Annotated in this window: 39 protein-coding genes, 1 tRNA gene and 1 pseudogene; 21 read left to right on the top strand and 20 right to left on the bottom strand. The window is 71.2% G+C overall.

The window, feature by feature from the left end:
* Nucleotides 1-196 precede the first annotated feature (196 nt).
* Nucleotides 197-838 (bottom strand): nitroreductase family protein, encoded by a 642-nt coding sequence (locus tag MXD95_RS27190; protein WP_250643593.1) that lies wholly within the window; start codon nt 836-838, stop codon nt 197-199.
* 233 nt (nt 839-1071) lie between these two features.
* Between MXD95_RS27190 and MXD95_RS27195 the strand changes: the two genes are divergently transcribed.
* Nucleotides 1072-1752, top strand: a complete 681-nt coding sequence (locus tag MXD95_RS27195) for a TetR family transcriptional regulator (RefSeq protein WP_250643594.1) — start codon at nt 1072-1074, stop codon at nt 1750-1752.
* A 10-nt stretch (nt 1753-1762) separates the two neighbouring features.
* On the opposite strand, the gene MXD95_RS27200 is transcribed toward MXD95_RS27195, so the two are convergent.
* Nucleotides 1763-2332, bottom strand: a complete 570-nt coding sequence (locus MXD95_RS27200) for a TetR/AcrR family transcriptional regulator (RefSeq protein ID WP_250643595.1) — start codon at nt 2330-2332, stop codon at nt 1763-1765.
* Between the two features lie 128 nt (nt 2333-2460).
* Between MXD95_RS27200 and MXD95_RS27205 the strand changes: the two genes are divergently transcribed.
* Nucleotides 2461-3372, top strand: a complete 912-nt coding sequence (locus tag MXD95_RS27205) for an SDR family oxidoreductase (protein ID WP_250643596.1) — start codon at nt 2461-2463, stop codon at nt 3370-3372.
* 94 nt (nt 3373-3466) lie between these two features.
* Here MXD95_RS27205 and MXD95_RS27210 read toward each other — a convergent pair whose 3' ends face one another.
* Complete coding sequence (locus MXD95_RS27210) at nt 3467-4261, bottom strand: TetR/AcrR family transcriptional regulator (RefSeq protein WP_250643597.1); 795 nt, start codon at nt 4259-4261, stop codon at nt 3467-3469.
* An 84-nt stretch (nt 4262-4345) separates the two neighbouring features.
* Between MXD95_RS27210 and MXD95_RS27215 the strand changes: the two genes are divergently transcribed.
* A complete protein-coding gene (locus tag MXD95_RS27215) occupies nt 4346-4783 on the top strand; it encodes a nuclear transport factor 2 family protein (protein WP_250643598.1) in 438 nt (145 codons plus the stop codon).
* A gap of 53 nt (nt 4784-4836) precedes the next feature.
* Here MXD95_RS27215 and MXD95_RS27220 read toward each other — a convergent pair whose 3' ends face one another.
* Nucleotides 4837-5799 (bottom strand): NADP-dependent oxidoreductase, encoded by a 963-nt coding sequence (locus MXD95_RS27220; RefSeq protein ID WP_250643599.1) that lies wholly within the window; start codon nt 5797-5799, stop codon nt 4837-4839.
* Nucleotides 5800-5946: 147 nt separating this feature from the next.
* Between MXD95_RS27220 and MXD95_RS27225 the strand changes: the two genes are divergently transcribed.
* On the top strand, nt 5947-6588 hold the full coding sequence (locus MXD95_RS27225; RefSeq protein WP_250643600.1) for a TetR/AcrR family transcriptional regulator: 642 nt from the start codon (nt 5947-5949) through the stop codon (nt 6586-6588).
* Here the strand turns inward: MXD95_RS27225 and MXD95_RS27230 are convergent.
* The gene (locus MXD95_RS27230; RefSeq protein ID WP_250643629.1) at nt 6570-7292 is read right to left on the bottom strand and encodes a TetR/AcrR family transcriptional regulator; all 723 of its coding nucleotides are present in this window, start codon (nt 7290-7292) and stop codon (nt 6570-6572) included. The genes MXD95_RS27225 and MXD95_RS27230 overlap by 19 nt on opposite strands.
* A gap of 108 nt (nt 7293-7400) precedes the next feature.
* Between MXD95_RS27230 and MXD95_RS27235 the strand changes: the two genes are divergently transcribed.
* The 3 genes from MXD95_RS27235 (at nt 7401) to MXD95_RS27245 (ending at nt 11539) form a co-directional block, all read left to right on the top strand.
* A complete protein-coding gene (locus tag MXD95_RS27235) occupies nt 7401-8375 on the top strand; it encodes a quinone oxidoreductase family protein (RefSeq protein WP_250643601.1) in 975 nt (324 codons plus the stop codon).
* A 357-nt stretch (nt 8376-8732) separates the two neighbouring features.
* A complete protein-coding gene (gene pip / locus MXD95_RS27240; protein WP_250643602.1) occupies nt 8733-9809 on the top strand; it encodes a prolyl aminopeptidase in 1077 nt (358 codons plus the stop codon).
* A gap of 506 nt (nt 9810-10315) precedes the next feature.
* Nucleotides 10316-11539 (top strand): FAD-dependent monooxygenase, encoded by a 1224-nt coding sequence (locus MXD95_RS27245; RefSeq protein ID WP_250643603.1) that lies wholly within the window; start codon nt 10316-10318, stop codon nt 11537-11539.
* Nucleotides 11540-11641: 102 nt separating this feature from the next.
* Here MXD95_RS27245 and MXD95_RS27250 read toward each other — a convergent pair whose 3' ends face one another.
* A complete protein-coding gene (locus MXD95_RS27250; RefSeq protein WP_308301595.1) occupies nt 11642-12481 on the bottom strand; it encodes a putative protein N(5)-glutamine methyltransferase in 840 nt (279 codons plus the stop codon).
* Nucleotides 12482-12982: 501 nt separating this feature from the next.
* Nucleotides 12983-13288, bottom strand: a complete 306-nt coding sequence (locus MXD95_RS27255) for a hypothetical protein (RefSeq protein ID WP_374122163.1) — start codon at nt 13286-13288, stop codon at nt 12983-12985.
* 385 nt (nt 13289-13673) lie between these two features.
* On the opposite strand from MXD95_RS27255, the gene MXD95_RS27260 reads away from it, so the two are divergent.
* From MXD95_RS27260 to MXD95_RS27270, 3 genes are all read left to right on the top strand, one after another.
* Complete coding sequence (locus MXD95_RS27260) at nt 13674-14534, top strand: helix-turn-helix domain-containing protein (RefSeq protein WP_250643605.1); 861 nt, start codon at nt 13674-13676, stop codon at nt 14532-14534.
* On the top strand, nt 14531-14773 hold the full coding sequence (locus MXD95_RS27265) for a DUF397 domain-containing protein (protein WP_250643606.1): 243 nt from the start codon (nt 14531-14533) through the stop codon (nt 14771-14773). The genes MXD95_RS27260 and MXD95_RS27265 overlap by 4 nt, the downstream gene beginning before the upstream one ends.
* Nucleotides 14774-16014: 1241 nt before the next feature.
* A complete protein-coding gene (locus tag MXD95_RS27270; RefSeq protein ID WP_250643607.1) occupies nt 16015-16173 on the top strand; it encodes a hypothetical protein in 159 nt (52 codons plus the stop codon).
* Between the two features lie 128 nt (nt 16174-16301).
* Here the strand turns inward: MXD95_RS27270 and MXD95_RS27275 are convergent, their stop codons facing one another.
* Both MXD95_RS27275 and MXD95_RS27280 read right to left on the bottom strand, forming a co-directional pair.
* A complete protein-coding gene (locus tag MXD95_RS27275; protein WP_250643608.1) occupies nt 16302-17258 on the bottom strand; it encodes a hypothetical protein in 957 nt (318 codons plus the stop codon).
* Nucleotides 17255-18370 (bottom strand): SPFH domain-containing protein, encoded by a 1116-nt coding sequence (locus tag MXD95_RS27280; RefSeq protein WP_250643609.1) that lies wholly within the window; start codon nt 18368-18370, stop codon nt 17255-17257. Before MXD95_RS27280 ends, MXD95_RS27275 begins: the two co-directional genes overlap by 4 nt.
* A gap of 109 nt (nt 18371-18479) precedes the next feature.
* Here MXD95_RS27280 and MXD95_RS27285 point away from each other — a divergent pair, with 109 nt between their 5' ends.
* Nucleotides 18480-19307 carry an NUDIX hydrolase gene (locus tag MXD95_RS27285; protein ID WP_250643610.1) on the top strand — a complete coding sequence of 276 codons (828 nt, stop codon included), beginning with the start codon at nt 18480-18482 and terminating at the stop codon, nt 19305-19307.
* Nucleotides 19308-19498: 191 nt separating this feature from the next.
* Here MXD95_RS27285 and MXD95_RS27290 read toward each other — a convergent pair whose 3' ends face one another.
* From MXD95_RS27290 to MXD95_RS27310, 5 genes are all read right to left on the bottom strand, one after another.
* Nucleotides 19499-20617, bottom strand: coding sequence for a DMT family transporter (locus tag MXD95_RS27290; RefSeq protein WP_250643611.1), 1119 nt, complete (start codon nt 20615-20617; stop codon nt 19499-19501).
* A 180-nt stretch (nt 20618-20797) separates the two neighbouring features.
* Nucleotides 20798-21970 carry an MGDG synthase family glycosyltransferase gene (locus tag MXD95_RS27295; protein WP_250643612.1) on the bottom strand — a complete coding sequence of 391 codons (1173 nt, stop codon included), beginning with the start codon at nt 21968-21970 and terminating at the stop codon, nt 20798-20800.
* 80 nt (nt 21971-22050) lie between these two features.
* A complete protein-coding gene (locus MXD95_RS27300; RefSeq protein WP_250643613.1) occupies nt 22051-23028 on the bottom strand; it encodes an NAD-dependent epimerase/dehydratase family protein in 978 nt (325 codons plus the stop codon).
* Complete coding sequence (locus tag MXD95_RS27305; RefSeq protein WP_250643614.1) at nt 23025-24161, bottom strand: DegT/DnrJ/EryC1/StrS family aminotransferase; 1137 nt, start codon at nt 24159-24161, stop codon at nt 23025-23027. The genes MXD95_RS27300 and MXD95_RS27305 overlap by 4 nt, the downstream gene beginning before the upstream one ends.
* A gap of 1012 nt (nt 24162-25173) precedes the next feature.
* The gene (locus MXD95_RS27310) at nt 25174-26127 is read right to left on the bottom strand and encodes a metallophosphoesterase family protein (RefSeq protein WP_250643615.1); all 954 of its coding nucleotides are present in this window, start codon (nt 26125-26127) and stop codon (nt 25174-25176) included.
* A gap of 282 nt (nt 26128-26409) precedes the next feature.
* On the opposite strand from MXD95_RS27310, the gene MXD95_RS27315 reads away from it, so the two are divergent.
* The 5 genes from MXD95_RS27315 to MXD95_RS27335 all read left to right on the top strand — a co-directional run bounded on the left by MXD95_RS27315 (nt 26410) and on the right by MXD95_RS27335 (nt 30835).
* Entirely contained in the window at nt 26410-27069 is a 660-nt protein-coding gene (locus MXD95_RS27315) for an MSMEG_0572/Sll0783 family nitrogen starvation response protein (RefSeq protein WP_250643616.1), read from the top strand.
* 213 nt (nt 27070-27282) lie between these two features.
* Nucleotides 27283-28167, top strand: a complete 885-nt coding sequence (locus MXD95_RS27320) for an alpha/beta fold hydrolase (protein ID WP_250643617.1) — start codon at nt 27283-27285, stop codon at nt 28165-28167.
* Nucleotides 28168-28288: 121 nt separating this feature from the next.
* The gene (locus tag MXD95_RS27325) at nt 28289-29458 is read left to right on the top strand and encodes a YihY/virulence factor BrkB family protein (RefSeq protein ID WP_250643618.1); all 1170 of its coding nucleotides are present in this window, start codon (nt 28289-28291) and stop codon (nt 29456-29458) included.
* Nucleotides 29459-29597: 139 nt separating this feature from the next.
* Nucleotides 29598-30173, top strand: a complete 576-nt coding sequence (locus MXD95_RS27330) for a phage holin family protein (RefSeq protein WP_250643619.1) — start codon at nt 29598-29600, stop codon at nt 30171-30173.
* A gap of 86 nt (nt 30174-30259) precedes the next feature.
* Complete coding sequence (locus MXD95_RS27335) at nt 30260-30835, top strand: DUF3618 domain-containing protein (RefSeq protein ID WP_250643630.1); 576 nt, start codon at nt 30260-30262, stop codon at nt 30833-30835.
* Between the two features lie 136 nt (nt 30836-30971).
* On the opposite strand, the gene MXD95_RS27340 is transcribed toward MXD95_RS27335, so the two are convergent.
* Complete coding sequence (locus MXD95_RS27340; protein ID WP_250643620.1) at nt 30972-32237, bottom strand: DUF4407 domain-containing protein; 1266 nt, start codon at nt 32235-32237, stop codon at nt 30972-30974.
* Nucleotides 32238-32494: 257 nt separating this feature from the next.
* On the opposite strand from MXD95_RS27340, the gene MXD95_RS27345 reads away from it, so the two are divergent.
* Nucleotides 32495-32938 (top strand): SRPBCC family protein, encoded by a 444-nt coding sequence (locus tag MXD95_RS27345; RefSeq protein WP_250643621.1) that lies wholly within the window; start codon nt 32495-32497, stop codon nt 32936-32938.
* Nucleotides 32939-33043: 105 nt separating this feature from the next.
* Here MXD95_RS27345 and MXD95_RS27350 read toward each other — a convergent pair whose 3' ends face one another.
* Together MXD95_RS27350 and MXD95_RS27355 are read right to left on the bottom strand one after the other, a co-directional pair.
* Nucleotides 33044-33769: a transglycosylase SLT domain-containing protein gene (locus MXD95_RS27350; RefSeq protein WP_250643622.1), complete on the bottom strand. Its 726-nt coding sequence runs from the start codon at nt 33767-33769 to the stop codon at nt 33044-33046.
* A gap of 200 nt (nt 33770-33969) precedes the next feature.
* Entirely contained in the window at nt 33970-35016 is a 1047-nt protein-coding gene (locus MXD95_RS27355) for an anti-sigma factor RsbA family regulatory protein (protein WP_250643623.1), read from the bottom strand.
* A gap of 398 nt (nt 35017-35414) precedes the next feature.
* On the opposite strand from MXD95_RS27355, the gene MXD95_RS27360 reads away from it, so the two are divergent.
* On the top strand, nt 35415-38093 hold the full coding sequence (locus MXD95_RS27360) for a Tex family protein (protein ID WP_250643624.1): 2679 nt from the start codon (nt 35415-35417) through the stop codon (nt 38091-38093).
* A gap of 178 nt (nt 38094-38271) precedes the next feature.
* On the opposite strand, the gene MXD95_RS28345 is transcribed toward MXD95_RS27360, so the two are convergent.
* From MXD95_RS28345 to MXD95_RS27375, 3 genes and pseudogenes are all read right to left on the bottom strand, one after another.
* Complete coding sequence (locus MXD95_RS28345) at nt 38272-38616, bottom strand: DUF4394 domain-containing protein (protein ID WP_308301596.1); 345 nt, start codon at nt 38614-38616, stop codon at nt 38272-38274.
* A pseudogene (locus MXD95_RS27370) lies at nt 38615-38779 on the bottom strand (DUF4394 domain-containing protein); the annotation flags it as partial. The pseudogene MXD95_RS27370 and the gene MXD95_RS28345, both read right to left, overlap by 2 nt.
* A complete protein-coding gene (locus MXD95_RS27375; protein ID WP_250643626.1) occupies nt 38770-38919 on the bottom strand; it encodes a DUF4394 domain-containing protein in 150 nt (49 codons plus the stop codon). The pseudogene MXD95_RS27370 and the gene MXD95_RS27375, both read right to left, overlap by 10 nt.
* 978 nt (nt 38920-39897) lie before the next feature.
* Here MXD95_RS27375 and MXD95_RS27380 point away from each other — a divergent pair.
* The 3 genes from MXD95_RS27380 to MXD95_RS27390 all read left to right on the top strand — a co-directional run bounded on the left by MXD95_RS27380 (nt 39898) and on the right by MXD95_RS27390 (nt 40798).
* Nucleotides 39898-39970: transfer RNA gene (locus MXD95_RS27380), tRNA-Lys, on the top strand.
* 172 nt (nt 39971-40142) lie between these two features.
* Nucleotides 40143-40391, top strand: a complete 249-nt coding sequence (locus MXD95_RS27385; RefSeq protein ID WP_250643627.1) for an antitoxin — start codon at nt 40143-40145, stop codon at nt 40389-40391.
* Entirely contained in the window at nt 40388-40798 is a 411-nt protein-coding gene (locus tag MXD95_RS27390; protein ID WP_250643628.1) for a type II toxin-antitoxin system VapC family toxin, read from the top strand. Before MXD95_RS27385 ends, MXD95_RS27390 begins: the two co-directional genes overlap by 4 nt.
* The last annotated feature ends 354 nt before the right edge of the window (nt 40799-41152 follow it).

The raw sequence follows: 41152 nt of genomic DNA on the forward strand, positions 1-41152 counted from the left end.
CGTATGTGTTCCAGCGTGAGGCGCCGTTTCCTCCCCGGCCTGAAGACCGGGGCATCCACGGCGCAAATCTGGTGACCCACGTGACCTTCACCCGGCCCTGACACGCGGGCGGGTCCGCGGCCCATCTGGCGGCGACCGGCCGGTCCGCGGCCGATCCGGCCACCGCCATGCTGGCCGCCGCGGATGTGGCGACCGCTCAGCCGACCGACAGGTGCTCCGTCTCGGCGGCGGTGCGTCCCCACCGCTCGTAGTACGTCACGCTCTGCACCTCGGGCCGCGCGGCCGGGCGGAACTCGTTCGTGGTCAGGTGGGCGACCGGCAGCAGGGTCACCTGCGTGACGTCGTCCGGGATGCCGAGCAGCGCTGCGACCTCACCCTCACGGCCGGCGATGTGGTAGCAGGTGATCGCGGTGCCGAGACCCCGGCTGCGCAGGGCGAGCTGGAAGCTCCAGATCGCCGGATACACCGAGCCGTAGAAGGCGTTCGCGAACGACGGCGACCCATCGGGGCGTCCGAGCATGGCCACCAGGACGAGAACCGGCACCCGGTCGAGCACATCGAGCAGGTGCCGGCTGGACGCGAGGGTGGCTGGGCTGACCAGATGCCCGTACTGGGCGTGCGAGGCGCGAGCGGGCTCGCGGACATGCGGGGCGAGGGCCGCCCGGGTCCCGGGGTCCTCGATGACCAGGAAGCGGATACCAGGCGCCAGCGCGCCGGCGCCCGGTGCCTGCAGCGCTATCCGCAGGCAGTCCCGGACGACCGCGATGTCCACGGGATGGTCCAGGTCGAACTTGCGGCGCACGGATCGCGTGGTGGTCAGCAACGTGTCGACGTCCATCTGATTCCTCGTCTCAGGTGTTACTTACGGCGTAAGCTTACGACGTAAGTAACACCGGTGGATCGCTGTGGGGTCGCCCCTGACATCCGGAGTCACCTGCGGTCGGCCGGAGTTGCCTAGAGTTGTCCGCAGACCCGGGCCGAGAATCCCCGCGTCGCGCGTGACGGGACGCCCTCGGGAGAGCCGCTCCCGGGCCTACACCCCGCGCGGGGCCGGGTCGAGAGGAGGCCTTCGTGGGACCGCGGCGGGCACAGGCGCTCTCGCGCGACCGGGTGCTGGACGCCGCGCTCGAGCTCGCCGATTCCGAGGGTCTCGCGGGGTTGTCGATGCGCCGGTTGGCGACCCGGCTCGGGGTCGAGGCGATGTCGCTGTACAACCACGTCGCCAGCAAGGGCGATCTGCTCGACGGCCTGGCCAGCCGGGTCTTCGAGTCCATCCCGCTGCCCGATCCGGCGCTGCCGTGGGACGACCGCCTGCGCCTGCTCACCGCCGGAGCCCACGCGGCGCTGGGTGCGCATCCCGTCGTCGTCCGCGCGCTCGTGGCGGAACAGGCCAATCCCCGCTCGTTCGGCTCGTTGCGGGTGCTCGACGCCATGCTCGGCGCGCTGCTGGATGCGGGACTGTCGCCCGAGGACGCCGTGCGCCGCTACCGGGGGTTGCTGGGGCTCGTCTTCGGCTCCGTTCTCGTCGACTCGACCGACCCTGCCCTGGCTACGGACGAGCGCGACGAGCCGGTCACCGCCTGGTTCACCCGCACCGTCACCGCCGAGGCCCTGCCCAGCCTGCACCGGGCCCTGCCGGCGCTGGTCAGCGCCGGGTGCCGTACCGAGTTCTCCCACGAGCTCGACCTGCTGATCGACGGTCTGCGCGCCACAACCAGCACCACACCGGGTCGGCGCCGTCACGATCCGTAAAGCAGCGCGGTCAGGGCAGCGCGGTCAGCCTTGCCAGCTCGTCGGCCGTCTCCCGGACGAACGCGGCCAGACTTCGGCCGTCCGCGTCGTCAATCCAGCGGCCGAAGGCGACCCGGAAGATGGCGATACCCGCCTCGGCGGCCAGGCTCGCCGCCGGCTCCCGGGCACCGCGGTCCCGCAGTGCCCGCGCGACGGACGTCGCCAGCGTCGCCATCTTGGCCAGCTCACGCTGCCGCAGTTCGGGGTTGGCGACGATGATGCCCTGCCGTTGGCAGGCGAAGTCGCGGCGCTGCTCGAAGACCTCGACAGCGACCAGGTTCAGCGCGTGCACGACCGCGCCGATCGGTCCCAGCTCCCCGGGTGCGGCGCGGACGCTGGCGACGAGGGTCTCCTCCAGCAGATGCGTGCCGGCGAACAGCACTTCGGCCTTGTCGGTGAAGTGCCGGAAGAACGTCCGCTCGGTAAGCCCGGCCCGCCGGGCGATCTCCGCGACCGACGCGCACTGGTAGCCGCGCTCGCCGTACAGCTCCATCGCTGCCAGCGCCAAGCGGTCGCGCGCGCCCGGCTCCCAACGACCCATTCCTCGAGCGTAACCGCAGGCGCGATCTCGCCGATGTCAGTCACTGCCATCACGCGCTAGGCTGATGTCAGCACCTGACATCACGGCCACACTTGACGGCCACATCCGACCATCAGCGAGGTTCACTCATGCGCGTGTTCGTCACCGGGGCATCCGGGCACATCGGTTCCGCGGTCGTCCCCGAGCTGCTCGCGGCCGGCCACCAGGTCCTCGGCCTCGCCCGTTCGGACGAGTCGGCCGCGGCGGTCGCGGCCGCCGGGGCCGAGGTCCGCCGCGGTCATCTCGACGATCTGGACGGTCTGGCGCAGGCCGCGGCCGACGCCGACGGCGTCATCCATCTGGCGTTCAAGCACGAGGCGATGTTCGCCGGGCGCCCCGAGGATGCCGTCGCCGCCGACGTGCGTGCGCACGAGGCGATCGGCACGGCGCTCGCTGGCACCGACAAGCCGCTGGTGAGCACGTCGGGCACGCTGCTGCTGGTCGCAGCCGGCCTTGATCGGCCTGGCACGGAGAGTGACGTGGCTGCCGGTGGTCGGGCCGATGTGGAGAACGCCGTGGTCGCGCTCGCCGAGCGTGGGGTTCGCTCGTCGGTCGTCCGGCTCCCACCGACCGTGCACAGTTCACTCGATGCGAGCGGCTTCATCCCGACACTGATCCGCATAGCCCGCGAGCGGGGCGCCGCCGGCCACGTCGGCGAGGGGTCGAACCGCTGGCCCGCGGTCCACACCCTGGATGCCGCCCACCTGTACCGGCTGGCCCTGGAGTCGGCCCCGGCCGGGACACGGTTGCACGGCGTCGGCGACGAGGGCGTGCCCTTCCGGGAGATCGCCGCCGCGATCGGGCGCGGGCTGAACCTGCCGGTGGCCAGCGTCTCGTCCGCCGAGGCCGACGCCCACTTCAGCTTCCTTGGGCCGCTCGTCCAGTTCGACAACCCGACCGCCAGCGACCTGACCCGGCACCTGCTGAGCTGGAAGCCGACCCACCCGGGGCTCCTGGAGGATCTGGCCGAGGCCCACTACTTCACCTCGCCAGCCGAGTGACCGCCCCGCCGCGTGCCTGATCATCCCCGCCCATCCTGACCCCGGCCCTGACCCGCCCCTGACCTCGGCCCGGCACTGTGCGACGAGACAGCCATCAGCCGGGGGCCGACGGTCGTGTCCGCCTCCGGGCATCGGAAACGTCCGTAGGATCCCCGGGCTCCCGCACGCTCACGGTTTCCGACCTCCCCGGGATACGACCGGCATCCGGTGCGTCCGGTGCGTCCCGGGCACGAACGTCCGGCGATCCGACCAAAGCCTCGAAGCATGGTCGGAGCAGATCGATGATCTCCTCCGGCTCCGCCTCGGCGAGCAGACTCGTGCGCAGCAGGTACCGCTCGGTGACCACGCCATGGGTGATCGCGCTGAGCAGGCCGGCCCGCAGCTCCGCGTCCCGCGCCGGGATCGCCGCGCCGATCTGGCTGACCCGCTCTCGTCCCGCGGCGCGGAACCCCTCGGCCGCTTCGGAGTGGGTGAACATCGACCGCAGCACCGCCAGGGAGGCCACCGGCTCGGCCACCAGCCGCCGGCCGAGCGAGGCGAGCAGCGCCTGCGCCACGTCTGCGGGAGTGCCGCCGGTGGGCAGCTCGTCCGGGGGGAGCTTCGCCGCGGTCGTGAACAGCTCATCCTTCGAGTGGAAGTAGTGCATGACAAGCCCGGCGTCGACGCCTGCTCGCGCCGCCACCGCGCGGATCGTGGTGCGCTCGTAACCCTGCTCGGCGAACAGTTCCCGGGCCGCCGCCAGGATGCGCCCCTCGGTGTTCGCCCGCTGCTGGGCCCTGGTCCCGCGCGCGGCGGCGCCCCCCGAAACGACAGCGTCAGCCGCCGGGCCGGGGGGCTTCGCAGGGTCAGCGGCGCCTCGCGAGACAGCGGGCGGATCCGAGTCGACCACCGTCTCATCCTACGGACGTTGACCGACCGTCCAGCTCGTTCTACGCTCGTTCAATCAACAAGCGTTGAACGAAGGAGCGAACGTATGGCTGCCAGCACCCCTGACGTTGTCGCGCGCGCCCTCCAGGCCAGCCAGGAGATGGACTTCGAGGCCCTGCTCGCCCTCATGGCACCGGACGTGCTGGTCGAGTGGCCGTACCACCCGCCCGGAGTGCCGGGCCACCTGCGCGGCCGCGAGGACATCCGCACCTACCTGCGTGCGGCAGGTAGGGCCCCGATCCGTTGGGACGCCTACACCGACCTGGTCGTCCACGAGACGACCGACCCGGAGGTTGCCATCGCCGAGTACCAGGCGCTGGGCCGGGTGACCACCACCGGCAGGCCCTATCGGCAGCGGGTGATCGCCGTCTTCCGGGTGCGCGACGGCGAGATCCACTCGTACCGCGACTACCTCGACCCGCTGGCCCTCGCCCAGGCACGGGCCGAACTGCCCGCCATGACAAAGGCCGTCGCGGGCGGCTGAGCGCCATCGGCGCCGGCCACGCCCCGGCCACCGCCCCAGGGGCCTGCGTCTCGTCAGTGAGTGACCTCCAGGACGAGCTTGCCCTGGATGTGGCCCCGTTCGGCCCGTTCGTGCGCCTGCTCGGCCTGGGCGAGCGGGTAGACCTCGTCGACGGCGACCCGGACGTCCCCCGAGGCGACCAGTTTGACCAGGTCGGCAAGTTGATTCCCGTTGGAGCGCACCTGGCCGCCAAGATGCCGGATTTGCCGGCGGACGAGTTCGTCCTCGCCGTAGTCGCCGAAGAACACCGGGCTGATCACGCCGCCATCGCGGATCGCCGGGATGAGCAGATGCCCGTTGGGCCCCCCCACCGTGTCAAACACGTGGTCGACGTCCTTCACCGCGTCGGCGACGTGGGTGGTCGTGTAGTCGATGTACTCGTCGACGCCGAGCCCGCGCAGGAAATCCGCGTGCGCCGTGGAGGCGACCGCCACGACCCGCGCGCCGGCGCGGCGGGCGAGCTGGACGAGGAAGTGCCCGACACCGCCGGCGGCGCCGTTGACCAACACGGTCTGTCCGGACTCGATCGGTGCGTATTCGGTGAGGTACTGCCAGGCGGTGAGGCCGGCCATCGGGATCGCCGCCGCGTGGATGTGATCGATATGTGACGGCTTGCGGGCCAGGTCCTCCACCGGCGCGGTGGTGAACTGCGCGTACCCCCGGGCGCTGCCGGTACCGCCGCGCGGAAAGCGCAGCAGGCCGAGTACCTCGTCGCCCTCCTCCCACCCGGTGACGCCGGGACCGATGCCCACGACGACCCCGGACACATCGGTACCCGGTGTGTAGGGAAGGGGTACCGGGGGTCGCAGCCCCTCGGGAATCTGCTGGTAGCCACCGCGGGCGTACCAGTCTGGCGGGTTGAGGGCGGCGGCCTGCACCTGGACGAGCACCTCGCCCGCGGCGGGCTCCGGGCGATCCACCTCCTCCAGGTGCAGGACGGAGGGCGGGCCGGTGCGATGAGCGCGAATGGACTGCATGGCTTTCGGTCACCTCGCGAAGGTTGTCGGTAGCGCGGGATAGCGTGCGCGGCAGCGCTCCAGAGGAGAGACTCCAAATGGAACGCCGCTCCAGATCATAGCTGGAGCACTGCTCCATATAGTGCCGCGCCGCTCCGAGGCAAGGAGGTGTTTGCCACGCCGAGTCAGCCCGCCGCCCGCGACCAGCGCGCCGATGCGCGCCGCAACTACGACCACATCCTGGCCACGGCACGAACGGTGATCACCGAGCAGGGCGTGCAGGCGTCCCTACGCGATGTCGCCCGGCGGGCCGAGGTCGGGCTCGGCACTCTCTACCGGCACTTCCCGACCCGCGAGGCATTACTGGCAGCGCTGATGCGGCAGGGGTTCGACCGACTCGTCCGGCTCGCCGACGACCTCGCCGCCACCCATCCGCCCGCGACGGCGCTGGCCGCGTGGCTGCGGGAACTGGCCATCGGCGCCGGCACCTACCAGGGCCTCTCGGCATCGCTGGTGGCGATCCTGAACGATCCCGAGTCGGCGCTGGCGTCGTCGTGCACCGCCCTGCACTCGACGGGCGCGCGGCTGCTGGCCCGAGCCCAGGCCGACGGCTCGGTCCGTCCCGACGTCACCGGCATCGATGTGTTCGTGCTGGCCACCGCCGTGGCATCCCTGACCGAGCGTGGCCCACTCGCCGAGCGGCGGGACCACCTTCTCGACGTGATGTTCGACGGCCTTCGACCCACCGCGCCCAGCCCCACGGCGCCAGGCAGTGGGGACGATCAGGCGGATCAGGCGGGCGGCGGCTGAGCGCCGGCGTCGAGCGCGCCGGCGGCCATGGTGCACAGGGCGGCGGCGAGCCGATCCTGCTCGCCCAGCTGAAGCAGCCGCAGAATCGGCTCGCTGTGCAGCGCGCCGAGCAGGACATGCGCGAGAAGATCCGCGTCCAGATCGGGCCGCGCCTGCGCGATGAGCGAGCTGGCATGGCCATGCCAGAACCGATAGACGGGATGCCCGTCCGCCGGGTCGGCAGCGCAGTTCGGCACCTCGTCCGCGCCGCCGCCCTCGTCCGCGCCGCCGCCCTCGTCCGCGCCTCGGGCCCCGGCCGCGCTGCCGGCTCCGTTCGCGTCGACGGCTGGCGCCGGGGTGGACGTCGAAGTGATGGCGAGGCCGAGGGCCGTCACCAGGCCCTTGTTGCGCCCGACCACCGCCACGATGGCCGCGAGGAACGCCAGTAGCCGGTCCCGCGGCGGCGCACCGGGGCCGAGCGGCGGCGGACCGCCCCGCACGGCCTCCTCCACGGCGAACGCCCGCTCCTGCATGAGCGCGACGAACAGGCCGGTCCGGCTGCCGAAGCGGTGAAACACCGTGCCCTTGCCGACCCCGGCCGCGGCGGCGATCCGCTCGATCGAGATCTGGTCCGGACCCAGCCGGGTCAGCAGATCCTCCGTCGCGAGCAGGATCGCGCGCTGGTTGCGCACAGCATCGGCACGCTGCGCCCGCGGGCGTTCCATCCCTCTCACTCCGCCAACCTCTCACCCCGCCAGACAAGTGGACCGACGGTCCAGTACAGTTCAACCTGACCGACAGTCCAGTTCTCGCGACACTACCCGGAGAGCGACATGCGCAACGTTCGCTATCACGAGTACGGCGGGCCCGAGGTTCTCACGATCGACGACGTCGACGTGCCCGAGCCCGGTCCCCACCAGGTACGCATCCGCGCGGAGGTGATCGGCGCGAACTTCGTCGACACCCGCCTGCGCCGCGGCCCGGCGTCCAGTTCGATCTTCGTCCGGCCACTGCCCGGCACGATCACCGGCGACGTCGTGGGCACAGTGGACGCCCTTGGCCCGCAGGTGGACGCCGCGTTGCTCGGCACCCGGGTCGCCACGCTCGTCGAGGACGCGTTCGCCGACTGGATCGTCGCCGACGCCGCCTGGCTGGCCCCCGTCCCGGACGGGCTCGACGACGGCGCCGCCAGCATGCTGCCGATGGGCGGCCCGGTGGCGCTGCGGGCCCTGCGCGCGGGGCAGCTCGCGCCCGGCGAGACCGTGCTCGTCCACGCGGCGGCCGGCGGGATCGGGCATCTGGCCGTGCAGCTCGCGAAGCTGCTCGGCGCGGGCACGGTGGTCGCCACCGCGGGCTCCGCCGCCAAGCTCGACTTCGCCCGTTCCCTCGGCGCCGACGTCGCCGTCGACTACACCGAGGCAGACTGGCCCGACCAGGTGCGCGCCGCCGTGCCCGCCGGGGTCGACGTCGTGCTCGACTCGGTCGGCGGGCAGACCCTGCTGCAGAGCCTGGACCTGCTCGCCCCGTTCGGCCGGGTAGTGACGTTCGGGGTTGCCGCCGGCGATTTCCGCCCGGTCCCGGTGACGAGCCTGTTCGCCCTGCGCTCGGTGACCGGCTTCTCCCTGCTCGCCTGGCGCTCCGCCCGGCCGGACGCCGCCCGCCGGGAAATCGAGGAGATCACCGCCTACTCGGCCGACGGCCGGCTGCGCACCACCGTCCACGCCCGCCTGCCGCTCGACAAGGCGGTCGAGGCCCACCGGCTGCTCGAAGCCCGCTCCAATCTGGGTCGCGTCCTCGTCCTCCCCTGACGGCGGTCGCCAGCCCCCCGCCGGGTGCCCACCCGGCGGGATCCGGCGGGATCCGGCGGGCGCATGATGGCTGCCCGCCGGCCCCGGACGCATCAGGCCGCGAGCACCTCCCAGCGCGCGACCATGTCATCGAACAGTGGCGCGTCCTCGTCGGGGAAAGGGATGACCGACCCCATGCCCGACCCGCACCAGCCCCAGGCGCACGCGGAGCCGCCCGCCGCGGTTCCGCGGAACCGCGGAGCCGCCCCCGGCACTCGCCGCCATCGCGACTCCCCGGCATCGCGACTGCCAGCCATCACATCTCGCCGCCATCGCGGCGCCCCGCTGGGACACTGCGCCGATGAACGGACGACAGCCGTGACCGCCCAGTACCCGCCGATCGAGCCATATGACGTCGGGATGCTCGAGGTCGGCAACGGCAACCACATCTACTGGGAGACGTGCGGAAACCCGGCCGGACGGCCGGCACTCGTCGTCCACGGCGGGCCCGGCTCCGGCTGTTCCATCGGCGCCCGCCGCTGGTTCGACCCCGACCGCTACCGCATCATCCTGTTCGACCAGCGCGGCTGTGGACGCAGCCTCCCGCATGCCGGCGAGCACGACACCGACCTGACGCACAACACCACCGCGCATCTGTTGGCGGACATGGAACGGCTGCGCCGGCATCTCGGCGTCCCCTCGTGGCTGCTGTACGGCTCGTCCTGGGGATCAACCCTCGCGCTCGCCTATGCGCAACGCCATCCGTCCCAGGTCACCGGCATCGTCCTGGTCTCGGTGACCATGACGCGCCGGATCGATGTCGACTGGCTCTACGGCGGCGTCGCCCGCTTCTTCCCAGCCGAATGGGCACGTTTCCGCGACGCGCTGCCGACCATCCACCGCACCAGCCTGTCCCGAGCCGACCCATCCAGAGGCGAAGACGGACTTGCTGGCCGCGGCGGTGACCTCGTCGCCGGTTACGCACGCTGGCTGAGTGACCGCGATCCGGCCGAACGTGCCGCGGCGGCCGAGGCCTGGTGCACGTGGGAGGACGCGGTCATCTCCCTGGAGTCGAACGGCCAGCCCGGCGCCTACGGAAGCCGGCCGCCGCGGGCCCGCCTCGCCCTGGCCCGGATCTGCTCCCACTACTTCAGCCACGGTGCCTGGCTGGACGAGGGCGTCCTGCTCCGGGACGCGGGGCGCCTCGCCGGCATCCCAGGCGTGCTGATCCACGGCCGGCACGACCTGGGCGGCCCCTACCGGGTCGCCTGGGAACTCGCCCGCGCCTGGCCGGACGCCACGCTCATCGGCGTGACCGACTCCGGCCACACCGGCAGCGCCAGCCTCGGCACCCACCTGCGCGCCACGCTCGACCGTTTCGCCGCCCCACCCGCCACACCAAACTCCGACTCAAGCCATCACCCCACCACGACCGTAGTGCCCCCTGCCCCTTAACCCCCTGCCGCCAGCCGCCAGCCGCCAGCCGCCAGCCGCCAGCCGCCAGCCGCCAGCCCATGATCGTCACAGCTCGCAGCGAGTCATGGAGCAAGATCCCGCCAAACAGGTCGCCGTGGGGGGCAAATCGGGCTCGGATGCCCCCATAGCGACCTCTTAGGATCTTGCGCCCATGTCTGCCGGCGCAGAACGTGACTCTGAGTGCGTACAGACCCCGTTCGCACCCACGCGGAGACCGAGCGGCGGCGGCTGGACGACGACCACCACGCCACCCGGCAGGCGCTCCCGCTCCGGGCGGATGAGAGGCGGGCTAGCGCTCAGGCGGGCGGACGGGTGGGCACTTTGCGGCGGTTGTCCGCGTTGGACCAGATGCGGGATGTGGCCTCTGCCAGGCCCGATGCCTCGACCGGCCCGACGTTCGTCACACCAGGCTACCGATTGTAGATCATCATTCGTATCCGGTCGTACGCTGATTTTCCCGATTCCCGACCATCCCCGGAGGATCCATGCGCAACCGGACGGTGCTGGTCTCCGGCGCCGGCATCGCCGGGACGACGCTCGCGTACTGGTTGGCCTGGCACGGGTTCCGTCCCACGGTGGTCGAGCGGGGGCTGTGGCAGCGCACCAGCGGTAGTTCGGTGGATGTGCACGGCCAGGCCCTGCAGGTCGCCAACCGGATGGGTGTACTCGACCGGCTGCGGGCGACCGGCACAGGGGTCACGGGGATGCGGTTCGTCGACGGCTACGGACGCGGCTCGGGTCGGATCAACCTGCGTGCCCTGGCCCGTTCGGCCGGCGGGCACGACATCGAGGTGCCGCGCAGCACGCTTGCCGCGATCCTGCAGAACGCGAGCGCCCCGCACGCGGAGTTCGTGGTCGGGGACACCATCGCGGCGCTCGCGCAGGACGAGCACGGAGTGGACGTCACGTTCGAGCATGGCAGGACCCGCCGGTTCGACCTCGTCGTCGGGGCCGACGGGCTGCATTCGACGGTACGCCGGCTGGCGTTCGGTCCGGACTCGGTCCATGTCCGGCATCTCGGGCTGTACTTCGCGACCGTGCCCTTCGAGGGGCCAGCCGACTATGGGCGCGAGGTCATGATGCACAACACGCCTGGACGGGTCGTCGCGCTGCAGCCGTCGGCCGACGGGCCGATCGCGTTCTTCGCGTTCCGGCACGAGACGCTGCCCGATTTCAACCATCGGGACGTCGAGCAACATCGCCTTCTGCTCGCCGGTGCGTTCAGCCGCGGCGCCTGGCGCACCCCCGAGCTGCTCGCCCGGGCCCAGGCCAGCGAGGACCTCTACTTCGACGCGGTCAGCCGGGTGCAGCTGCCGACCTGGTCCAGCGGACGGATCGCCCTCGTCGGGGACGCGGCGTCCTGTGTGTCGTTGTTCGGGGACGCCCCGTCGCTGGCCATGGCGGGCGCGTTCGCTCTCGCCGAGGAGCTGGCCGCCACCCCCGACGACCATCGCGCCGCCCTACGCCGCTATGAGGCGCGGCACCGCCGCCTGGCCGACCCGCGCCAACGCGGCGTCGAGCAAGCCTCCCACCTGCTGGTTCCGGCAACCTGGGCCGGTATCCGGGCCCGCAACGCCGCCAGCCGTCTGTGGCCGGCGGCGGTCGCCGCCACCTGGCTCGGCAGCCGACTCACCGCCGGCCCGCTCCCCCCGCCCATGCCCATGCCGCCCCGCGCCACCCGCTCCGCCGGCGCTGCCACCCCCAGCTGACGAGGCCCGTCACCGCGCCGCGGCAGACCCGCCGCGGCAGACCTGCCGCGAACACGGGATGGCGAGCGAGCCGCCAGGGCCGCGATCACCACCAGGCGGGGATCACCTCCAGGTCGCGATCACCGCGGTAGCGTCCAACGGCTCGGACCGGCCGGCGCGGGCGGTGAACCCCACGCCCGTGGCCGCATCGAGCAGTGCTGGCGTCTGCCGCACGCCGGCCTCCACGATCAGGGCGGCGCCGGGGGCTAGCCAGTCCGGCGCACCGGCGATCACTCGGCGCAGCACGTCGAGGCCGTCGTGCCCCCCGTCGAGGGCGAGGCGAGGTTCATGGTCGCGTGCCTCCGGCGGCATCAGCTCGAGGGCGTGGGTCGGCACGTACGGCGCGTTGGCGATCAGGACGTGCACGCGCCCGCGCAGGTCGGCGGGCAGCGCGGCGTACAGATCCCCGGCATACACCTGGCCGCCCATCCCGGCGAGGTTGTGCCGCGCGCACCGGACCGCGCGGACATCGACATCGGCGGCGTGAACCTGCGCATCAGGCCGGGCGGCAAGAACAGCCGCGCCCACCGCGCCGGCCCCACAGCAGAGGTCCACCACGACCGCTCCCGACGCGCGGGCATGACCCAGGGCGAGGTCGACGAGAAACTCGGTCCGGCGACGGGGCACGAAGACGCCCGGCGCCACGCAGACCCGCAGGCCATGAAACTGAACCCAACCGAGGATGTGCTCCAACGGCTCACCGGCCACCCGGCGCGCCACCATCACCTCAAGATCAGTATCGCTTCCGGGACGAACACAGCCCTCGGCACCAGCGCCGCCCTGCGCGGATTGGATGAGCAGACCGGCCTCATCCTCGGCGAACACGCAGCCGGCGGCTCGCAGTCGACGGACGATGGAAGCCAGCGGAGAGTCAGGTCGACCAGCTGGCGCACAGTGTGACACGGGAGGCCTTTCGAGACACCGAACGGTGCCTCCCCGATCACCGCGCCGGTTCGGACCCCGGACGGACGCGAGAGGAGGACACCCACTCTGATACGGCGGAAATCGGTCCCACCTCCTCAGGACAATCAGCTATGACGTCACTCAGGGTATCAGCGGCCAGCGCCTCCCACGAGGGCTGCCGGAGTTTGGGTGGCATGCGGCCTGAATTCTCATGATCACCACGCCACGCAGTCGGCCGCCAAGCAAGATCCGCCTAAACAGGTCGCCGCGGGGGGCAAATCGGACACGGACACGCCCACAGCGACCTGATTGGATCTTGACCTCAATAGCGTCGTCACGGATGGTGACTTGCGGCTGCGGAGTTCCCGATCGGCAGCCTGCGCATGGCTCGGAGTTCGAGGCGCAGGGTCGCGGCTCTCGTAGGTCAACGCGAGCCAGGCCGCCGCCGAAGCGGAGCGGCGTTCGCTGCGGGCACAGGCGGAGTACGCGTTCGCTGTGGATTCAGGCCGAATCCGCAGATGGTCTGGCACCGGCCAGTACTCCCCCGCCGGCGGGGCGAGAAGCGCCGTCCGAGCAGGGCCACTCGCAGTAGCCATACTCCACGCGGCGCCGCCAGACCGTCAGTCGGCAGCGGTCTCCATCCACCGTCCAGGTGCGCCGATCCGACCGGTCCTCAATCTGCACGGGCGTGTGGGTAGCCGGTTCCGCGGCACGCCGGTGCGCCCACGAATGCGCCGTCTCCCATTCCGGGAAGGAGGCGACGAGTTCACCGTCCCCGTCATAGACCTGAAAGCGGCGAGTCTGCATTGTTCGCGCCTTTCGAGCATCGTCCGGGCGAGTGTGTCGCCGGCACGGCGCCGGTTCGGGAGCGCCGCTTCGGGAGCGCCGGCGCGGCGGCCGGCTCCGGGCGGGGCTCGGTGTCCAGCCGCCCGGAGCCGGCGCTCGGGCACCCTGGGGCGTGGGTGCGGGCCGATTAGCTACTCCTCGTACACAGCTTGCCCTCCCAGGGTCTCACTAAGAGGCATTGATTTGCCACTCAAGGTTACTCGTCACATCCGCGAGCACCCCCGCCTGCGGCTTCTGCAACAGCTTCTGTAACAGTCTCCCTACCCAGAGCTGCCTAGCGTGGATGAGGAGTGGCGATCCAGTGGCAAGATGCATCCATCACTCCGAACCGACCGAAGGACGAGCGATGGCCACGAGCGGCGGACCGACCGTGCGACGGCGGCGGCTGGGCGCCGAGCTACGCCGGCTGCGGGAGGCCGCCGACGTCTCCGTGGATGAGGTCTGCCAGCTCCTGCGTTGCTCGATCTCAAAGGTCAGCCGGATGGAGAACGGCCGGGTACCGGTGCGCACTCGCGACGTGGCTGACCTGCTCGACCTCTACGGTGTCGCCAAGGGCGAGCAGCGCGATGCGCTCATGGCCCTGGCCCGGGAGTCGCGCCGCCACGGCTGGTGGCACTCGTACCACGACGTCGTCCCGACCTGGTTCGAGATCTACATTGGCCTGGAAGGTGACGCTGCGTCGATCCAGGTGTACGAATCCCAGCTCGTCCATGGGCTGTTGCAGACCAGCGACTACGCCCGCCAGGTCATCCGCGCCGACGACCCCGAGGTCGCCGACGACGAGATTGACCGGAAGATCGCGCTACGAATGGATCGGCAGCACCGGCTCACCGCACCGAACCACCCGCGCCTGTGGGTGATCCTTGACGAGGCCGTACTGCGCCGCGAGATCGGTGGGCGCGCGGTGATGCGCGAACAGCTCGAGTTCATCGCCAAACGGTCCGAACTCCCGAACGTGACCATCCAGGTGATTCCCTTCAACGTGGGCGCACATGCCGGCCTGGGCAGCACTTTCTCGATACTCGGCTTCCCGGACTCAGAAGACCACGAGGTGGTCTATATAGAAGAGGCAGCCGGAAGCCTGTATATCGAGCGCGTCGCGGAAGTCCGCCGATATAAGTTGAAGATGGAACATCTTCTGGCCGCCGCTCTGCGGCCCGAAGAATCCATCCAAATGATACTGTCGGTTGCGAAGGAACTGAGATGACCAGATTTGCGAAGCCCGATTCGCGCGATCCCGCGGAACTGGCCTGGCGTCGGAGCAGCTACAGCAACGGGGCGGGCGGCATGTGCGTGGAGGTCGCGGCGCTGGGCGAGGGGGTCGCGGTGCGCGACTCGAAGAACCCGACCGGTCCGGTGCTCGCCTTCACCGCCGGTGAGTGGGACGCCTTCCTCGCCGGTGCGCGGGACGGGGAGTTCGACCGCGAGCGGGTGCGCCTGGGGTGACCCCCGCCCAGGTTCGTCGTTGACCTCCGCCCGAACCGGCCCGGTCGCTTTCTCAGCGGCGACCGGGCCGGGCGGGACGAACGTCCCGGACCCTGGCGGACCCTCGCGGTCGTGCCGCGTGCCAGTTGGCCCTTGCGCAACGGCTCCCAGTCGCGCACTCTTGTAGACGTTCAGTCGATCCTCGTTGTTCAGGCGTTCACGCCCTTCTGGCCAGCGCTGTAGCGAGCGTTGTGGTCAGTGTTGTGGTCACGGCATGCTTGGGGTACGACGTTCGCGCCACGCATCGTGCGGGATGCGCCGGCGGACCGGTCGGTCCAAGCCTGGCGGGGCCGCGGACGTGGCGGCTGGCCACCCTCGTCCCCTGGACGGGTCAAGCGGGCTCGCGATGCCCGCCCACACGCGGAGGAGGGCAGTCGTCGTGACCATGGTGACCAGGTCTGACGGTGCGGCTACCCGCGCGCCGATCTCCGGCGCCACGGCCCGTGCGGACGCGCCGCCCGGCAGTTGTTGCCGTCCCCACGCCGCCGCCCTCTCCTCTGGGCTTTCCCTTTCTGCTTCCCAAGGACGCTGTCCGTCCACGCGGCGCCGCGTACCCGCCTGGCGCCGCGTGCCTGCGGGCGAGCATCGGGCCGGCCGGTCAGCCGGCGCCGTCCTGCCGGCGCCCTCCTAGCCAGCACCGCCGCGTTCCAGGGAGTCCTGCCCACCGCCGAGGCACCCGCCTCCCCGGGCCAGCCGCATCCGACGGGCCAGCCGCGTCCGACGAAGCCGCGGGCCCGAGGAGACAGCCGGGCGCCCGTGCGGCAGCGGCATCCGCCCAGGAGCCTGCCCGGCGCCGTCCGGCAGCCCCGTCCCCGCGAAGAGGCGCCCGCGGGCCACGTCTCGGCCGGCGGCGCCGTCCTCGCTCCCGGCAGTGGTGGCCGGACCCGCACCCCGCGCGTCCGGACCACGCGAGTACAGCCGCCGCGGCCACCGCCTCCGCATCGGGATCCACGCCAGCATCGATGGTTTCGGGGCGAGTCGCCGGGAGCCGGGGGGTCGGACCGAGGACAGGGCAGGAACGCCAGCGGTCCGGCCGCTCGACGAGCACGCCAGCCGGCCCCAGGTCAACCCCAGCTAAACCTCAACCCACCCTAAACACAACCAGTCCGCACCGGCCACATCGAATGCGGCCAACGGACCACCTGACCGGCCCTCCGTACGAGTACACCGTCCAGTTCCCCTGCCACCGGGAGGTGATCGCCGTGGCCACCGCCACGACCAACCTGCTCAACACTCCGATCGATGACCAACGCGTGGAACGGGTTCGTCGCGCCGCACTGTCGGCCTACGTGGATGGCAAGATCAGCTTTGCGCAGGCGAACCTCCGGGTGCGCAAGGCCATCGAACGATTCACGGTGTGACCGGTCGAGGCATACCCCGTGGACGGCGCCGGCCTCCAGCCGGCCCGTCCGCGGCGGGGGCGGTACGCCGCCCCGGCCGCCAGGTCGGCCTGCGCCCCTCCCGCCGCGCCCGCCGTCGCGGGTGACCGTCACAGCAGGCGCAGTCGGCGATCCGCCACGCCGACGGTAAGCCGCTGCCCCCAGGACAGTTCGATCGCGTCCGTCTCGATGCCGTCACCGAACACGACCATCCGGTCCGACTCGACCAGCATTTCCAGCCGCGCCACCCCGGCCAGACGACCCTCGGTCCACGTGATGCCGGTCGCGGGCGACGGCCAGGCCTCACGCACGAACCAGGCCAGCGCGTCGGCGGTGGGTGCCGGCAGCTCGATCTCACTGTGCCGCTGCGCCCAGACCGACCGACACCAGCCCGTCGCCCCCGTCCCGGTACCCACCAGCAGGCCGGACGAGGCCTGCCGCTCCGCCACCAGCCCATCGGGACCGACGGACGGCCGCGCGCCGGTGTCAGTCGGGACGCGCAGCACGTACCGGGTGGTCTGATGCCCGGCGTTCCCGATGTACACCTCGTTGAGCGCGACGATCCGCTGGCCGTCATCGGAACGGGCCTCGACCATGGTGAGCTCCCCCGACCGCCTGCCGCCCGAGCCGGGCGAGCCGGGCGAAGAAGGCTTCAGCGCCGCCAGCAGAGCGGCTGCCTCCCCAGGACTGTGGCGGACCAGCACACCTGGCCCGCGCCCGGCGTCGGCGTCGGCGTTGATGCCGAGGACGGGCTGCCCGTCGAGGTATTTCGCCACGTTGGCGACCAGCCCGTCCTGGCCGACGCAGATCACCACATCGTCCGGGGCGAACAGGAACCGGTCGAGGTCGGCCCGCTCGACCTCGCCGCGCCGCCAGTGTGCCGGGATCGCCGCGGCCACCGCCCGGCGGGCGGCCTCGGCCCCGTCGTGGACGGCCCGTACCTCAGCGAGTTCCCGCCCCCGGGTGCGCAGAAAGAACTCCGCCTGGCCGGAGGTACCGTGCCGGGCCAGCAGGTCGGCGTATTCGGTGCGCCGGTGCACGAGCACCGCGCGCGGCGCGAGGCTCACCGCCGCGCCTCGCCACCGCCGGACCGCGCGCCCGCGCCGCCACCGGGAGATCCACCCGCCAGCGCGCCCGGACCGCCGGGAGCACCGCCGCGGACGAACCGGGCCAGCAGCTCGGTGACCATGTCGGGGGTGATGGTGAGTGCGCCGATCGACGGCAGGTGGTCGGCGAGGTCGCGTACGGCCAGGGCGACCATCGCCGAGGTGTCGAGCCCGGTGACGGCGGCGACCCGCGCGGCCTCGGTGTCCGCCTCGGCCTGCCCGAGCAGACGCACCGCCTCGGCGCGGGCCGCCGCCTCCACCCGCACCCGCTGCGCCTGTGCTCGGGCGGCGGTCTCGGTGCGCTGTGCCTCGGCCTGCGCTGTGATGTGCGCGGCGGCGGCCTGCTCGGTCATCCGGCGCTGCTCGTTGGCGCCCTCCTGCGTGACCAGACGCTCCGCCCGCACCGCGAGTTCGATCTTGCTCTGCAGTTCGTTCTCGGCGATCCGTCGCTCCTGCTCGGCCGCGAGTGCGCGCCGCCCGTAGGTGGCCCGGTCGGCCTCGGACTGGATCTGCTCCCGGGCCGGCATGCACAGCGCCTTCTCCACGTCCGGTGTCGGCCGCACCGCGATGACCCGCACCCCGGCGACCGCGATACCGGTCTGGACCAGCCGCGCGTCCGAGCGCAGCCCCTCGGTCACCCGCCCCCGGATGACCGGGACGCTCTCGGCGAGCGCGGTGGTCAGCGGCGTGCGGGCGAGCAGGTCCGAGGCGTACTGCTGCGCCGTCTCAGTGATCATGCCGCCGAGCTGGTCGAGCGGCTTCTCCCGCCAGGTGCCGAGCTCCGGGTCGATGCCGAAGTCGAGCCGGGCCGCGGCAAGCGCCGGATCCGCGATCCGGTAGGTCACCGTGGCCTGCACCGCCACGTCCTGAAAGTCGGAGGTCCGGGCGTGGAACAGCAGCGCGAGCTCCCGGTCGTCGACCGGCACCTCGCTGATCACCGCCGTACGCGGCCGGTACCAGAACACAAGCCCCACGCCCTCGTGGGCGACCGTCGTGCCCCGCTGGTGGCGGACGTAGGCCGTCGGCCGGCCTCGCAGGTGGCACAGAAACGGCACGCGGCTGATGTCCGCCATGGCTGCCTCCCCTGTGATCAGCGCCCCGGCTGATCGCCCTCGTTTATCGTCGAGATGACGATAAGGCGAGATCCCCCTTCTCGTCAAGGTGACGAGATAGGGTGCGGTCATGCCGCCATCCAGTGATCCGCGGGCGCCGAGAGAAGCAGCCGGAGAGCCCTGGCTGCCGGATGGCGTCGTACCGGTCGCGCTCAGCGTCGACCTCGTGCTACTGACCGTCCGCGACGACGAACTGGCCGTCCTGCTGGTGCGCCGCGGCATCGACCCGTATCTCGGCGGGTGGGCCCTGCCCGGCGGGTTCGTCCGCCCGGGAGAGGACCTCGCCGACGCCGCGGTGCGGGAGCTTGCCGAGGAGACGGGCGTTCGCCACCCGCCCACGCACCTCGAGCAGCTCGCGACCTACGGTGCTCCCGGACGCGACCCGCGCGGCCGCGTCGTCACCGTCGCGTTCCTCGCGCTGGTGCCACAGTCGCGTTCACCGGTCGCCGGCACCGACGCGGCCGCGAGCGGATGGGCGCCCATCGCCACCATCTCCGGCGTCGACTCCCCAGCCGGCAACCCGAGGACCGAGCTTGCCTTTGACCACGCGACGATCCTGGCCGACGGGCTGGAGCGGGCCCGGTCCAAGATCGAGTACAGTGCGGTTGCCACGGCGTTCTGCGAGCCCGAATTCACCGTCGCGGAGCTGCGCCGGATCTACGAGCTGGTCTGGGGATGCCGGCTGGACCCGCGCAACTTCCATCGCAAGGTGACCGGGACGGCGGGGTTCCTCATTCCGACCGGGCGCTTCACAGGTCGCGACGGGGGTCGACCCGCGGAGCTCTACCGGCGGGGAGATGCCGGGATACTCCATCCGGCGATGTTGCGGCCCGCGCAGGGGCGATCGGAGCGAAGCTCCACGGGGAGACGGCCGGGCGCCCGGGCGATCGGGGGGTGAACCCGGGCGGCCGGCCACGGCTACTGTCTCACCGAAAGCGCACGTGACATCACTTTCAGTTTGGAGTGTGGCACTGGAGTGAACGGGTGTCCGCACTCGAGGTGTGCGTCCCCATTGACACCCCTCCCGCACCATCCGCACATCCGTCACCCGAGGATCCGCAGGCCGGCGGGACGGCGGGACGGCGCAGGTCAGCCGAACTCGCGTACGGCCGCGCTGCGGTCGCCGTCGGGCCTGCGCCCGAAGTCGGAGGAGGCGGGCGGATCGGTGGTGACCCGACCCAGCGGACCGGGAGCAGCCGCGGGCGCGGAGCCGGTGCCCTCAGACGGAGCCGTGTCGATGCCGTCGCGCACAGCGGGATCGGCGCCCTCGCACGGCTCGGCGGCAGCGGCGGCGGCGGCGCCTTCGAGTTCGTCGACGGAGCGGTTGGCGGCCATACGGTCCCGGCCGAGCGCGACGATGCCGGCGGCGACCATGGTGAGGGCGAAGATGAAGGCGACGCGTTGCGGGCCGTCGGGTGCCGGTTCGTCGAAGAGCGTGACGCCGAGGGTCACCGGCAGGAAGGCGGACACCCCGCTGGTGACCGGGAAGGCGATGACCGCGGCACGGCCCTGCAGGCCGCGCTGCTGCAGGCCGAGAGCGAGCACCGAGAACAGCACCAGCAGGTACGGCGTCGGCGTGCTGAGCAGGTCGACCAGGGTGGACTGGCCCTCCCGGCGCTCGTGGACGGCCAGGCCGATCTGACGGGTGGCCAGCGTCGCGATGGCGTAGCAGACACCGGCCGCGGCGCCGAAGCCGAAGGCGGTCGCGGCCACGCCCTCCCGGCGCGCGGCAAGATTGGCGAGGAAGGCGCAGAACAGGGCGAACAGCAGGCCCAGGACCAGAAACGCCAGCAGGACATCGGTGCTCGCCGAGGTTCCCACCTCGGCCCGGCGGGCGAACGCATAGGCCAGCAGACCGATGCCGGCGACCATCGACGCGACGCCAAGCCAGCCGTTGCGGCTGATGCGCTCGCCCAGGACCCGCTGGGCGAGCAGGGTAAAGACGATCATGTCGAGTGCCATCACCGGGGCGACCAGAGCCACCGGTGCGACGGACAGGGCGGTGACCTCGAGCAGGAAGGAGCCGGCCTCGACGCCCAGCCCCAGCAACCAGAGCGGACGCAGTGCCAGCCGAGCGAGCAGACCAAGCCCGAGCCCGGAGCTGGCCTCCTCCTGCCGGGCCGCCCGGGCCTGCACCAGCGGGGCGATGCCGTACAGGCCGGCGGAGACCATCGCCGTCGGCAGCCCCACCAGCAGTGCCTTGCTCATTGGAACGCCACCCTGGCCCTGCCCCCCTCCCGCAACGCCTGGTGCGCCCCGCACCTCCGGTACGCCCATGCCCCGCGGCACGCCCGCGACTGATTCACGCCCACCATCCGTACCAGTCAACACTGCCGGCGAGAGGAGGCATTCCGGACCTGGTGGGTGATCGGCCCAGGAGGTCGTGGCTCACCAGTGGGCGCCGAAGCCGATCTGGGCCAGAGCGGCGTCGAAGGCCTGCTCCCACGCCTGCGGCCCGATGGCCACCCGGTGCGACGGTGGCTTGACCCGGTCGAGGCAGGCCAGCGCCGAGCGGGTCAGCGAGACCGGGTCGGTGTTGGTGACCTCCGCGTGCCCTCGTTCGAGCTCCTTCTGCAGGTTGTCCCGGCCATGACCGGGCACGACGTCAAGGAGCAGCAGGTCCCGTCCGATCACGCGGGCCTCGCTGCAGGTGTCGCCGGACGAGGTGACCACCAGGTCGCTCGCGGCCATGAGCGCCGGGATGCGGTCGGTGAAGCCGAACGGAATGACCTTGTGCTGCCGTTCGGCGAGCGCGGTGAGCCGGGCGGCCAGCTGCTTGTTCCGCCCGGCCACGGCCAGGACGTAGATCCCGGCGCCGGCGAGCGCCGAGGCGCTCTCGACCAGCGGCCCGAGGCCCCAGGAACCGGACATCAGCAGCACGCACGGCGCATCGGCGGGAATGCCGAGCGACGTGCGGGCCTCCTCCTGGGTCGGCGGCTCGTAGAACGGGGCGCGCACCGGGGTCGGCACCACCGAGACCAGCGCGTTCGGCGCGAACCGCCGCACGTAACGGGCGGCGGTCTGCGAGGTCACCAGATACAGGTCGGTGTTCTCGTGCACCCAGAGCCGGTGCACACAGCAGTCGGTGGAGAAGACCGCGGTGACCAGACCGGGAAACTCGGGCTTCACCCGACTGGTCGCCGCGGCTCCGGTCGCGAAGATGGAGATGACGAGATCGGTGGGTGTGGTGGCCAGCTCCTCGCGCAGGGCGGGAACGACGTAGCGGCTCGACGTCCGCTCAATGAGCCCGGCGAGCTTGCCGCCGGTGCGCATCTGCGAGAAGTGCACCGCGTCGTACAGGCCGGGCACGGCGAGCATCCCGCGGAAGACCTTCTCCCCGCGGGCGCCGTTGCGACCGCCGAGCATGCGCAGGCTGTCCGCGGTGCGCGCGTTCCAGCCGCGCCGCGTCAGCGAGGCACCGCACGCCTCGGCCATCACGTCGTGCCCCATGCCGAGCGACCCGGACAACAGCAGCGCGGACCCGCGCCGGGCAGGGGTCCCCGCCGCCGGATCGCCGTCCTCGGAAGGTCCGGTCACCGTCACACCACCGATCTGAGTCATGCGTTCTGCATCATCGTCTGGATTTTCCAGCTGGTCAGGTTCTGGACGGCTCGGTCATTTTGATCATCGTTGCGCGGGAGTCATTCCGACGAGGCGGCGGACACATCGAGATCGTCGGCGCGCGGGACGGCCTGGGCCGGCGGACGCCGGTTCGCCAGGTACCACTCGACGTACTGCCGGACGCCGTCGGCGAACGGTGTGGTGGGGCGCCAGCCGAGCAGGTCGAGCGCCCGGCGGGCGGACACCTCCCGGCCGCGGAAGTCCCCGGGCCGGGCCGGCACATGCTCGATGGTCGTCCCGGGGAAATAGCGACAGACCGTCTGGGCCATCTCCAGCACGCTGACCGCTTCGGCGCCCTCCAGGGCGAGCGTCGTGTTCTCCGCCTCGGGCCGCAGCGCGAGCACATGCGCGTCGGCCAGGTCCCGGACGAACACGTAGTTGCGGAACTGCTGGCCGTCTCCGGCGACGGTGAGTGACTCGCCGTCGAGGGCCTTGCGGACGAAGCGGGCGAGGACCAGCTCGTCGCGCATGCCGGGGCCGTACGGGATGCCGTAGCGCAGGATCGTGAACGGCAGCCCGTAGGTCTGCTGGTAGCTGTGCAGCAGCAACTCGGCGGCGAGCTTCGTCGAGGTGTAGACGTGCCCGGCGCGGGCGAGGGTGATCTCGGCATCCTCGGTGAGCGCGGCGGGATCCGAGCGCTCCCCGACCGCGCCGTACACCCAGACGGTGCTGGCGAACAGCACCCGGCCCACCTTCGCCGCCCGGGCCGCCTCGCAGACGTTGCCGGTGCCCTCGACGTTGAGGCGCACCGTGCGGGCGGGGTCGGCGTAGGCGAAGTCCACGTTGGACATGCCCGCGATGTGGAACACGGCGTCGGCGCCGCGCAACGCCGCGGTGAGCCCAGGCAGGTCCAGGACGTCCACCTGCAGACTGGTCGCCCGTGGATCACTCGGACCCGCGTCGACGTCGAGGGAGACGACCTCGTGCCCGGCGTCGAGCAGCCGGTCGACGACATGGCTACCGATGAAGCCGGAGCCTCCGGTAACGGCGATCTTCATGCTGCCCCGTCCAGGTCCAGGCTCGTAAGCGCAGCGGCGAAGGAGGCCGCCACGTGGTCGGCCTCCGCGTCGGTCATGTCGGAATGGAGCGGCAGGCACACGTGCCGGGCGCAGATGTCCTCGGCGACCGGCAACGCGCCGCCCGCATACCCGGTGAAGACGGGCTGCTGATGCAACGGCGCCTCATAGACCTCGCCGGACAGGGACACGCCGTGCCGTTCCTTGAGCTCCTTTTTCAGCCGGGCCCGATCCACGCCGGGGCGGGGCACGACGATGTACTTGTAGTAGTTGTTGACGTCGCCCGCGGGCAGCCGCAGGCGGCTCGCTCCCTCGAGGGCGTCGATCGCCGCGTCGTAACGGGCGGCGATGCGGGTCCTGGTGGCGAGGAACTCGTCGAGGTGACGCAGGTGCACCTTGCCGGTGACCGCGTGCAGCTCGCTCATCCGCCAGGCATAGCCCTCGCTGATGTGGACGTTGCCGAGGAAGCCCGCCTTGCCCTGGTCGCGGTAGACGAGCGCCGCCTCGTGGATCGCCGGGTCGGAGGTCACGATCATGCCGCCCTCGCCGCTGGTGATCAGCTTGGTCGGATAGAACGAGAACGACCCGGCCACTCCGAAGGAACCCGCGGCCCGGCCCGCGTGCCGCCCGCCGTGGGCATGCGCCGCGTCCTCCACGAGCAGGATGTCCCGCTCGGCACACAGGCGCACGAGTTCGTCGACGTCCGGTGGGATCAGGCCGCCGATGTGCACGAGCACGACGGCGCGGGTGTTCGGCGTGAGCGCCGCGGCGACGGTAGCCGCCGACAACGCAAAAGTGTCCGGGTTCACATCGGCGAACACCGGGTTCGCACCGGCCCGCAGAACAGCAAAGGCGGTCGCCGCGAATGTGTTGGTCGGAACGATGACATCCGTGCCCCGAACGTCCAGACTGCGAAGAATGATCTCCAGAGCAGCGGTACCGCTGCTCACTGCCACTGCGAACGGCGCCTCGTGCGCCGTCGCGAACGCGGCCTCGAAATCCTTCGTGTGCGCACCAAGTGTCAACGCACCAGTGGTGAGGATCTCGTTCGTGGCCGATGCGATCTCCGCGCGATCGTCCGCTGAGAAGACGATCCGCGCTGCGGGGACATGCACCTGTTCACCCCTGCCTTCCGAGTCATCCGCGCGAGCGGGCGCTGCTCCGGGCCCCCACGACGCCACGAGGTGTCAGCGCATCGCACCCGATGAGCCGGCCTCACCATGGCGTGGAACCCCCCGGCGGCCGCGGCCGGCATGACCCTCGTTCCCGGATTCCGCCGGCATCCGACCGGCGCCACCGCGCCCCCTTCAACTCCTCCGCATGTAACGACCGGCTTTGTGTGTGCATGCCCAAAACAGGCTAGCGATCCCGGTCAGCAGCGCGCCCACGGCCTACAACAGTTACCTACGAAACATCTCACATCTATCTGAAAGTAGCGGACCTTGTCGGCAAAGCGACGCCGGACCGGGGAACGATTCCCCCACCAGCCGTGAACATCTCACCCCGGAACGGACAGTGATGACTGTCGGATGTCGGTCAGGCATGGCCCCGGACACGGTCAGAGCCGGGGATCTGCATCGTCGCGCCTTCGCCGCGTCCGCGTAAGGGGGTCACCCGATCGAGGCCGACCGACGGCGCCGGGGCCGCGGCTCCGCGAGACCCCACCCGGACCGCTCGCCGTAGGCACGGGCAGGGTGCCCGCACCGCGCCGTCCCCGGACGGACACGCCCGGCCCGCAGCCTGATCACACCGGCCGGGTGACCGTTGGAGGGCGCCCATGGGGTGTCCGACGACGCCCCTGACCAGACCGCGCGCGAGGCTCACCAGATCACGCCCACCGCACGGAAATCACCCCAGCGGAGTGACCACGCCACACTTCCCGCCGCCGACGAGGTCTGGGCCAACCCGGGTCCGGGCCAACCTGGGTCCGACCGAAAGGGAAACCGACGCGCCGCGCGGACGTCCCGGGCATAGCGCCCGCGGACTGTCCGCCAGCGACGTGGGGATCCCCGCCCGGGCATCCTCCGGCTGACGCCGGGTGGGCCGGGAAACGCGAAGTCCCGATGAAGCCGGCGCCTGGCGTACGGGGGGAACGCAGGCACGAACTTCATCGGGACTGACCTGAGCCTACGACCCCCATCCGTCGAGAGCGACAGGACCTTGGTCCCTGCCTTCGGCCCCCGACGGCACTTCGTCAGGTGGTATTTGTCCGGGTTCCTTCCGTGAACGGACAATAGACCTGAAGGAGATCTCGCCACGATCCGTGTCGTACTCGAGCCAGTTCTGCGTGTGCCCGCGGGCCGGGCCCACGTTGATCAGCACCGTGGTGGTCACCTGGACGGCGGTACCGGCGGCCACGGCAGTGCCAGCCGGCGGAACGAGGCTGGAGGGCAGAGCCGTGCCGGTCGGCGGCGTGGGGTCGGTGGGTGGTGTGGGTGTGGGTGTGGGTGTGGGGCCGGCAGGGGCGGCGAGTCCCAGGCGGCCGAGCTCGGCCCGCACGAGCTCTGCGGGTACCGCGTCGACCGACAGCCGCAGGACCTGCTCGGGCTGGACGGGAATGACCCGCACGCGCGGTTCGTCCGCCGGCGTCGCGGGCCAGTGGATCTCGAAAAGGGCGTTCTGGTGGGTATGCCCCACCACGACGACGGGCAGGCGTGGCACGTCGGTGGCAACCGGAACGAGCAGCTCGGAGTCGGAGTCGGAGTCGGCCGAGACGGTCCAGCGGATCTGATGGCCATGCAGGCCCACCAGCCCGTGGAGCCGGGCGAACGCGGGTGCGTCGAGGATGGCGGCGAGACCCGGTGGCAGCTGTTCCGGACGCAGCAGGGCGTGGATGCGCTCCTCCTGATTGCCCCGGATCCGGCGCACCCCGGCCAGCCGTGACCACAGAGCCGGGTCCGGGTCGACCACCTGGGGCAACCGCCACCACCGCGAGGGATCGTGCCGCCGACGCGACACGTTGGCCTCGAGATAGTCGCCGAGGCAGACGAGCTCCGCCACGCCCGCCCGATCGGTCGCGGCGACGAGCCGATCCAGTGCCTTCGGCCGGCCATGCAGATCAGCGAACAACGCGTAACGCATCCCGCCAGCATCCCCGCAACCGACGGGGATCACCACCGATCACGACACCCGCATAAAGAGATAATTTATTTGGGCCGGTTCGTGAAGAGTCTGGTCCGCTCCGGTCGCCACGGGACCAGAAGGACGGCGCGGCGTGACCTGGTTCGGCCCATTTGGCGCACGCGGCTATCGGTGAGGTGCTTGACTTCCTGTCGTGCCGATGTGGAATCTCCGCCGACCGATCAGGTCGCCTTTCTGCCGCCGTCCCTGCGCCCTCGACGGCCAGCAGCCCGAAGAGCTGATATGACGCGCCCGGAAGCCGGCGCGCAGGAGCGCGCCCCCCGGCCGGACGAGTTCCGGCCGGGGGGCGCCCCGGCAGCGGCCGGCGTCGCCCCGTCCCACGGACTCGGCCGGCTGGGCGGGGCCGACGGGTCCGGCGAGGCCGAGGGAGACCCGCGGCTCGCCGAGCAGGAACGGCGCAGTCTCATCGAGATCCCCCACCCGGTCCTGTCCCCCGGAACCAGCCTGTACGGCTCCATCAAGATCTTCCCGGACTTCCAGGCCCACGACGGGGAGGCCTACCTGTCCCTGATCCACGGGATCGCCCACGAGTCGTCGGTGAGCTTCGTCGCGTTGCTGCAGGCGACCCGCGCCCTGCGCAAGGGTTTCGAGACCGTGGTCTATTTTCACGGGCCCGGAGCGATGAACACGATGGCAACCCGGGGATTTCCGCATACCGGGGATTCGGCTTTCCCTGGGCAACACAACATCAACAACCAGGTCGAAATCTTCATCGCGGAGGGCGGCACGGTGTACGTCTGCCGCTATGGGCTTTCCCTGCACGGCCTACGCGAGGAGGACGTCATCTCCGGGGTGATTCCCGCCCACCCCTCCGACCTGCAGGACTGTGTCATCCATTACAGTCGCAAAGGCGCGGTTATCAGTTCGACCTTTATGATCTGACGGATGCCCGTCGAGCTGCCGACGTGGGGTGACAACGAGGTCACCGGAGGCACCAGTGCGCCGGGTGACACCATCGTCAATCCGACAACTCGCCCTGGAACGGCCAGAAACACGGTCGGCCGGTGTTGTATCTGGGGGGGGCACGTCGCGGCCTGACCGGCCGGCGACCGCACCCCGCCCGCCCGACAACGAAGCGAACGGCAGAAACCTGGGATGGAAGACGAAGCACCGGCCTGGTTCGAGGCCGCCATTGACACCCGCCCGGAGCGGCACGAGACCAAGGTGGCCGGCGCCACCATCAGCTATCGCTGCTGGGGCCGGCGGGGGTCTCCCGCGATCGTCCTGGTCCATGGCGGTGCCGCGCATGCCGGCTGGTGGGATCACATCGCTCCCCTGATCCCCAGTGAATACCGGGTCGTCGCGCTCGACCTGTCCGGGCACGGCGACAGCGCCCGACGGGACGAATACACCCTTGGCACCTGGGCCGCCGAGGTCATCGGGGTGATCGACCACGCCGGCATCACCTCTCCGCCGATCATCATCGGCCACAGCATGGGCGGCTGGGTAACGATCATGACGGCGGCCGAGTATCCGGATCGGGTGGCCGGCATCGTCGTGGTCGACTCTCCCGTCGGGGAGTTCACGCCCGAGGAGCGCGCCGCCCGTGAGCGCACGGCCTTCGGCCCGCTGCGGGTCTACCGCACGGCAACGGATGCGCTGGCGCGGTTCCGCACGGTGCCGGACCAGCCGGGCTCGCTGCCCTACATCATCGACCACATCGCGCAGGGCTCGATCGGTTCCGTCCAGGGTGGCTGGACCTGGAAGTTCGACCCGAAGGTGTTCAGCAACCGGACACCCTCGCCGGAGATGCTCCGCAAGGTGCACTGCCGGGTCGCCCTGTTCCGCGCGGAGCACGGCCTGCTGACCCCGGACATCGGCGACCAGATGTACAACCTGCTCGGCCGGGTCGCCCCGGTGATCGAGATCCCGCTCGCCGGCCACCATGTGATGCTGGACCGCCCGCTGCTGCTCGTCACCGGGATCCGCACCATCCTCGCCGACTGGGAGCACTCCTCCCCGCAGGAACGCAGCGACTGAGCCCGGCCCACTGATCAGACCCCGCCCGGAAGGACCACTGATCAGAGGACCCGTATCGAGGAGTTGACCAGGACCGGACGGGTACACCTGCCCCCATGTTCCAACGGCAGGGGAGATCGCCATGAACACGTCCGCCCTTCTCGGACGCCGCCACGACACACGCCGCCACGACGACACCACCAGCCACAGCGACATCACCGACCGCGACGACCCTGACCCTGCCGGCCGTGCCAACGCCGCCGGCCGGCAGGACGGTGCCGGGCCGCGACGCCCCGGCACCGCAGGGGCGAGAGCCGGCGGTGGACGGCCCTCGCTGGACCAGCGAGCATCGCGGGAAGGGTCGGCCGAGCGCGGCGCGCTCGCCGTCGGCAAGCGGGTGAAGTCGCAGCTGGGCGCGCTGTCCATCCCACTGCTCGCTAGCGGGGTCGCGTTCTGGGCGATCCTGTCGATCTTCCCCGCGGTCATCGCCGTCATCACCGTCTACGGCCTGGTCTCGAGCCCGCAGACAGTGCGGGACGAGATCGCCCACCTGTCCGGCTCGCTCTCTCCGGCCACCAGCACCGTACTGCGGGACTGGTTGACCGGCCTCACGACCACGAACCACTCCGGCCTCGGTGTGGGCCTGCTGCTGAGCATCGTCGGGTTGCTCTGGGCGGTCTCGTCCGGGATGCAAAATCTGATCAAGGCCGTCCGCGTGGCCTTCGAGCAGGAGGAGACCCGTGGCCCGGTCCGGCTGCGGCTGCTCGCGGTGGGGATGAGTCTCGGCGCCGTGGTCGTGGCGGTGCTGGTCATCGGCGGCATCACCGCCAGCGCTTCGCTGCTGTCACACCACGTGTCCAACAGTGCGGTCCGGGTCGTGCTCACGATCCTGCAGTGGTTCGTGCTGGCACTGGTGCTGCTGGGGGCGATCGCTTCGCTCTATCGACTGGGCCCCGCGCGCACGCCGTCGAGCTGGCGATGGCTGTCTCTCGGTGCGGGCGGCGCGACGGTCGCGCTGATCGTCGCCTCGGTGGCGTTCTCGTTCTACGTCCGCGCCTTCGGCAGCTACAACAAGACCTACGGCACGCTCGGCGGCGTGGTCATCCTGATGCTCTGGCTGTACTACGCGGTCATGGTCGTCCTGGTCGGCGCGCTGATCAATGCTGAGATCACTCAGGAACCGAAGCCCCGCGCACCCGGGACGGACGCCACGCGGCCCTCGGCCGCGAACCCCACCCACATCACCCGGGCCGAGCGGACGACCCTCGCGCCGGCCCATCGCACAACGTTGCGCCACCGCCGGAGCGACTGACGCGATTAAGCCGCGCAATGGCGGGAATTCCGCAGATCAGACACGGTTCCGCTGGTGCCGCCACGCGGAGACGAACAGGAGGGGAGACGTCCCCCACGCGGGGAGACCGCCCCGCACGGACAAGCCGCGAGGAGACCCGATGACGAGCACGATCAACCCCAGGACCGACCATGGGGGCGGCAACCCCACCCCGGCAACGACCGCAGGGCCCGCTCCCGTCCGTCCCGTAGCCCCTACGACGCCCACCGCACCCGTGGAGCCGTACCCGGACGACGCCGCCGTCGGGTCCTACGGGCCCGACGCAGGCGCGAGCGCACCGTCCGGGGCCGCGGGCGGGCAGCGGACATCGACCGGACGTCTGGTTTCCGAGGTCGTCACCGACATCTCCACGCTGCTCCGCCAGGAGGTCGCGCTCGCGAAGGCCGAGGTCCGCGAGGAGACGAAGAAGGCCGGCAAGGGTGCCGGCATGTTCGCGGGCGCCGGCGGCGCCGGGCTGTACGCGCTGCTGTTCGCCCTGCTGGCCGTGATGTTCGGTCTGGGCGAGGTCATGGCGCTCGGGTGGGCGGCGCTCATCGTCGCCGTTGTGCTCGCCGCCGTCGCCGCCGTCCTCGCGCTCAAGGGGCGCTCCACCGTGCGCACCGTCCACCCCGCACCGACGCAGACGGTGGAGACGCTGCGCGAGGACGTCCAGTGGGCGGAGAGCCGCCGGCACTAGGCGGCCGCGCGGCCGGCCAGGTCCAGGCGCGCACTCCACCTTCGATCACTTCGCTCCATCCCCACCCAAGGAAGGCCAGGTTGACAGTGACCAGCACAGGCGCGTCCAGCACGAGCCCGGATGAGATCCGGTCCGACATCGAGGCGACCAGGGCACGGCTCGGCGATGACCTCGATGAGCTCTCCGCCCGGGTCAGCCCGAGCCAGGTGGCCGGTCGTACTGCCCACGACCTGCGCGAGCGGGTCAACACGGCGACAAACGCCGTGCGGCCGAAGGTGGCCGCGGCCACCGGCACCGCGACCGAGAAGGCCCGGCATACCGCGGACCAGGCGAAGGCCACGGTGCGCAGCCAGCTGGACGCCCATCCCCAGGTCGCGGCCACGGCCCACCGGGCCGCGAGCACGGCCGGCAGCGCCGCCGGCACGGCGACGCACACCGTGCAGCGCCAGCTGGACGCCCACCCGCAGGTGGCCGCGAAGGTCACCCAGGCCCGGGACAGCGCGGGCGACGCCGTCGGCACCGGTCGGCGCAAGGCCGCGGAGAACCCGAAGGCCACGGGGCTTGCCGCGGCCGGTGCGGCGGCGGTCGCGCTCCTGCTCACCGCGGTACGTCGGCGTCGACGTCGGCGTCGCTCCGCCTCGTCCGCGGCCGATGCCAGCTGACCCGGACCATCAGCTGGCCCGCATCATCAGCTGGCACGGACCGTCAGCTGGCACGGACCATGTCCGCGAGCGCGCCCGGGCACGTGTGGGACGAACCCCGCGCGCCCGGGCGTCGAGTACTCAGGGATGGGCCCCGTCATCCGGATGGGTCGGCCTCGGCCAGCAGGCCCGCGGCGGGAGCCAGGGACGGATCGGCGGGTGAGGCGGGGTCCGGCACCCGGTGACGGGCCCGCAGCTCGCGGATCCGGCTGTCCCGGTCGGCGCGGATCTCGGCCCGCGCGACGTCCGCGGCGGCAAGATCTCCGGCGAGATGCACCGCGATCTCCACCTCGTCCCGGCGGCGGACGTACTGGCCGTACCGGTCGGTGCCGGCGTCGGCGAGTTCCCGGGCGAGCCGGGCTCGGTGCCGGGTGGTGCAGGCGATCTGCTGGGCTTCGAGCTCGTGCGCCGTCGAGGTCCGCCATCGCTCGAGCCGGTCGCGACGGCGACAGTCGGTCTGTTCGAGGGTCCGGGCGAAACTGAGCGGCCCGAGGTCGACGCCGAGCAGCAGGAGGGTCAGCACGATCCGCCAGAACAGGACCGAGTGGTCCGACGTTGTCAGCCGCCAGAACGCCTTCTCTCGGGTCAGCAGGTCGTCGGCGGCGTCGGTGGTGGCGGTCTGCGCGTCGAGAAACCGACTACGGCGCGCGTCCCGCGAACGGTCGAAGGTATCCAGCCGGGCCTGGGCCGCGTCCCGTTCCTGGCTGGCCGTGGTGACGGCGGCGGCCGCGGCGCCGAGATCAGCCAGGGCGATGCGGTAGATCGGCCCGGCACCGGCCAGGCAGCCGCCCGACCCGGTGAGCTGGCAGTTCGCCGCCACAGTGGTGGCGGCGACCCGGCGGTGGGCCGCCTCAAGGGCCTGTTGGCGGGTGGCGACGCCAGCGGCGAGAGTCTGTTCCTCGCTGCGCTGGTTGGCATCGAAGCCGCGCAACGCCCGGCCAAGCTCCTCCTGGCGGATCTCGGTGACCCGCGGCGCGATCGAGGAGGCGAACACGGTCAGGAGCAGCGCCTCACCGACCAGCAGCGCCGCGCAGATCGCGATGAACACGCGCATGGCCGTGGCAGCGCCCGGCCCGCCCACCCGGACGGAGCCATCGCGCCCGCACCGGTACGGACGGGGGCTGAGCAGCACCGACCGGTCCAGGAAGAAGATCAGCAGCGCCCAGAACAGTCCGAACGGCAGGGTGCTCCACACCGATCGGTGTAGTCCCATGCCGGCGATGGCGGCTCCCGCGTAGGTGGCGAGCCCGGCGGTGAGCAGCATCAGGGCACCGGCTGTGACGAACCGCGGCCTGTCCCCCGGGCCCACCGATTCCGGCTGGGCTCCGGAACAGGCCACCAGCACGTTGCCGAGAGAGCTCATATTCACAGGTCGAGCGCGAGAAATCGGCCTACCCCCGTTCCGGCCGGCGACCCCGCAGCCGTCCGCGGGCCGCCCATCGAACGCCCCAGGAACCTAACTCAGGGTAATCGCACTCCGCATCTCCCCCGGGTCTGGTGCGGGATCCGCAGCCGGCGTGCGAGCCTGGGTCTGCCGACGGTGACGGTGACGTCGCCAGCGCCAGCGGGTGCCGCGGCGGCAGCCGAGCGGGCAGGATGCGGCCAGGCGGGAGGGCGAAAGTGGCACAGATTCGGGTCGAGGTGCGTCGTGAGGTGGCTGGCACCCCGGACCAGGTCCTCGCGGCGCTGGGCGATTATCAGGGTGCGCGGGCCCGAGCCTGGCCGGACAACATCCACGACTATCGGGTGGTCGCGGGCGGAACGGGGCCGGGCAGCCGGATCGCCTACCGTTTGCAGGCGACCCGCAAGCGAGCTCGGGACATCGACGCGCTCGTGTCCGCACCGGAGCCGGGAACCCTGGTGGAAGCGGATCAGAACTCCTCGCTGCGGACGAGCTACCGGATCACGCCAGCCGGCGGCGGGGCACGCAGCGCGGTGACGGCCACCACCACCTGGGACGGTGCCCGGGGTGTCGGTGGCTTCTTCGAGCGCACCTTCGCGCCAATCGGCATCCGCAAGCTGCACACCGCCGTGCTCGACCGGATCACCGCGCCCGTTTCCTGACGCTCCTCCCGCATCCGCCCTGCGGTCACCTGGGTCGGCGGCTAGGTCATCGGCCGCCTCGTCGCCTGCCGCGCAGACGCACGGCGGGGCGACGGGCCGGGCACATCACCAGACTCGGGCCAGAACGTTGCTGACATAGCCGTTCATCCGCGCGAGCTTGGGCACGTCGTCCGGATTGGCGGTCGAAAGCTGGCCCTGCGCCCACTGCGCGGCCCAGGTGGGAACGTTATGCGCGGCAATGACGTAAAGCCAGTTACGGCCCCACCGGTCGGAGTCGTACCGCTCGCGCATCATCCGGGCGGTCGAGTCGAGGGCCCAGAACGGGTCAAGGGCATGTGCCGTGGTCACATCGGGAAGCGTGGTATTCCACTGGCACAGCCCATAGTCCGAGTTGGTATAGTAGCCGACGGCACCGGGATCCCAGTTGCTTTCGATGGAGGTGATTCCGCGCAGCAGGCCGCGCGGCACCGTGTACTTCAGCGCATATCGGTCGGCGATCGGCATGAACAGTGCGTATGCCGTCTCCTTCGCAACAAACCCCGACGGGTTGTGCTCCACGGCCGGCAGGTACATGTCCCGGTTGATGGCCGGTTGGAGTTTTTCCTGGAAACCGGCGACAGCAGCCCCGGTGGCTGCGGTAAAGCGACCGTCCGTCGCCACAGGCGTGCCGGGACCGGCGTGCCAGTTCAGCGCACGGCTGATCGCGACGACAGCGGAACGCACGGCGAGGATGTCGCCCTCGGTGCTGCCAGGCGGCGCGGCCTCGCCCGCACCGACGCCGTAGCACCGGCCCAGGCCGGTGGATCCCGGGCCGTTCGCGCTCGGCGCCAAGGTACCGCCCCGGCCGTCCGCGGGCCATGATCCGCGCCCGACCCGAGTGCGCTCCGCGCTGGTCATCGCATCCCCTCCTGCCCTGCACGGACATACGCCCGCCCGGTCAGGGCGGACCATGTGCACGAGCGGCCTCGACCGACCCACATGATCATGCACCTGGGCGGCTCGGCTCTGGGCGATGCGCCCGACCGATCCGGTCAGTGGATGAACATGCGCACGGTCGTGCCGGTGGCGGCCGAGCGGAGCTGGACGAGGTCGCACAGCTGGTTGACCAGCCAGAGCCCGCGTCCACCGCCGAGATCAAGCGCCGGGCGCCGCCGCCCAGCGAGCCGGTCGGCCACCTGCCCGGCATCGGCGACCTCGCAGACCAGACCGCCCTGGCCAGGCCAGAACCGCACCGTGCCCTGCCCGCCGCCGTGGCGCACGCTGTTGGTGGCCACCTCGTGGACCGAGAGTTCGAGGTCGCCGACGCGGTCACGGCCGAGCCGGACAGCGCGGGCCGCAGCCGCCGCGGCCGCCCGCACCAGCCCGAGGTCCGCCGGGCCGAAGGAAAGCGCGGACCAAGGCGGGCCCAGATCCGACAGGGGCTCGGCAAACAGATCGCCGGCTGGCCCAACGGGGCCGCCACGCGCACCAGGTACGGGGTGAAAGCGGGTGCTGGGGCGGGCGAGACCACCTTTGACGACCAGCGGATGCGTCCGCCACACCAGGTCATCCGTCGCCGGATCGAGCGCGGACGACTCGTAGATGCAGCGCAGGCGCCAGCTGGCCGGACCGGGAAATGCCTCGTTGGTCAGAGCCTCGTGCAACATGCACTCGGCCAGCTCCGGGCCCGTCCGGCCGGACCAGACCGGCTCACCGATGCCGCGGACGACCCGGCCCTGTTCAGCTCCCTTTTCGATGAATTCCTGCCAGGTCGGGATGAGCCGGGCCGGATTGCGACCGACTTCCACGATGTCGATAAACTCGACGCGTCTGCCGGCCCGCCCCAGAGCGCCTCGCAGCAACGACATCCGCGGTTCACTCAACATGATCAGCACGTCCTCGTCGGCGGCCAGGCCGGCCAGAACGAAGTCACGGCTGGCGCTGAGAAAACCGACGTCACCACGATAGAGAAACGCCTCGTGCCGAATGTTTCCGGTCCCGAGCCCGGTTTCGGCACCGCCGACCGCGAGAGCGGCCGTGCCGAGCGCGCCCAGCGGCTTCACCGCGCTGCCCGGGCCCGCAAACACGGCCCAGGGCACGCCCGCGCGAACCTGGCCCGCTCGGCCCGCCCAGCACCAGAATAGAAGGAATAAGGCCGTCCCGCCCCCGTGGCCTTGCACCCCATGCGCACGAGCACATCATAGGTCATGTCGCACCAATGGGATATGCCCAGTAAGGCGATCGAACGGTACAGATCACACCGGATCACACCGGACGATCCGAGGCCCCGCCGAGTGGCATCGAGCGTGTCGCCTCGAGTGGCACCGTGGGCGTCGCCTCGGAGGGCACCCCGGTCCGCTCGGACAGCACGGCGGTCAGCACCGCCACGCGGGGCCGCCCGGCCGGCCCGCTGACGGTGATCGCCCGTAGTCTCGCAGACAGCGCGGTTCGATCGCGGCACCGACATCGACTCCGACGAGAAGGCGGATCAGGGATTGTGACGACGACAGCTGTCCCCCAGCAGTCCATCCACCAACGGATCGCCGAGGAACTCGGCGTGCGCCAGGGGCAGGTGGCGGCGGCGGTCGACCTGCTCGACGGGGGCGCCACGGTGCCCTTCATCGCCCGCTACCGCAAGGAGGTGACGGGCACCCTCGACGACACCCAGCTGCGCACCCTGGAGGAGCGCCTGCGCTACCTGCGGGAGCTCGAGGAGCGGCGCACGGCGGTGCTGGAGTCCATCCGCTCCCAGGGCAAGCTGGACGACGCGCTCGAGGCTCAGATCCTCGCCGCCGACTCGAAGGCCCGCCTCGAGGACATCTACCTGCCGTACAAGCCCAAGCGGCGGACGAAGGCGCAGCTCGCGCGCGAGGCGGGGCTCGAGCCCCTCGCCGACGCCCTGCTCGGCGATCCGTCGCTGGACCCGCACGGCACGGCCAGCGGCTACATCGACGCGGAGAGGGGGATCGCCGACGCGGGTGCGGCGCTCGAAGGCGCGCGGTCGATCCTGGTCGAGCGGTTCGCCGAGAACGCGGACCTGATCGGTGCGCTGCGCGAGCAGATGTGGTCGCGTGGCACGCTGGTCTCGAAGGTGCGGGAGGGCAAGGAGGAGGAAGGCGCGAAGTTCAGCGACTACTTCGCCTTCGCCGAGCCGTTCACCTCGCTGCCGTCGCACCGCATCCTCGCGGTTTTCCGCGGCGAGAAGGAGGAGATCCTCGATCTCACCCTCGAGCCGGACGAGCCGCCCGCGCCGGACTCGCCGCCGGCACCCGGGCCGAGCGACTACGAGCAGCGCATCGCGGTCGCCTTCGACATCGCCGACGCCGGCCGCCCGGCGGACCGCTGGCTCGCCGACACCGTCCGCTGGGCCTGGCGGACCCGGATCATCGTGCACCTCGGGGTGGACCTGCGGATGCGGCTGTGGACGGCGGCCGAGGAGACCGCGGTGAAGGTGTTCGCGGCGAACCTGCGGGACCTGCTGCTGGCCGCGCCCGCCGGCAGCCGTTCGACGATGGGCCTCGACCCGGGCTACCGCACCGGGGTGAAGGTCGCCGTCGTCGACCCGACCGGCAAGGTCATCGCCACCGACACCATCTACCCGCACGTGCCGGCGCGGCGCTGGGACGAGTCGCTGGCCACCCTGGCGAAACTCGCCGCCGAGCACCACGTCGACCTGATCTCGATCGGCAACGGGACGGCGTCGCGGGAGACCGACAAGCTCGCCGAGGACCTCATCCGCCGTCATCCGGAGCTGTCGCTGACCAGGGTGACGGTGTCGGAGGCTGGGGCATCGGTCTACTCGGCGTCGGCGTACGCGGCCAGCGAGCTACCCGGGATGGACGTCTCTCTGCGCGGCGCGGTCTCGATCGCGCGCCGGCTGCAGGACCCACTCGCCGAGCTCGTCAAGATCGAGCCCCGCTCGATCGGGGTCGGCCAGTACCAGCACGACCTGTCCGAGACCCGGCTGGCGACCTCGCTGGATGCCGTCGTCGAGGACTGCGTGAACGCCGTCGGCGTGGACGTCAACACCGCGTCCGCGCCGCTGCTGACCCGCGTGTCCGGGATCGGGGCCGGGCTCGCCGAGAACCTGGTACGCCACCGGGACGAGAACGGGCCGTTCCGCACCCGCGAAGCTCTTCGGGGGGTGCCCCGGCTCGGGCCGAAGGCGTTCGAGCAGTGCGCCGGCTTCCTGCGGATCAGCGGCGGGGACGACCCGCTGGACACCTCAAGCGTCCACCCGGAGTCCTACCCGGTGGTGCGCCGCATCCTCGCCGCCAGCGGTGAGGAGCTCACCACGCTGATCGGCAACGGCAAGGTGCTGCGCTCGCTGAAGCCGACCGAGTTCGTCGACGACACCGTCGGCCTGCCGACCGTCACCGACATCCTGGCGGAGCTGGAGAAGCCCGGGCGGGACCCGCGCCCCGCGTTCCGCACGGCGGCGTTCACCGAGGGCATCGAGACACTGGCGGACCTCACCCCAGGGATGACGCTCGAGGGCACAGTGACGAACGTGGCCGCGTTCGGCGCGTTCGTGGACATCGGCGTGCACCAGGACGGTCTGGTCCACGTCTCGGCGATGTCGAAGAACTTCGTCAATGATCCCCGGGAGGTCGCCAAGCCCGGCGACATCGTCACGGTGAAGGTGCTGGACGTCGACATCCCCCGCAAGCGCATCTCGCTGACCCTGCGTCTCGACGACGAGATCGGCGGCTCCACCAGCGGTGGTGGTGGCGGTGGGCGGCGTGGCGGCCGCGAGGGCGCCGGCCGTGACGGTGCTGCCCGTGACGGTGCTGCCCGTGACGGTGGCGGTGGCGGTGCCCGTGACGGTAGTGGTGCCCGTGATGGTGGCGGAGCGGGCGGGCGACGCGGGGGCGGCGGCGAGCGTCGCGCCGGTCAGGGCGGCCCGGGCGGTCGGGGCCGCGGTCCCGGCGGTCAGGACGGCGGCCGCGGTAGCCGTGCCGGCTCCGGTGGCTCTGGTTCAGGTGGGCCGGGCTCTGGCGGCGCGGGCGGCAACCGCGGCGGCTCCGGCGGCGGCCGGGGCGGCCGGGGTGCGCCCGATGGCGCGATCGCCGAGGCCCTGCGCCGGGCCGGTCTGGTCACCGGCGATCAGGTCACCCTCGACGGCCCTGGCTCCAGCCGTGGCTCGGATGCCAAGGGAGGCCGCCGACGCGGCTGATCCGACCTCGGGCGGTGGCACCGAGCCGTCCGTGGATGATGGTCACTCCATCCTCGGATGACGGGTATCCACCCGCGGACGGTGATCGACCATGTCTCGAATGACGGTGTGGCCGGGCTGGTCTCGACCTGGCCCGGCCACACCGTCACCCTTCGTGACCGTACTCGTGCCCGGCGGCCTAGTAGTCGTAGGTCGGAAGCGCGACGTCGAACACCGGGGCGTACCACGGGAACGAGCCGCGCGAGGCCACCTGGCCGGTCGCCGGCTCCACCTCGTAGAGGCGGTAGGTCGTACCGACGAGCAGCGAGGCGAAGCCCTGGTTGTCGACCGCCCTGCCGTACACGCGATCCGTGTGGATGTCGAAACCAGCGGTCGTTCCGACGAGCCCAGGCAGTGAGCCCGTCGGCACCAGTGACCCAAGGTTGGGCGGTGACTGGGCGGCCACCTCCGGTCGCGACGCCTGGCTGCGACGGATAGGCCAGCGGCATATCGATCGCGGTGGTGCCCGCCAGGGGCATCCCACCTGGGTCGTCGATTTTGTGCCGCAGGTTCTCCCCCGTGTTACTGACAATGCGAAGCCGGTTCGCGACCGGGTCGAAATCAACGTCGAAGGCGGTCCCGACGAGCGGTACCGTCAGGTGCGAGACGGGCCTGGCCGCGGCGATCCCGGCGTCGATCAGATAGATGCCGCCGAGGTTTCCAACGCCGTAGAGCTGTTGTCCTGCGGCCGGAAGTCGATCCCGATCAGCTTGGTGTCGCCCCCGACGAGGCCTGTGATCTGGCCGATCGGGACGGTCCAGAACGGGTTTCGCACGTCGAACCACACCAGGCGGTTGTCGGTCGTCAGACGTCTGACCAGCGGCGCCGCGACCCCCAGTCACCCCACGTGACCGCTACCTGGCGGAAGTGGATGCGCCCGGACAGCCGAGCTCAACAACGCACCGTGATGGCGGGTCTGCCGCCAATCCGGATTCCCACACCCCCACAGGCCACGCCGCGGTCAACCAGCCGCAACGCCGCACCCCGCCCGGCCTCAGGCCGGAGCCCCGCCCCCCGTCCCCCGTCCCCGCCCGGATCCCACCGCGAGAGCGCCCGGATCCGAGGATCGCTACCTTCCGCGGTGGGTGGCGGAGCAAGATCCGGCTACACAGGTCGTCATGGGGGGCATATCGGACAGGAATACCCCCACGGCGACCTGTTTGGATCTTCGGTCGATCTGGACCTCGGAATTTCGTCGCGGAACGTGAGTCTGGGCATCTGGATTCGGCGTGCCGACCCTGCGGTGACCAGCGGGGGCGCACCAGCGACGCGAGATGCGCCCACTCCCGTCCGCCGCCCCTGCGCCGGCCACCGGTCCGAATCGCCGGAGTCTCACGCGCCGCTCACTGCGCCCGGCGCAGGACGGCCCGAGCCGCGCCACCAACCGTTCGCCCGCGGCCCGGAGCCGCAGCCGAGGCGGGTAACCGCTGCTGGAGTAGACGCCCCCGGCAGTCCGGTCTCAACGACACCTGGTGACGGCGGGTCTGCCGCCATACCCGGATGCGCACACCGCCCCACCGGCCACGCCGCGGATAAGCGACGCCTCAGCGCTTCCCGCTCCCATCCCCGATACCGAGCAGGGCGTCGCCAACCCGGGATCGGCAGGCGGCACGACACGGCACACGGCGATCAGGCGGGGCCACGTCCGCAGGGAGCGCGCAACGCTGGCGTCCGCGTGTTGTCGAGCTTGGATCTCGGCCTACGGCAGGCTCATGGGTCAGGCCATCGACCAAGACCATTTCCCCCGGGTACGATCGGCTCTGCAGGGCCGTTAGCTCAACTGGCAGAGCAGCCGGCTTTTAACCGGCGGGTTCAGGGTTCGAGTCCCTGACGGCCCACTACGCCGCGTATCTAGCCTCTGACCTGGTCAAATAGATTGCCGGGTCTCCCGAGCCGCCCTAGTCGTCCAGCCCGCCGGGCTACGGCCTGTTGGGGCCGCCTGCCGACTGCGCCTCGCGTACAGCGCGCAGATGATATATACTTTTGGTATCTACCCTCAGGGAGGGGGCCATGGCCAAGACCGCGATCGCGAGGATCTTCACGCATGGTAGGAGCCAGGCCGTGCGGCTGCCCAAGGAGTTTCGCCTGCCCGGTGACCGGGTGCGCGTGCGTCACGTAGGAGACGGTGTACTACTGGAGCCGATCGCCTCGGATGTCGATGCGTGGTTCGCCGAGCTGGATCGATTCGCCGACGTGTCGCTGTTCGAGGACGGCAGGGACCAGCCGCCCACGCCCGTCGGCGAGGACCTCTTCGAGTGAACTACCTCCTCGACACGAACGTCGTGGTCGCGCTGCTGCGGAACAAGCCGCTCGCGGTGCGGGAACGGTACCGGTCGGCCCAGGCGTCCGGCGAGTATCTGGCGCTGTCGTCCGTCGTTCTGTTCGAGCTGTGGTACGGCGTGGCAAAGAGCAGTCAGGTGGCGGAGAACACCGACCGGCTTCGGGTGCTGCTCTCCGGCGGCATGGACCTGCTGGACCTTGATGACGAGGATGCCCGGACCGCCGGTCAGGTGCGCGCCGCTCTGGAGAAGGCCGGAACCCCGATCGGCGCCTACGACGTGCTGATCGCGGGCCAGGCTCTCCGGCGCGAACTGACGGTCGTCACGGCCAACAGCTCCGAGTTCAGCAGGGTCCCCGGCCTGCGCTCCGAGGACTGGACGGCCTGACCACACGAGGCGTGATGACGCTACCGTTGAACGGCTCCAGACGCTCCACCCGTAGAACGTCAACACGACCACCACTACGACGATCACGGTCGCGAGACGGGCCGAAGCGCCCGGCACCGCGCGAAATTCGGGACACCTGTTCGATAGGACCTGGGCGCTGACGAGCTGGCTGCCCACGTGCTGAAGAACAAGTTCCCTGTGTGAGGCGTGCTCGTGGCGATGTCGCGGCTAACATCGAGGGCCCCAGACCGTACTCATTATCGCTCAGCGGTGGTGTACGTCCCGACGGTGATCGATATCGACGACGGTCACGACCATGGCCTTGTCGTCAATACGGTAGATGATCCGGTAGGT

It is taken from the genome of Frankia sp. AiPa1, assembly GCF_023243075.1.
GTDB lineage: Bacteria > Actinomycetota > Actinomycetes > Frankiales > Frankiaceae > Frankia.

Coding starts and splice junctions, on each gene's coding strand:
- MXD95_RS27205 (WP_250643596.1), top strand. CDS start 2,461: ATGCGCGTGTTCGTCACCGGGGCATCCGGGCACATCGGTTCCGCGGTC.
- MXD95_RS27320 (WP_250643617.1), top strand. CDS start 27,283: ATGGAAGACGAAGCACCGGCCTGGTTCGAGGCCGCCATTGACACCCGC.
- MXD95_RS27295 (WP_250643612.1), bottom strand. CDS start 21,970: ATGACTCAGATCGGTGGTGTGACGGTGACCGGACCTTCCGAGGACGGC.
- MXD95_RS27265 (WP_250643606.1), top strand. CDS start 14,531: ATGACCAGATTTGCGAAGCCCGATTCGCGCGATCCCGCGGAACTGGCC.
- MXD95_RS27255 (WP_374122163.1), bottom strand. CDS start 13,288: ATGCAGACTCGCCGCTTTCAGGTCTATGACGGGGACGGTGAACTCGTC.
- MXD95_RS27310 (WP_250643615.1), bottom strand. CDS start 26,127: ATGCGTTACGCGTTGTTCGCTGATCTGCATGGCCGGCCGAAGGCACTG.
- MXD95_RS27385 (WP_250643627.1), top strand. CDS start 40,143: ATGGCCAAGACCGCGATCGCGAGGATCTTCACGCATGGTAGGAGCCAG.
- MXD95_RS27260 (WP_250643605.1), top strand. CDS start 13,674: ATGGCCACGAGCGGCGGACCGACCGTGCGACGGCGGCGGCTGGGCGCC.
- MXD95_RS27325 (WP_250643618.1), top strand. CDS start 28,289: ATGAACACGTCCGCCCTTCTCGGACGCCGCCACGACACACGCCGCCAC.
- MXD95_RS27300 (WP_250643613.1), bottom strand. CDS start 23,028: ATGAAGATCGCCGTTACCGGAGGCTCCGGCTTCATCGGTAGCCATGTC.
- MXD95_RS27245 (WP_250643603.1), top strand. CDS start 10,316: ATGCGCAACCGGACGGTGCTGGTCTCCGGCGCCGGCATCGCCGGGACG.
- MXD95_RS27290 (WP_250643611.1), bottom strand. CDS start 20,617: ATGAGCAAGGCACTGCTGGTGGGGCTGCCGACGGCGATGGTCTCCGCC.
- MXD95_RS27215 (WP_250643598.1), top strand. CDS start 4,346: ATGGCTGCCAGCACCCCTGACGTTGTCGCGCGCGCCCTCCAGGCCAGC.
- MXD95_RS27315 (WP_250643616.1), top strand. CDS start 26,410: ATGACGCGCCCGGAAGCCGGCGCGCAGGAGCGCGCCCCCCGGCCGGAC.
- MXD95_RS27280 (WP_250643609.1), bottom strand. CDS start 18,370: ATGGCGGACATCAGCCGCGTGCCGTTTCTGTGCCACCTGCGAGGCCGG.
- MXD95_RS27340 (WP_250643620.1), bottom strand. CDS start 32,237: ATGAGCTCTCTCGGCAACGTGCTGGTGGCCTGTTCCGGAGCCCAGCCG.
- MXD95_RS27220 (WP_250643599.1), bottom strand. CDS start 5,799: ATGCAGTCCATTCGCGCTCATCGCACCGGCCCGCCCTCCGTCCTGCAC.
- MXD95_RS27200 (WP_250643595.1), bottom strand. CDS start 2,332: ATGGGTCGTTGGGAGCCGGGCGCGCGCGACCGCTTGGCGCTGGCAGCG.
- MXD95_RS27190 (WP_250643593.1), bottom strand. CDS start 838: ATGGACGTCGACACGTTGCTGACCACCACGCGATCCGTGCGCCGCAAG.
- MXD95_RS27230 (WP_250643629.1), bottom strand. CDS start 7,292: ATGGAACGCCCGCGGGCGCAGCGTGCCGATGCTGTGCGCAACCAGCGC.
- MXD95_RS27285 (WP_250643610.1), top strand. CDS start 18,480: ATGCCGCCATCCAGTGATCCGCGGGCGCCGAGAGAAGCAGCCGGAGAG.
- MXD95_RS27330 (WP_250643619.1), top strand. CDS start 29,598: ATGACGAGCACGATCAACCCCAGGACCGACCATGGGGGCGGCAACCCC.
- MXD95_RS27235 (WP_250643601.1), top strand. CDS start 7,401: ATGCGCAACGTTCGCTATCACGAGTACGGCGGGCCCGAGGTTCTCACG.